We start from the raw sequence: 57,671 nt of genomic DNA, 5'->3' as shown, positions 1-57,671 counted from the left end.
ACTAACGATCTATTGTCAACTATGAAAACAAAAAACCATTGAGGCCTTTCAGTCTTTGAAATATTCATAAATTTGAAGAATATGAGGTGGTTCTTTATTTACATCCATAAATCTGTTTTTTATGGGTCTTGAAAATACACGATATGTTACTCAAAAAAGCCGATTTTGGTTTGCACTTGACAATGCTGCGAAAATATTTCCGGCCATTATTAACACTGAGGTTACCTCGGTTATTCGTCTCTCTGCAGTCCTTCATGCACCTGTGAGAATTGAGGCTTTCAGGCGGGCTGTTCTCAAAGCAGAGAAACGTTTTCCATACTATCTTGTGCAACTTCGAAAGGGATTCTTTTGGTATTATCTCGAACATTTACCCCACCATATTGCTGTTGAAGTGGATGATAAACGGCCAAGCCGGAAATTTTCAAAGGGAGGTTTGCTACTGCGGTTTTTAGTCTGGAACAACAAGATCAGTCTTGAGGTTTCACACATTCTTACCGATGGAGGCGGTGCTTTTGAGTTTTTAAAAACCGTTCTGATTTTGTATTCACAGGAATGTGGCAAGGAAGTGCCCGATGATTTTGCATTCAAAAGGCCGGATGAACCTTTCTCAGATGAAGAGTATGAAGATGCCTATAAACGATATTTTCGGGAAGATGTTCCCCCGGTAGTAAAAAGGTCCAAAGCGTTTCACCTGCCTTTTCATCTTAATTCCAAACCCCGGTTCCGACAAACCAATGTGGTCATTTCTATGTCAGATATTAAGCAGGTGGCCAAAATGAAAGGGGTAAGCATTACTGTTTATCTGGTTTCCGTTTATCTTTTTATTCTTCAGGATATTTATGAAAACCTTAGTGCCCTTACCAGACTAAAGATGAATAAAATACTCAGGGTGCAGGTGCCTGTTAATCTTAGAAACATTTTTTCTTCAGGGACCATGCGTAACTTCTCGTTATTTGTAATGCCTGAGATCGACCTGCGGCTTGGACACTACAACTTTGAAGAGATCCTTAAAACTACCTACCATCAGATGCAGCTTGAAACTGAAAAGAAGCTGATCAATAAAAACATTTCCCGAAATGTGGGGAGTGAAAAGAAAATTTACGTCAGGAGCATTCCGTTATTTTTGAAAAGTCTGATCCTGAGGATTAAGTTCAATTCTCTTGGAACCAGTCAATACAGTGGGGTGGTTACGAATTTGGGTAAGGTGAAGTTAACCCCCGGGGCCAACTCGATGATTAATTATTTTGTTTTGACCGCACCTCCTCCCAATAAAATGTTGAAGATCAGTTGTGCAGGCATCGGTTTTGGAGATAAGTTGGTGTTGAGTTTTGGCAATGTTACAGCTACCGAAGAGTTTGAGAATAAATTTTTGGATTTTCTTGAGATGCAGAAAATCTCTTTTAACCGTGAAAGTGACTTGTGATTATGATAAAATGTCCCCATTGTGGTGTTGAACTGGCTGAGAATGCCAATTTTTGTTCGTTGTGTGGCGAACCGTTGCTGGAAAAAAATGAAGACAACCTGGCTTTTATAGAAACAAGAAAAAAAAGTCAGGATGAGAAGCTCATAACAGATTATCAGAAGTTATCCGGCATACAGAAGAGAAAGATAATCCGAAAAATTTCAGCGATTATTCTTTTTTCAGGAATCCTAATCACTTTGGTGATTGATTTCGTGGGAAATAATTCCATTACATGGTCAAAATATTCGGCAACAGTGAGTCTGGTGCTTTTTATCAATATTGCAATGGTCACCTTTTGGTTGCGGAGATATTTTCTTTGGGGATCTTTGAGTTTTGTGTCTGCTTCGCTGCTTTTGGTGCTATTGGATATCTATTCCGGAGATATTGGTTGGGCTATGAGCCTGGGGATACCTCTCCTTTTTGCAGGTTATACCATTGTTTTCTCGTTATTTTGGTTGATTCATCGCAGTAAGCAAAAAGGCCTTAATGTTATAGCCTGGTCTATTCTGGGGATAGGCCTTTTCAGTATTTGTACCGATGGCGTTATTGCTCTCTATCTTGACCATGCCAGGTTATTTGGGTGGAGCCTTATTGTTATGGTTTCATCCACCATCATTTCAGCCCTTTTATTATACATTCATTACCGACTGAAAAAGGTAACCGATCTCAGACGGTTTTTTCATATTTAAAATATCACCCACAGCTCGTGCCACAGATCCCTTTGCATTAAGAAGTAAAGGAACAATCCCCCCAGCCATCCGTGTAAAATACCCAGGGCCCATAAGTTTTTGTATTTAAAATAAGCCCGGATGAAGAAAATCTCCATCACAAAGGTAAATCCCATTAAAAGCCAGTCGGGCGAGTGCGCCAGAGCGAACAATACTGAAACAAGGAGAACCACCTGCTTTTCGTTTAAGGTTAAGGTTGAAATGGTCCTGAGATTTCCGGCAATTACACCTATCATCATAAACTGCTGAATTACACCCCACAACGGATATAGCGCCAAAATGGGAATCAGGTTCCATTGAAAGAATTCAGGGGTATAGATTATCCCGTAAATAATGATGCCTGCCAGTGCGGGTACTGTGAAAACCAGACAAAAAAATACAGTTCTTTTAAATCCATCTTTCCGAAAACCCCACTGATATAAAATGTGCCTGTCGGTTCTGAATCTCCTTAAAATGTAGAAGATCCAGAACAGACAGGCACTGCTGATATAAAATGCCCGAAGTTCAAGCCAGTCCATTAAAATAAACTTCAATGCACCGGTAAGAGCAACAGCCAGTATTTCAAGCCACTTTCTTTTGTCTGAAATCGTTAAATCATTGTACATATGGTGGTATAAAAGAAAATGGGTGAATTTATTGATTTTTAATTTCCAATCGCTTCTAAATACTCATTCAAAAAACGTTTATTCAACGCATCGGTATCCCCGTAATGTTGTCTGATGGAATCCAGCTTATGATGCATCATTTCTCTGACTTCGGCATAGGCCGGCTGATCATAAACATTGGTCATCTCTTTGGGGTCGTTTTCCAGATCATAGAGCTCCCACTCATCAATGTCGTAATAGAAATGCATTAGTTTGTAACGATCAGTGGCTACTCCGTAATGCCTTTTTACCATGTGAATACTGGGGTACTCGTAATAGGTATAATAAACAGCATTGCGCCATTGCGTGTCTTCACCGCTCATTAACTGCCGCATGGATTTTCCCTGCATGTCTTTCGGAATGTTGATGCCGGCATAATCCAAAAATGTAGGGGCAAAGTCCAGATTCTGGACAAGAGCATCACTAACGGTTCCGGCCTTTATTTCTTTGGGATATTTTACCAGCAATGGTGTACGGAACGATTCTTCATACATAAATCGCTTGTCAAACCATCCATGCTCTCCCAAATAGAATCCCTGGTCGGAAGTGTAAACCACAATGGTATTTTCCGACAAATTGTTTTCTTCCAGAAAATCCAATACCCGCCCCACATTTTCATCCACGCAGGCGATACAGGCCAGATAATCCTGCATGTACCGTTGATAGCGCCATTTCATCAACTGAGTTGAATCCATTTGGGCATACTCCTCTTTGAAAACTTCATTCATTGGTCCGTAGGTATTATCCCAGGCTTGCGATTGTTCAGGCGTCATTCTTCCGGTATTGTTGATGAAGGCTTCCATATCCCAACTCAGCGTTTCCTCAATGCCCATTTCTTTCATCACATCCGGATATATTTTGGAGTCACCGGCCCAGTTCATATCCAGCAGAATGTTCATCTCAGATTCTCTGGCAGCTGTTCCACGGCCTTCGTAATCATCGAATAAAGTTTCAGGTTCCGGAAATTCTTTGCTGATGTATTCTCTAAAATACCGTTGGGGAGGCAACCACTCACGGTGTGGGGCCTTGTGGTGATACAGCAAGCAGAAAGGAGACTCTTCATCCTTTATTTTGTTAAGCCATTCCAAAGACATATCCGTGATAATATCACTGACATATCCTGAAACACGGGTAGTATCACCATTGATGATAAATTCAGGGTTGTAGTAATGTCCCTGCCCCGGCAATACCGCTGAATTATCAAACCCCTGGGGGATGCCATCCAGATGGATTTTTCCGTACATGGCAGTTTTATAGCCTGATTCCTGAAGCATCTTGGGAAAGCTGTTTTGATTCCAATTGAAGGGTTGTACATTGTCTACCTTTCCGTTAACAAAACTGTGTTTCCCGGTCAGCATTACTGCACGGCTTGGCGCACATATTGAATTGGTTACCGTTGCTCTGGTGAATGTAACCCCTTTTTCGGCAATTCGGTCAATATTTGGAGTGTTTATTAAGTGGTCCTGATAGGCACTGATAGCCTGATATGCATGGTCGTCGCTCATGATGAACACGATGTTCGGACGTTGACTTTCTTCCGGTTTTTGGTTACATGACGGCAAGAGTGTCAATGCAGCCAGGACCAGTAAAAACAAATTTCTTTTCATGACTTGAGATTTTGTTGACATTAGAATCTGTTAATTTATAGATTATTGTGAGGGTTTGCAAAAATCCGGCGAAATAAGAGTAAAACGAGCCTGGCATTTTTTAAGCGTAAATATCACAAAAGATTGTGCGAGAGCTAAGCGGTTATATTCGTCCTTAAATTTTTAATTACTCTTTTGTCAGTAACAACGGAACTTTAAACGGATGAAAAGGAAGGTTTTAATGCTTGGTTCTTAAGTTTTGCAGATTAAATAGTGTTTGTCTATAAAATAAGCAAACAGTGTCAAAATTTATGGGTCTGTTCAGAAAGTGCCAGTTGCAATCCCGAGGCTTCGGGAGCGAAGCCGGCAAAAGCTGAGTCCCGAATGCTTCGGGATGAGTATTTTGGCGGCAAGCATAACGAAGCAAATGGTAATTTTTAGACAAACACTATTTTAATTTAGTGGGCTAAAACTTATGTGCTCCCAATTACAAACATAAGGGCTAATTATACAAGGCAATGTGACTTTAGAACAATATAAGGTCTCAATATGCAAAGCCATGAATGCTTTGTGCGATGTAACGAGTCCTTTATGATGAGCAACGAGATGCTTATGCGAAGTACTGAATCCTTTATGATAAGCGACGAGATGCTTATGCGAAGCAATGAGATCTTTGTGATGAGTACCGAGATGCTTATGCGAAGCAATGAGATCTTTGTGATGAGTACCGAGATGCTTATGAGAAGCACCGAGGGCTTTGTGAACGGTGCTGAGAGCTTTGTGAGATGGTAAGAGGGGCTTATGTAAGGCAGTAAGTGCTTAGTGTACAAACAATAGCTGTGACTTTCACCTTTTCTTCTTCCCGCTCTTGTAAATTCTCATATTCACCTTTTCGGTTACTACCATGCAACCATATTTCATATCCTCAAGCATTGGTTTAATTTCTTCCAGGAAATCCTCGATTTTTGCTGCATCATCAATGATTTCAACCATCAAAGGCACTTTCTCCTGGACTTCCCAGAATTTGTAGGAGTGGATTACAGAACTTGCACCAAAGCCCATAATCCCTTTTCGGGCAGTGGCTCCGGCCAGGTCCTTTTCTTTGGCCATCAGAACTAACTTTTCCCCAAGCAGGTCGTTGCCAATTTTATCCGTTGAACTGATGTAAATCCTAAGTGCTAAAGCTTCTTTTTCCATTTCTCCTTTTTTTGGTTGTTATGGCAATATGGTTTTCACAAGCATTCGACCTCCAAGAACTGCCGCAAGGCCTAATGCAAAACTGCCGGTTGCATAAAACAGAAATTTGAGCCACTCTTTGTTTTGAAGAAGTATAAAGGCATCATTAGAAAGGGATGAGAATGTGGTAAAGCCTCCGCAAAATCCAACAGCCAGAAAAAATTTGGCCTGAGGGCCTAAGAAGTCCCCTTTTTCCGACAACCCAAAAATGATACCGATGATAAAACTTCCCACGATATTGACAGTCATTGTTCCCCAGGGGAAAAGCGAAAAATACCTCATTTGGATAAAGCGCGTTACTAAAAAGCGCAAAACCGACCCAATAAAGCCTCCTGATCCTACCAAAAGAATTGTTTTCCACATACTTCTTGTTGTTTGAATTCAAAGATATAAGGTTCCTGTCAATTAGCTCTCCTCAAATGATATAATTTAGGTTTATTCTAAACTATAGTGTTGTATAAACCTGACATATTTATCATTGTCAAAGCAAAACCACATTTTTCAACCAATTCAATAGGGTAAATAGTTTTTTAGCTTGTCCCTTTATTGGTAAGGAGATGTGTTTTATTTAAACTTCCTATAAATAAGGGTTTTGACTTTTCAAAGAATGAACCAATTTAATATATTTAAGGTTGAAAATATGGTCATTCCTGAATATATTAGGAATATCAGACCCGATAAATGAAAATTAAGAAATTACAGTCTGTACTAATAAAATACACACACAATGAAAAGAAGAGATTTTTTGGTAAAGAGCGCAGGATTAGGTTTAGCAGGTGCTTTGGTGCCTCATTTTGGCGGATTAAATGCCGTTGGCTTACCTGCTGAGGAGGGGAAATATGATCTCGCAGCTGTTCGTGGCGGAGAGGCTGCCGATATGTTTGAGAAAGCCATGGAAGCTCTGGGGGGTATGGGCAAGTTTGTGACATCAGGACAAAAAGTTCTGGTTAAGCCCAATATTGGCTGGGATGCTCCTCCTGAGAGGGCGGCTAATACCAACCCCGATTTGATTAACCGCATTGTAAAAAGTTGTCTGGATGCAGGTGCATCCGAAGTAGTGGTATTTGATCACACATGCGATCAATGGGACAGATGTTATCGCAATAGTGGCATGGAAGAATCTGCCCGCGGTGCAGGTGCTAAAATTGTTCCCGGAAACAATGAATCATTTTACCGGGAAGTTTCGTTGCCTCAGGCCAAAAAATTGAAATCAACAAAAGTTCACAAAGAACTTCAGGAGGCTGATGTTTTTATCAATGTGCCAGTTTTGAAGCACCATAGTTCTACAACTGTATCTCTGGCCATGAAAAACCTCATGGGTGTCGTTTGGGATCGTGGATATTACCATGGAAACGACCTGAGTCAGTGTATCGCTGACTTCCTGACTTATTGCAAACCAGACCTGAATATCGTAGACGGTTACCGTATGATGACCCGAAACGGTCCTCGCGGGGTTTCTGTTTCGGATGTTGCTGACTTAAAAGCACTGATCGCCGGAAAAGACATTGTGGCCGTTGATGCTGCTGCTACCATGATGTTTGGTCGCAAGCCGCATGAAATCAATCACATCCGAATTGCTGATGAAATGGGGCTGGGTACCATGAAATTAGACCAGCTGGCCATTAAACGAATTAAGATGGGATAAGGGGCAGAGTTATCTGTCTTTAAAAAAAACATGATTTTTTTATATGACTCCGTTAGACTTTTACAACAGATTTGTAATCAATTGATTATGAGAGTACGCTCTTTTGTGTCAATGTTCAGAATTTTAGCATGATACGAATCATCTCACATCTCACCTGACTGCCGTCAGGCAGGTATCTAAAAATCTAACGATCTATTGTTATAGCGATGATTTATAAAATATTGAAGAAAAGTCGGACCATCATTGCTCTTGCAGTGCTGGTTCTGACTTTTGTTTTGTTTATTGATATTTATGAGTGGATTCCGGAGGATACATTTGACAGTATTCTTTATCTGCAATTTGTGCCTTCTTTCCTTCACTTTCTGGCTGTTTTTTCACTTGTCACTGCCGGAGGATTTCTGTTGATACTTCTTTTGACTTTGCTGGTCGGGAGGTTCTACTGTTCCGCTATTTGTCCATTGGGTATTTTGCAGGATGTGGTAACCAGAGTAGCCCGTTGGCGGTCAAAGAAAAAAAGGTTTTTTAAGTATAAGAAACCCCACCCGGTTTTACGTTATACGTTTTTGGGGATTATGGTCCTGGCCATTTTGCTGGGTGGTGGTTGGATCGTTTCCTGGCTTGATCCTTACAGCATTGCCGGCAGGTCTTTCACATATTTGTTCAAGCCACTTGTGGTTTGGGCTAATAATGGGGTACTGGTACCGGTATTGCAAAAATTTGAAGTTTACTCTGTATACCATCAAAATCTTATATTACCTTATCTTGTTCCAACCCTGCTCACATTGGCTTTGACGGGTGCTATAGGATACTTTGCATGGAAGCGCGGACGCCTTTTCTGCAATACCATTTGTCCTGTGGGAACTTTTCTTGGGGAAGTTTCAAGATTCTCCCTTTTAAAAGTAAAGTTTGATCAGGATAAGTGTACCCGGTGCGGTAAGTGTTCAGGTGTATGTAAGAGTGAATGCATCAATATTAAAGAGTACTCGGTAGATACTACCAGGTGTGTAACATGTTTTAATTGTCTTGAAATTTGTCCTGAATCTGCTTTATCCCTTACACCTGCGAAAAAGCAGAATGCGGCAGAGTCCTCTGTAAATCAGATGAAACCTGTTGATGTTGCTGCAAATAGTGTCGGCCATGATGGCAACCGAAGGAAGCTTTTGGTAACCGGTCTTGCTTTAATGGCAGGAGGCCGGATTCATGCACTCAAGAAGAATAAGATGCCGGAAAGTCAAAAAGATCTTCTTCGAAATGAAAAGGATCATCCCGTGGCACCTCCGGGTTGCAAGAGCATTGCACGTTTCAATGAGGTCTGTACAGGTTGCTCTCTCTGTGTGGCAGCCTGTCCTACAGGCGTTTTACAACCGGCACTTGCAGAGTACGGATTAAGTGGATTTATGCAGCCCCATATGGATTACTCGACCAGCTTCTGTAATTTCGATTGTAATAAGTGTGGTGAAGTTTGTCCTACCGGCGCTATATTGCCTCTTCCTATTGAAGAAAAGCAGGTTACTCAAATGGGTAAAGCTGTTTTTGTGAAGCAAAACTGTGTCGTTTATACCGATGAAACCGATTGTGGGGCCTGTTCGGAGCATTGTCCTACCAAAGCGGTCGATATGGTGCCCTATAAAAACGGGTTAATGATTCCCCAGGTGGATCAATCTATATGTATTGGTTGCGGAGCTTGTGAATATCCTTGTCCTGTTAATGAGCCGTTTAAGGCCATTTATGTTAATGGAAATGCGGTACATCAGGAAGCCGAAAAGCCTGAAACAGGAGAGAAACAGGAAGTTGATCATGAAGAGGATTTTCCTTTTTAAGAAATAGTGATTTATTAAACGTCAAAGGGGGCGGTCGTTTTTCGACCGCCCCTTTTGTGAATGTTTACTAATGACTATCACTTAAAACTCCGCCTGCAATTACCTCTTAAGGGCTCCACCTAGCACTATTCCGGCACTTATCAATACGAAATTCTTAAAAATGTATTGACCTTCCAGAGTTGGCGCATAAGGAATCTGGGTAAATACTTCATTGGGAAAAAGAAATACCGGTAAAAAAGTCCCGGGCATTTGAAGAAATAATAAAAGCAATGTTTCCCGCATGAATTTTCCTGATATAAGCCCCAGTCCAATCAATACTTCCCATAGAGCCAGTCCGTTGATGATTATTGGCTCCGCAATTAAGCCAAATGACACCGTTGATATGGTTCGTACGGCCAAATCCTGAGCCGGACTCAATCCCGGGAAAAATTTTAAGAAACCAAACCAGAAAAAAACTAATCCTACACTTATCCTTAAAAGCAGCAGTCCATATCGTTGCATCCAGCCCCTTATTACAGGGTCAACTTTTTCAAACCATTCTCCTCTGAAAAAATTACTCATACTTAATTTGTTTAAACAATGAAACCTAAATCATAAACAAAACAAGTGAGAGTAAGGTTCTGTTGTTTTTTTAAAATTTGAGTTGAGCGTCAGGAACGAGATGACAACTGTTTCAGCTTAAAGTTTTTGGCTGAAATGGAAACTGTTTGTTTTCAAAGATGAAAACAAACAGTTTCTGTATCTATTGAGTGCGAATGGCTCAATTTTTCTGAAATTTATTCTTCACGCGAACGGCAAGGTTGTACATCACCGGAACCATTATCAACGTTAAAAAGGTAGCGGTTGTCAGACCGAAGATAACGGTCCAGGCCATTGGCCCCCAGAAATCGGCATTGTCTCCTCCAAAGTAAAGGTTTGGATCCAGATCTGTAAACAACCCAAAGAAATCGAAATTGGTACCTGTTGCAAGAGGTAATAACCCCAGAACAGTTGTAATAGCTGTTAGCAGCACAGGTCTTAACCTTGTTTTGCCTGCCTTGATGACGGAATCAATTTCATCTTTTCTGGATAACCTCTCATTTCCGGAAAGATTTAGCTCCATCTTTTTTTCCTGGCGAACGATGTCAATATAATCGATAAGCACGATTCCGTTATTTACTACAATCCCGGCCAGTGATACAATACCTACACCGGTCATGAGAATGATGAAATCCATACCAAAGGTTCCCAGTCCCATAAATACCCCTATGGTACTCAATGCTACCGTAGCGAGTATGATTGCCGGTTTGGCACCCGAGTTAAACTGGGTTATCAGGATCATGGCGATGAGAGAAACCGCAATTAAAAGTGCTTTCAAAAGAAAGTCTGATGTTTCCTTTTGATCTTCCTGTTCACCGGTCATTTCCCATTTGTAACCTGTCGGCATTTCATAATTATCCATAAGCTGCCGGATTTCTGCATTGATTTTATTGGCGTTGTATCCCTCCACAATATTGGAAGAAAGAGTGATAACACGTGTGTTGTCTTTTCGTTTAATGTCTTCGTAAGTAGATCCATACGAATAATCAGCGACTGCAGAGATAGGAATATGATGACTCTTGCCGTTTTTCTCAATTTTGATTTTAAAGTTCATTAAAGAGGTTACATCGTAACGATATTTGTCTGCCAAACGAACCATGATGTCATATTCATCCTCACCATCTTTATAGGTGTCTGCCTTAGCTCCGTATAGTGCTGTACGAAGGGCTCCGGCTACCATTTGGGTGCTCAGCCCCATGCGGCGAACTTTGTCCCGGTCAATGTTTATCTCCATCTCGGGTTTGTTCATATTGATGTCCATCTCAAGGTTCTCAATACCTTCAATTTGACTCTTATCGATGGTACTCTTAATACTGGAAGCAACGCTAACCAGCGTCTCAAATTCATTTCCTGAGACTTCAATATTGACCGGCTTTCCTACCGGTGGACCGTTTTCTTCTTTTTCAACAAAGAACTTTGCCCCTGTAAAATCTTTGAGTGTGTCGCTCAACTCCTTCATGATCATGGAAGTACTGATGCCGTCGCGGTACTGATAATCTACAAAGGTGATGGTGGTCAATGATTTGTTGGGGCTCCGGCTGGATTCAAAAAAACCGCCTTTGCCGTTGCCCACATTTACCCCGACAGACTGCACAATGTGATTGTAAGGCTCCAATACATCCTGAATGATGTTCTCGGCTTCAAAAGAGACCTCATTGGTGGTTTCAATATCGGTTCCCAATGGAAGTTCCATGGTTATGAAAACCGTCTTGGGGTCATTATCCGGGAAGAAAATGACGTTTGGGTTAGTCATTCCAAAAAATGCAATGGACATAAAAAGCATGGCAATCATTCCACCAAATATCCATTTAGATGTTCTGCGGCCCATGGCTTTTTGCAGGGTTGCTTCATACATCCTTTCAATATTGGGCAACACCTTATGTTGGAAACGATATGAGTAAGGTTTCAGCACAAACAGGTTTAAAAGAGTAAGCAGCAGTGGCAGTACCAGAAGGTTTCCCCATAAAATACTACCCAGCAGGTAGCTGATAACGCCAATGCCTGCCAGTACCCCCGTAATGATGAACAACCACTTATGGTTTTTCTTCTCAGGAGTAATCTTCTCTCTTTTCATGAACTGCAGCGCAAAAACCGGGTTTAGCACCAGAGCAACAAAAAGAGAGGAAGCCAACACTATTATTAATGTGATAGGCAGATATTGCATAAACTCTCCTGTGATGCCCGGCCACAATAATAACGGGAAAAAGGCAGCAAGAGTAGTGGCGGTTGAACTGATAATTGGCATGGCAATTTCACTGACGCCTTTCTGCACTGCTTTAAACCTGGGATAGCCTTCTTCAAAGTGCCGGTAGGTGTTTTCCACAGCCACAATGGCATTGTCTACCAACATTCCCAAAGCCATCAGCAATCCGAAAAGAATCATGGTATTGATGGTATAACCCGTTTCGCCAAGTATGAGGAATGAAATAAACATGGACATAGGAATGGCCAGTCCTGTAAAAAGCGCATTTCGCAATCCCATAAATAGGTATAAAATCACCATTACGAATAGCATACCCATGATGATCGAATTCTCCAGGTTATTGATCTGATCGCGGATATAAACCGACTGGTCATCGGTAATGGTGACCTTTAAATCTGATGGTAAAGCTTGTGATGATTGTTTGTCGTTAATGATTTTAAATATCTTGTCGGTAGCGTCGAGAAGGTTTTCCCCACTTTTCTTAACGATAGACAGGGTAACCACCGGCTGTTTATTCAGCCTTGAAATGGATGAGCGTTGCTCAAAACCATCAATAATTCTGGCGACGTCTTTCAGGAGAACAGTTTTTCCGCCTTCGCTTTTGATGATGGTATTGCGGATTTCATCCATGTTTTGGTAATCCGCTTCGGTTCGCACAGAGCGGCGGGTGCCATCCACAATAATTTCGCCTGCACCAATGGTGACGTTTTCGGCCATAAGGGCGAACTCAATATCGGAAAACTGCAGGTTGGTGTTTTCCAGCTTATTGGGATCAATATGGACTTTTATTTCTCTTTCATCAACACCTTTTATATCGGCTTCCCGAACTTCCTTTAAACCCTCAAAATCTTCCTGAAGGTCTTCTGCATATTTTTTGAGTTCGTAAATACTGTAATCTCCCGAAAGGTTGATGTTCAGCACCGGAAACTCCGAGAAGTCAATGTCTTCGGTCATCGGGTCTGTTTCCAAATCTTCAGGTAACTCGCTTTGTGCTTTGTCTACCTGGTCTTTTGTGTCCTGCAACGCTTTTTGTACCTCAACATCAGTCTCAAACTCAATCAATATGAGACTTATGTCCTGATAAGATGCCGAAGACATTCGCTTTACACCGGTCAGGTCTTTTAGTTCCTTTTCGATTGGCCGGGTTATCAGGTTCTCAATATCGAGGGGACTGTTGCCCGGATAGGGGGTTGAGACCATAATATATGGCACCACTATTTCGGGAAACAGCTCGCGCTGCATCGAATTATATGATAATAAACCTGCTATGAACAGGAAAACTGTAAGAATGAATATGGTATTTTTGTTTTTTAATGCAGCAACAGTGGGGCCGAATTTGCGTTCAACCACCTTTTGCTCATCTATTTCAGGATGCTCCTTCATTGGATCAGTTTTTTACTCGTTAATGTTCAATGGGGTGCCGTCGGTAACTTGCGCATATCCTTTGGTAATAATCTTCATGCCGGACTCAAGTCCTTTGGTTACCACTGTGCTATTGTTGTCTTTTATGCTGGTTGAAATGTATTTTTTCTCAGCAACCTTGCTACTTGAATCTCCATTTGTGGCCACAAAGACAAATTCTCCTTTAAAGTCCTTTTTAATGAGCAATGAAGGAACAACAAGAGCTTCGGGAATCCTGGCAATTCTCATCTTCAATTCACCCATCAGGTTTGGCTGCAGGGCATTATCTTTGTTTTTAAGGTTCACACGGATAGAGAAAGTACGGGTGTCCGGATCAATGACAGCTGAGGTTCTGTATATCTTCGCCTTTTTGGTGACATTCAAAACAGGGAAATAGATTGAAACGGAATCTTCTGCATTGATTTGATTCAGATAGTCCTCAGAAACATCTGCTGTGATGTAAACTTCATCCAGGTTAACAAGTCGCGCAAAGGGAATTGATGGACCTGCCATTTCTCCCTGCTTTTGCTTTAAATCGTCGATGACCCCATTTATAGGAGCTTTTATGACTGCCATTTCAAGTTGAGCCTCCAGGCCCTGAAGCTTTTTCTGTATGGCATTCATATTTGATTCAGCCTGTAGAAACTCAACTTCGCTGCCAATATTTTGTTCCCAAAGATTTTTCCGGCGTTTGTAAAGAGTGGTAGCCAGTTCCAGATTTACCTTGACTTCTTCTATACTCTGCTCTATAGATTCGGTATTTAGTTTGGCCAGAATTTGCCCCTTTTTTACGTCCTGTCCTTCTTTTATTCTAATAGATTCGATAACACCTGAGACTTCAGGACTAATGACGATGTTTTGATCTGTGGATACATTACCAACAGCCTCAATAAACTGCTCAAAGAGGGTTGGCTGTAACTCTTTTAATTCAACATTGACCAAATTAGCAGGTGAATCATTGCCTAATTCTCCTTCCAGTTTGGCAATCTTCTTCTTTAACTCACTCAACTCTTTTTTATATTCTTCAAGTTGCTCTTTCTTTATCTCCTTTTCTTCAGAAGGTTTGTTGGCACTGCACCCTGATGCTGCAATAATCAGAGTAATCAGGCAGAGCGTAGTTATTGTACGTAGCATGGCTGATGTATTAAGTTTATTATTCTTTTTTGTCATGGCTAATTGTTACTTTACTAAAGTTTACCAATGGCTTTCAGGTAATTGATTCGTGAGTTTAAAAGCTGCAAAGCTGCCTGCACATGGCTGATTTGTGCCTGAATGTACTGACCTTGTTGCTGGGTCAACTCAAAACTTCCTGCTATACCATTCGAAAATTTGATCCGTGTTTTGTCGTAGATATCCTTTGCCAGTTCTTTACTCTCAGTGGCTATGTCATACTGGTCAATGGCACTGTTGTATTCTGTTAAAGCCGTGAGACTTTGGGTTTTTATGTTTCTCAAAGTCATCTTGCGAACATTGATGCTTTTCTGCCAGGCTATTTTTTGTTGCTGGGCCTGCGCATGCCGCATTCCCGATGAAAAGATTGGAATGGAAACAGAAAGACCTACGGATTGGGATTTATACCATTCATCTTCAAAAATATTCCACTCATCTCCGAATCCTGTTTTCTGATAGTTGTAAAACGCATTTATCTGGGGAAGATATTGGGCTCTGATGTTTTTAAGCTGCAATTTTTCGCTTTCAGTATTGGTGTCGGCAATCCGAAAGTCAATATGTTCTTGTGGCATCCACTCTTTTTGTTTGGCTTCCTCGGCTTTGGCATCATTGGATAGGCCTTTTATCTCTTCCTTAAGGACGATGGGCTGATCTTCTTCCAGACCCATGGAAAAGCGCAGGACTGCCATAGCAACCTCTTCGTTTCTTTTAACTTCAACGATTTGTTTTTCAGCTTCGCGCACCATTAGTTTTATCTGAGATACATCAAGCGACTCACGAAATCCGTTTTCGTAAAGCTTTTCAGTTTCATTGAGGGTTGCCTGGTTTACCTGCAGGTTCTCTTCAAAGGCCTCCAGATTTTCCCGGGCTGACAGGACCAGAAAATAAGCTTTTGCTACGGCATCCCTGATCTCTATTTCTGTTTTCTCATCTTGATGACGTGTTAAATCCAGGAATACTTGTGTTGCTTGTAATCCAACAAAATAAGAGCCATTGAAGATCATCTGCTCTACTGAAACGGAATAGTTCCCGTCATATGCGGTTGAGAATGATACAGGAACTTTATCCCCGGGGCCTGTTCCCGGGGGACGCATATCCTCAGGAATTATTTCAGCAGGCAACAAACTAACGGGAACATCAATCGAATGATTGTATCGTCCGGAGAAATCTATCTGTGGAAGACCTCCGGCAATGGTCTCCCATATTTTTTTCTTTGCCGATGCGATGTCGTATTCCGAGCTAATCTTTTGGTAGGCATGGTTGGTGGCATACTGCATAGCCTCATCCAGACTAAATGACAAGGTATCAGAAGGCTGTTGTCCCGATAGTGGAACTCCCATCAGAAGGAGTATGAATACTGTCCAGTATTGAATGGTTTTCATAAAACTATAATTTTCTTTTTTACGGTTCTGTTATTTGAGAAATCAGGAGTTCAGTTGTTAAGGCACTTATTGAACAGGTTATTTTATGTTGCTGTCATTTCGGTTTTTTGCATTAGTTCTTCAAATATCTTATATCCTTTATCTGTGCAAATTCCTTTAAAATGATAAGAAAACAGACTTGTTCTGAATTTGTCTGATATTAATTCTTCCTCAGAGAAAATTCCATAAGTTGGGTCAAAGATGAATACATGACTTCCGGTCATCAATCTGGAAAGAAAATCTATATCCAGATCTTGTCGATACAAATTTTGTTGAATGCCTTTTTTGAAATTCTTTATATAAGCATCGTAAAGCAATTGTCGACGCATTTCTTTGAGCCTGCTATATACTTCAGGGTAATATTTCCTGAGATCGAATACAATGTTCGTATTTTGTCTGCTTAACTTTTTAAACAGCTCCCTCCTATGGAAGAAAAATTCTTCAATTGCATTGACATCTTCACACGGGTCTGTTTCCAGTTGATCCTTGATTTCGCTGGAGGTATGTTCCATTATCTCAGTTACCAAATCATTTTTATTATTAAAATGTTGGTAAAGTGTCTTTTTGGAAACGCCCATCTCTTTTGCCAACTCATCCATTGTAACACTTCGAATACCATAAAGGTTAAAGAGTTCGAGGCCCTTTTTAATTATTGAAATTCTTTTTTCTTCCATGGTTTTGCAAAGATAAGTAAGCATTTACACAGGAAACTTTAAAAAGATGAAAAGTTTCCTGAGTTTCCGTTAAACAAACGAAAAATATCGGTGAATGGCGGTTGCCTGTCAACAGAATGCGGCCATTCGTAAATAAATCTTGTTAAAGGCCTGAATAATTGGCATTTTCACGTGCTTGAGAATGTCATAAGATGAATAAAGTGCTTATTATATGGGCTTTTTGTGGATTGTTTGTGTTTGCAACTCCTTCGCAGGCACAGTTCTGGCCATTTAAAAAACGCAGCCAGGTTGAAAAAGCCACTGAAGATTTGAATAAAAGGAAAAGGGCAGCCGGAGAAGGTAATATGTTTAATGCCCTCCGCGCCAATGACCCCGCACTTAGTGATGTGAGGGATGATCATATCTGGGCTGCTTCAACGGCTGCGACATCTTATTCAAAAGCAGGAAATATAAGCTTATCCTCTCCTTCAAGATATGGCCTTACACAGGGAGTTGAACTTCAGTCTTTGATAGGGCTTAATTTTTGGGCGCCTAATCTTTTTCTAAAAAGAGAAATATCGCGTGAACGATTGTGGATCTCCTCATTGCATGGCATTTACTCTTCCTTCCCGGGCCTCAGGCGTGTCAAGAAAGGGAAAGATACTTTTCTGGCAGATTCTGTGGCAGTAACTCCATTGGTTCTATCCATCAGAAATCAGTTGCTGCTGAGTCGCCCTTTTTACGACAAAATGGATTGTAACCCCCATCAGCCATACCTGATTCTATCGGCTGGCTTTGCTTTGGATTATGGCATTCCTTTTGATGAAGGAGATGCCTATCTTGAAGATGACCATTTATACACACCCAGAAGTGCGTCATATCTGGGAAAGGGGTGGCTCGCTACATTCTCTCTGAGGGTAGATTGGGAAATAATGACCTCCCTCTTTGGCCGTGGCGAAATAAGAGCTTTTTCAGGCGAATTTCCTTCCCGATTTGCTGTTGAACAACAAGCTTCGGCTGAGTTTTTCCTTAACAGAAGTTTATCGGTTTCCGGAGGTTTTCTTACAGCCTTCGGGAATTTTGGGAACCATCGGTTTTCGGTCTGGCCATTTGTTAATCTGTCACTTTATTTTGGGAAAAAGCAGGGTCGGAAACGAGGTTTATTTGGCGAACGGATGTTTTAAAAAGAGGTGCCAAATCCTGAAATTTTCCTAACTTCGCAGCATTTTGTATGGATTTTTGAGGTAATTTTTTGATTATGTGGATTCGTATCGCCAGTTTTATCCTTCGAAACCGGCTCCCTATATTAATAGTTCTGGGTATTCTCACTGCTTTTATGGGATTCCAGTCTCGCAACATTGAGATGTCTTATCAATATGCACCATTGCTGCCAGAGGATGACCCTATTTATCTGGAATATGAAGAGTTTGCCGAACGTTTTGGAAACGAAGGTAACTTAATGGTAGTAGGCGTTCAGGATTCATCTTTTTTTGATGTTGACCATTTCAGAACCTGGCAGAACCTCTCCAAAGATCTTGAAGAGATTGATGGCATCACATCTGTCCTTTCGGTTTCTGATTCTTACAATCTTTACCGGGATAAAGAACAAAAAAAGTTTAAGGTGATACCGGTATTTGATGAGGTTGAAAGTCAGCTGCAACTTGATTCCCTCAAAGAAGCTTTTAATTCTCTTCCTTTCTACCAGGAATTACTTTATAATAAAGAAACCAATACCTACCTTCTTGGAATTACCCTCGATAAGGAGATTCTTGAAAGTTCCTCACGTGTAAAGTTGATGGATGAAATAAAAAAGCGGGGGAAAGAGTATGAAGAGAAATCCGGAAATCAGCTTCGTTTTTCGGGGCTTCCTTTTATTCGCGTCGCAACGGCTGAAATGATAAAGAAAGAATTGAACATGTTTATATGGCTGGCTCTGGGTATTACGGCCATTATTATTTTTCTGTTCTTTCGGTCATTTAAAGTTGTTATGTTTTCAATGCTTGTGGTTGGGATGGCTGTCATTTGGGCTTTGGGTCTGCAGGGCATGATGGGATTTAAGGTGACCATTCTTACCGGTATGATTCCCCCATTGATTATTGTCATCGGGATTCCCAATTCGGTTTTTTTACTGAATAAATTTCATTATGAGTTTAGAAACCATCGGAACAAAATAAAGTCTTTGCAAAGGGTTATTCGCAAGATTGGAAATGCCACTTTTCTTACCAATTTAACCACAGCTAGTGGGTTTGCCACTTTTATTTTTACCAGCAGTCGATTGTTGGTAGAGTTTGGAATTATGGCCTCCATTAATATTATGGTGGTATTTTTTCTTTCTTTGTTGCTGATTCCTATTATATTTAGCTTTCTGGGCGATCCTAAAGAACGGCATGTTAAACACCTGGACCGACCGTTTTTTGAGAAAATCATTAATAAACTGATTCATATTTCTTTGAATCATAAGAAGGTTGTGTTTGCCGGAACACTTTTGTTATTGGTTTTTGGCGGTTTGGGAATATCCCGGATGCAAACCACAGGTTATATGCTTGATGATATTCCTCACGATCATCAATTGTACAAGGATCTTAAATTTTTCGAAAAGCATTTCAGCGGGTTGATGCCACTTGAGATCATGATTGATACTAAAAAGCCCAAAGGTGTAATGCAGCAACGGAACCTCCAAAAAATGGAAGCATTGGAGGAAAAGCTAAAATCATTTCCTGAACTTTCCCGTGGGTTGTCAATGCTTCAGGTAGTAAAATTTGCCCGGCAGGCGTTTTATAATGGAAGTGCAGCCTATTATTCTTTACCAGGTTCTATGGAGCGGAATTTTATCTTATCCTATCTTCCCAATAGTCAGACCGGAGGGCCACAGGTGGTGAGTTCTTTTGTCGATTCCACTCAGCAAAGGGCCAGGATCAGTTTTCGTATGCAGGATGTCGGGACCACCAGAATGGATAGCCTGGACAGGGAAATTAGAAGCGTTGTTGATTCTGTATTTCCTGCCGATAAATATGAAACCTCTGTGACCGGGTCGAGTGTTGTGTTTTTTAAGGGAACCGACTATCTTATCCGGAATTTGTTTATTAGTTTGGGACTGGCGGTGTTGCTTATTGCCTCTTTTATGGCCTGGATGTTTCGTTCAAAACGAATGGTACTGGTTTCTCTTATTCCCAATCTGGTTCCCCTCATCACTACTGCTGCCTTAATGGGCTTTATGGATATTCCCATTAAGCCCTCAACGATATTGGTGTTTAGTATCGCATTTGGCATTTCAGTTGACGATACAATCCACTTTCTGGCAAAATACAGGCAGGAGTTAAGTGAAACTAATTGGAGCATCAGAGCCGCTACTGTACTGGCGTTGAAAGAAACCGGACGAAGTATGATCTATACTTCTATTATTCTTTTCTTTGGATTTGGTATATTTACAGTGTCCAGTTTCGGAGGAACAGTTGCTTTGGGCGCATTAGTGGCCATTACCCTGTTAGTGGCACTTTTCTCAAATCTCATTTTGTTACCTTCCTTACTATTGGGATTGGAAAGACTAATTACCAATGAGTCGTTTAAAGAACCAATGCTAACCATTTATAATGAGGATGAGGATATAGATCATGACGAACTTAAGATTTATCAAAGTGATGATAAACAGGATTTAGATCAATCTTCTCAGCCAATCAAAAAAGGAGAAAACCATGTCGAAAATTGAAGAATTCCGCCAGATAGTTGAGGATCAAATTCAAATGCTTGATGGGATGAAGCGTCCGGAAGGACTCTACGAACCGGTTCGGTATGTTTTATCTTTAGGAGGCAAACGGCTGCGACCTGCTCTTTGTCTGACCTCCGCAGCTCTTTTTGGCGATTTCTCCTCAGCTGTTATTCCGGCTGTTGGCTTAGAAGTTTTCCATAATTTTACATTGCTTCATGATGATATTATGGATCAATCTGAAGTGAGAAGAAATCAGCCTACTGTGCATAAAAAGTGGGACAATAACACCGCTATTCTTTCCGGTGATGCAATGCTGATTAAAGCCTATGAACTGATGACCAAAAGCCCTGTAGGGGTTCTTCCCCAGGTATTGGAAGTCTTTAACAAAACAGCGATTGAAGTTTGTGAAGGTCAGCAGTTCGACATGGATTTCGAAAAGACCATTGATGTTACTGAGGATGGATACCTGGATATGATCCGGCTCAAAACAGCCGTTTTGATAGGTGGAAGTATGAAGATTGGAGGTATGCTTGGTGGGGGGAGTCTGCGGGATTGCAGTCTTCTATATAAATTCGGACAGGACATTGGCATGGCTTTTCAATTGCAGGACGATTGGCTGGATGTATACGGAGACCAGGAATCATTTGGCAAAAGAATTGGAAATGATATTCTTACTAATAAAAAGACCTTTCTGCTAATAACGGCCTTGAACAGACTTGAAAAAGAATCAAAAAAGGAACTTTTAGACTGGATTGAACGTAAGGAATATCAGGCAGAAGACAAAATTACCGCAGTTACAAGCTTATTCAATGAAGCTGGGGTTTCTGAAATTGTCCGCCAGAAGCGGGATGAATACTTCTTTCGGGCCATGGAAAATCTTGAAAAGATTAATGGTAAAAAAGAAATTAAATCAGAACTCCAGAGTTTTGCTCATAAATTAATGGCACGCGCGCGGTAATTTTCTTTTTTTTATTAAATTCGATAGAATTAAAAAAAGTTTATCATGGCGCAACTTAAAGGCACTATATCTCAGGTTATCGGGCCTGTCATTGATGTGAGTTTCGATCTTAAGAATGATCAACTTCCCAGAATTAACGAAGCTCTCCAAATTGAAAGGGAAGCACATGATATTCTTGTTTTGGAATGCCAGCAACATATTGGAGAACATACCGTTCGTTGTATCGCCATGGATTCTACAGATGGTCTCAAAAGGGGGATGGAGGTGTTTGCAACCGGTGAGGCCATTTCAATGCCTTCGGGAGAGAATGTTAAGGGCCGTTTGATGAACGTTGTAGGCCGGCCCATTGATGGTTTGCCAAAAATTCAATCGGAAGAGAAAAGTCCCATTCACAAACCTGCACCAGCTTACGAGAAACTTTCAACCGAAACAGAAATCTTATTTACAGGAATTAAAGTAATTGACCTGATTGAACCTTATGCCAAGGGAGGTAAAATTGGTCTTTTTGGTGGTGCCGGAGTAGGAAAAACCGTCCTTATTCAGGAGTTGATTAATAACATTGCCAAAGGATACAGTGGGTATTCCGTTTTTGGCGGAGTAGGCGAAAGAACACGTGAAGGAAATGACTTGCTGCGGGAGATGGTTGAAGCAGGAATTGTTGATTATGGGGAAGAATTTAATAAGAGTCTGGCGGCAGGGCAGTGGGATTTGAGTAAAGTGGACCCCGAAGCTTTGAAAAATTCCCAGGTTTCTATGGTTTTCGGACAGATGAATGAACCTCCGGGAGCCAGGGCCCGAGTGGCATTATCAGCACTTACCATTGCCGAAACATTCCGTGATCATGGAAAAGCAGAAGGTGGAGGAAGCGATGTCTTGCTTTTTATTGATAATATTTTCCGGTTTACCCAGGCCGGATCAGAGGTTTCTGCCCTTTTGGGGCGAATGCCATCAGCAGTAGGTTATCAGCCGACCCTTTCATCTGAAATGGGAGCCCTGCAGGAGCGAATTACCTCAACCAATACCGGTTCTATTACGTCTGTTCAGGCTGTATATGTACCTGCCGATGACTTGACAGACCCGGCACCTGCAACTACTTTTACTCACCTGGATGCCACCACTGTGTTGAGCCGGAAAATTGCCGAGTTAGGTATTTATCCTGCTGTTGATCCATTGGATTCAACTTCCAGAATTTTATCTCCCGAAGTGGTGGGAGACAGTCATTACAAGACCGCCCAACGTGTTAAAGAGATATTGCAACGCTATAAGGAATTACAAGATATTATTGCCATTCTCGGGATGGAAGAACTCTCGGAAGAAGACAAGCAGATTGTTGGCCGTGCCAGACGTGTTCAGCGTTTTCTATCCCAACCATTTCACGTGGCAGAGCAATTTACAGGTATTCCCGGGGAATTGGTTTCTATCGAGGATACAATAAAGGGGTTTAACATGATAATGGATGGTGAAGTTGATCAATATCCCGAAGCTGCATTCAACCTGGTAGGAACTATTGAACATGCCATCGAAAAGGGTGAAAAACTCCTGAAAGAAGCTAAAAGGAAATAATGGAAGATCTTTATCTGGAAATAATTACGCCTGAAGAAATTCTATATGACGGTCCTGTTGGGCTTGTCGAAGTTCCCGGTTCGCAGGGGCGATTTGTCCTGTTGCGCGATCATGCCCCTGTTATCTCCACATTGGTAAGGGGAGATGTGCGGGTAATTGGTAAAGATGGATACGATCATCATTTTAAGTGTAAAGAAGGGGTGCTTGAATGTCACGAAAATCACACCGTTATTCTGATGAATAAAATGGTGGATGAAAATGATGCAGATCTTTAAACTTTAATTTCTGAAGTTTTAGTTTAGGTTTTTCAACAGCCTTTCGGATTCAATATGTTTGTGAGCATTTTTTAGGGTTAAAGGAAAGAAAAAACAGATTGTTAGTTCCCAAAACTCTGGGTAGATATACGTAAACAAGGGGAGGGCAGAAGAGAAATAATTGAGCGATAAAGTCATATTCCATTATTCAGAAGAAAGTTTGCCAGAGATGCAGAACTCTGACGAATATAAACCAAGTAATTGGTATTCTTTGAATTCTGACTTTTATAGAATATTGACGAAGTCAAGGGAAATGGCCCTTCCACAAAAAACTTTTCCTCGTTTTTTTCTTTCTGACTGTCTTTTTTAATGATTCATATTTAGCTTTTTAGTTTTTGTTGGACGTATTTTTTCAAAAAAATCAGAAAAAAACGCAGGCAGAAATACTTTTCATCGAAACATATATTGGAGGGTTTAATAAACCAATATGTTTAACTTATGATGAGATTACAGAACTTTTTCTGTTTTTTCGTTACTAAAATTGAAGAAGATGAAAAGAGTGAAATTTTTATTAGTGGTTTTTCTTATTGCCGGATTTTCCCATGCTCAGGAAAACAGGCCTCAGAAACCTCACAAAGAGAAACGTTCTTCTGAAGAAATGATCCGGAAAGGAATTGATCGGATGCAAGAAAAATTAGAACTTAATGAGGAGCAAACAGGACGGATAAAGGCGCTTATGGAAGATCATCACCAAGAGATGAAAGCCGAGCGAGAGGCTTTTCGAAGTATATTGGAAGCTCATCATAAAAAGATGCAGGAAAAAAGGGAAGAGCTTAGTGAAAAGATTCAATCTTCGCTAACCGAAGAGCAAAAGGAAACCTTTCAAGAAATGGAAATGCGTCGTAAAGAACGAATAAAAAAGGATTTAAAAAAGCGTCGTGACGAACGTATGAGAAAAAGGGCTCCCAGGCCTTAATGAATAGATGATCAAATTTTTTTGATGGATATTTTTCAAATTGAGGAACCGGCAACATTATATTCAGGAAGCGAAATTTAATTCTGACATACCAGATTCTGTCGATGGTGTGGCATCAAATTATAGTGGATCTTTTTCTGAAGAGAGTGGCAATGGATTCTGCCTAGATGAAAAATTAATTGAAGGACTAAACCAGGGCAATGAAGAAGCCTTCTCTTTGCTTGTGGAAAAGTATCGTGCCAGGGTTGTCAATACTTGCTTTGGTTTTGTCCGTCATGAACAGGATGCTGAGGACGTAGCCCAAAATGTCTTTCTTGAAGTATTTCGAAGCATTTCTGAATTTAATGGAAATGTTGCTCTATGGGTATGGTTGTATCGACTGTCCACACAAAAGAGTATTGATTTTATCAGGACTAAAACACGGAAGAAGCGGTTTGCTGAAATTCGCAGTTTATTCTATAATGACGGGTCACCCATACCTGTTGCAAGTGGAATAATATCTTCTGATAATATTGAGCAACAGGAGCTTTCTGAAATACTGAAAAAGGTTATTTCAAAATTGCCTCAAAGGCAGCAAAAAGCTTTTGTCCTTTCCCGGAATGAAGGGTTGTCTAACAGGGAAGTAGGCAAAGTGTTAAGTGTTTCCGAGTCTGCAGTAGAATCACTTATTACCCGCGCTAATAAACAGCTGAGGAAGTTGTTGCATGATTATTATAAAGCGTATTTCTAAGGATAATAGATCGTTAGTCCCGATGCTTCGGGATAGATGTGAGATGTAAGACAAATTTTATAACACTGAAAATCTGCGCATTAGCCCAAATTAGAGCATGCCCGGAAACAATTGATTACGAATATGTTGCAAAAGTTTAACGGAGTATTGTAAGGAGAATTTTATATTATAAGACTATAAAACAATAGATTGTTGGATTTTCAGATACCTGCCTGACGGTAGTCGGGAAAGATGTAAGATGATTTGTACAATCTTGATGTTCTGAATCTTAATAAACAAATACTTTTAAATGTACGCAGTTGAATTCTGATGCATTGAAAAACTTTAACGGAGTATTTTTAAAAGCAACCGGTGTTTTTTCTAAACTTGTTATGGAAAAGAACAAAAAAATCGAACAAAAAGTAAACAAAGCTTTTCTGGAATTGGAGAATCCAACCCGCTTTGAAGGGACTTCTTTTTTTCAGAGAAAGGTGATGGCTGGCCTTAGGCAGGAAACTTCGGGATCAGGTTATCCAAACCTTCAAAAAATCTCAGGATGGGCTGCTGTTATTATGGTTTTGATTAATATTTCTTTGTTAACAAGTCAATTTCCCGGAACTGCTACGGATAGTGAAAATACTATCGACCTTTTGCTTGAAAAATATGAATTGATGCCGGCCTCTTCATGGGAAAACTATTTTGCTTTAGATGACATTAACGCCATAGAGAACAAAAATGAAGAATGATAAATTAATTATTGTTGCCCTTATTGTTTTGATTTTGTTGAATTTGACCTCCTGGGGATTGTTTTGGAAATCAACTGCCAATCGGCATGCACTACCCCCACTACAGGAAGATTTAGATGTTTTTCGAAGTCAGAGACTTTTGTCAGGAAAACTCAACTTTTCAAATGAACAGGAACGGGCATTGAAACAGTTGCAAAAGAGCCACTTTCAGGAAATGAAAGATTTGCGAAAACGTCACCGTTTGGTTCGGCAGGCCTTTGTCAAAATGGCGATGGGACCTTCATATAATTCTGAGATGGCCGATTCCTTATTTCAGGAAATGACTGTTCTAAATGGAGAAATGCAGAAAAAAACCTGGCTTCATTTCAGGGATATTTATCAGCTTTGTGATAAGGGCCAAAAGAAGGAATTTCGTAGTATAATGCTTCGTTTAAACAAACTTAACAGCCGAAAAAGACAAATGCCACTTGTAAAGCCTCATTGAATTATGGCGATAAAGGATTTCCTTTTTTCATGATCGAATTTCTGTTTTTTGTCTGTGGTTTCGCTATTTTTGTGAAGAATTAAATCTGATTGTGATATTTACTTGTGCACAATCTCTTAAAACCAAAAAAAATGACGTTTAGCGAAACCTGCAACAAAATCTTCATCGAGACTACCAATCATTATCATGAATTTGATAATGTTGATGCTACTCCCCAGAATCCATATGCAGAGGGAACTATCGAAGATCTGCTTTTTAGAAAGAATTGGATTGATGCAGTTCAATGGCACCTTGAGGACATTATTCGAGATCCTCAAATTCAGCCGGACGAAGCACTTAAGATCAAGCGTCGCATTGATAAATCTAATCAGGATCGTACCGACTTGGTAGAATCAATTGATGACTTCTTTTTTGATAAGTACAGTGATGTAAAGGTTCTTGGAGATGCCACCATCAATACGGAAAGTCCTGCCTGGGCTGTTGATCGCCTCTCAATTCTTGCGCTCAAAATTTATCACATGGAGCAGGAGGTAAATCGTACCGATGCTGATCCGGATCATCTTGAGAAGTGTAATATGAAGCTCTCTGTTCTTTTGCAACAAAGAGAAGATCTCAGTACTGCCATTGATCAGTTAATCCAGGATATTGAAGCCGGACGGAAGTACATGAAAACTTACAAGCAGATGAAAATGTACAATGATCCCGCGTTGAACCCCATATTGTATAAAAACAAGAAATAGTTTTGACAAAAAAGTTACTTGTTTTTCGATTCAGTGCCCTGGGCGATGTTGCAATGACAGTACCTCTATTGTGGTCACTCAGGCAAAAATACCCTGATTCTGAAATTTGGTTTGTTTCACGTCCTTTTGCCAAAGACCTCGTGGAAGCGGTTCAGGGTGTTCATTTTCTTCCAGTTGATCTGAAGGTGAAACATAAAGGACTGCCCGGACTTATTCGCTTGTTTAAGGAGCTGAATCAACTCGGACCGTGGGATGCTGTAATCGATTTGCACAGTGTTCTTCGCACGCATGTATTGACGTCCCTCTTTAAATTGAGTGGGACGAAAGTTTCCAAAATTGATAAGGGCCGTAAAGAGAAAAAAGCGCTTACCAGAAAGAACAAAAAGGACTTTAGACGCTTGCTGTCAACTCAGGAAAGATACAGGCAGGTATTTACAAATGCCGGTTACCCTTTCGACATGGTAGAATTTCCGGGAAAAGAGTTATACGGGCAAGTCACTTATTCCAAAAATACCGGAGACTCAAGTCCCCCTTTGGGGGATTCAGGGGGTCCTTTAATCGGGATTGCCCCATTTGCCAAGCATCAGTGGAAAATGTGGCCCGAAGAAAAAATGAAAGAGCTGATGCAGATGCTTGAAAAGGCCGGTTTTCAGATCTATCTTTTCGGAGGCCCCGGGGAGGAACAGGAAAAGTTGGAGGAATGGGCATCGAAATTAAAAAATGCACGTACCTTTGCAGGTCAATTGAGTATGGCGCAGGAACTGAAACTAATATCCACTTTAAGTGTCATGGTTTCAATGGACTCTGCTAATATGCACTTTGCCAGTCTGGCTGGCACAAGAGTCGTTAGCATCTGGGGCGCAACGCATCCTTATGCCGGGTTCTATGGATTCGGGCAGTCAACCGATGATGCTGTGCAAATTGAATTACCATGCCGTCCATGCTCCGTTTTTGGGAATAAGCCTTGTCATAGAGGAGATTTTGCCTGTATGATGGGAATTACACCAAAAATGGTTTTTAATAAGATTGTAAAAAAATAACATACGGCCCAACTGATGAATATCGCATTAATAAACTCAATAGGCAAAAATAAGTGGGGTGGCGGCGAAAAATGGATGATTATGGCCGCCATTGGCTTAAAATCTTTGGGTCATAATGTGGTAGTGGTTTCCCGTAAGGGGTCAAAGCTCTCCGCCAAGGCCAGGGAAGAAAATCTTGACATTAAAGAAATTGGGGCTAATTCTGACTTTGATGTTGTTGCAGGTCTGCAATTTTGCTCCTTTTTCAGAAAATTTCGGCCTGATGTTATTATTGGCTGTCAGAATAAAGACTGGCGGGTGGCAGCAGTGGCACTAAAACTGGCCGGCTCCAAAGCCAAAGTTTTTTCCAGACAAGGCCTGCAATTACTTAAAAATCACTGGTGGTATAAATGGACAGTTAAACTCTTTTGTGATGGTATTATAACCAATACGAATACCATAAAAAAGGAATATGAATCCTTTCTTCCTGTTGACAAAGATTTTATTAAAGTTATCTTTAACGGGGTAGAGAAAGGAAGTGACCATCTTGAAAAATTTGATTATTCTGCTTATATCCCCGATGATGTCTCCAATCCTGTAATTATTCTTTCTACTGGAAGGTTGGCGCATCAAAAAGGGTTCAAGTTTTTAATTGAAGCTGCAGAGAAGATTATTAAAGAACACCCGAATGTATATTTTTTCCTGGCAGGAAGGGGAAAACTTGAAACATCACTCAAGCATCAAATTGATAGATTGGGGATAACCAAACATTTTGTTTTGTTGGGTTTTGTAGAGAATGTTCCCTCTTTGCTTTCAAGTGCCGATATATTTGTACTGACCTCACTTTATGAAGGAATGCCTAATTCTATTCTGGAGGCTATGTCACAGGGCCTTCCGGTTGTTTCCACTAAAGTTAATGGTGTGGTGGAGCTAATCGAGAATGGTGTAAACGGCTTTACTATTAGCGCCGGAGATGTAGATGAGATTTATAAAAGTTTAAATGAATTGGTTGCAGACAAGTCCAAAAGGCTCGATTTTGGGCAAAAAGCCAAAGCATTTGTTGAGTCCGGTTTTTCAGTAGACCGAATGGTTAGAGATCTTGATGAAGTGTTGAAATCAAACTGAAAATTAGGAAAAGGATGGGGTTACTGTCTTGTAAATCAATATTTCAAAAAAATAATAAATTCCTTTATTATTCGGGGAATTTTTTGAATCAGCTGTTTCCAAGACTGATATTTCGGAAGCGGCTTGGAAAGAAACTGAAAAAACTCCAAAATTATGATTCGTCCTATGTTTGGAGTCGTGTACATTATTATAATAAACTTGGGGCAAATACCGAAATAGGAACAAACCCCGTTGTGCTGAAGAACTTTAAATACGGCGTAAAACCAAAGACTTATTTTTTTGACAGTTATGATTTGTTCAGGTTCTTTCCGTCATCTTTAAAAATGAATTACCTGTTTGGAGATGTCACCCACTGCCCGGAGCAACCATCCTTTGTGAAAAGCCGGCCCGTGGGAAAGAGGAATGAAAACTCTGTGGTTTTGAAGCTAAATAAAATTCGCCACTTTATGTTTGTTAAAGATTGTACCGCATTTAAGCATAAAAGAAACTTGCTTGTTTGGCGGGGCAAAGTTTATCAAAATAACCGGTCAGCGTTTCTCAAAAGATATTTTGGACATCCGCTTTGTGATGTAGGGAAAGTGAATAATGATTGGGGAAATAATGAACATCTGTTGAAACGAATGAGCATCAATGAACATTTAAAGTTTAAGTTCATTCTTTGTCTTGAGGGCAATGATGTTGCTTCAAATCTTAAATGGGTTATGTCTTCAAATTCAATTGCTGTAATGCCCAAACCTAAATATGAAACCTGGTTTATGGAAGGGACATTGATTGGAGGCGTACATTACATTGAGATTAGGGATGATTTTTCTGATCTTGAAGAAAAACTCAATTACTATATTGAAAACACCCATAAGTCTGAGGAAATTATCAGGAATGCTCACCAACATGTAGAACAATTCAAGGATACACACCATGAACAAATCATTTCCCTGTTAACGATCCTTAAGTATTTTCATCAAACAGGTCAGAATGTTGGAGATCTGAACTCATATATTGCTAATAATCTTGCTTCGGCAGATAATTTCGGTTTATCATGAATATTGGTTTCGATGCAAAAAGAATTTTTCACAATCGAACAGGGTTGGGAAACTATGGCAGAGATATTACTCGTATTATGAGTGAATACTTTCCTGAGAATTCATATTTTTTATATAATCCCAAACCCTCTGCCAGCAAATTATTTACTCCAAATGGAGTAAATGTTTTTGAGATCTCGCCAAGAAAGCCATTAAGTCGCTTTTTCTATAACTTCTGGCGACAATATGGAGTAGGAAAGGAACTAATTCGCGATAAAATAGATCTTTTTCATGGTTTGTCAGGCGAAATACCTATAAAGAGGAAAGGGAGCAATATCCCGGTAATCGTAACTGTTCATGATTTGATCTTTCTTCGTTTTCCTCAGTTCTACTCTTTTTTTGATCGAAAAATTCATCAACTAAAACATCGTCACGCTTGTCGCAATGCTGATATGGTTGTCGCAGTGAGCGAGCAGACAAAAAGGGATGTGGTTAAATTTTTTGGTGTGCCGGAAGAAAAAGTTAAGGTAATTTACCAAGGCTGCCAGGATGTATTTAAGCAAGCTTACGAAAAAGAGGAAATTGAAAGAACCAGGAAGAATTTTGGATTACCTGAACAATATATCCTCAATGTAGGAACCATTGAAGAGAGAAAAAATATTCTTGCGGGAGTGAAGGCCATTAAGGATATTGATACACACCTGGCTATTGTAGGAGGAAAAACGCCTTATACACAAAAGGTCAAGGATTATATCACTGAAAACAAAATGGAAGGTAAGGTTACCTTCCTTAAAGGAGTTTCTAATAGAGATTTAGCTATTCTTTATCAAGGCGCTTCGTTGTTTGTGTATCCTTCCTTCTTTGAGGGGTTTGGAATACCTATTATTGAGGCTCTTTTTTCTGAGACACCCGTTATTACTTCCAAAGGAGGGTGTTTTGGGGAAGCAGGAGGTGAAGGGGCTTTATATATTGATCCTGAAAATGTAGAGGAGTTGTCAGATGCCATAAAAACGGTTCTGTTCAATCAGGAGATGCAAAAGAAACTGATTGAAAACGGAAGGAAACACATAAAGATTTTCTCAGATGAATATATTGGTAGTCAATATATGGAGTTGTATAAGATGTTAGTTTCCAAATAATATAAATTTAGATGTGAAGAAAATGACATAGTTTATTTAGAGAATTATTCATGTCGAAATTTTCAAGGGTAAATTTATATCCGGTTTCTCCAAACATTTTTCTTTCTTCCGGGGTATCTATTAGTGTTTGAACATAATCTGCAAATTCTTTTATGTCAAAAGGTTTAGCAAGATATCCGTTTTTACCGGGTTTCACCAATTCAGGATTAGAACTAAGATTCCAGGCCACAATAGGTTTTTTTCTGAGCATGGCCTCGGCCAGAACAAAACCAAAACCTTCCCATCTTGAGGTTAAAATGAAAATGTCGATGGAATCCATGAAGTCAAAAATGTTTTTCTGAAAGCCAAGTAAGATAATGTTTTGCTTTAGATTATTTTCTTCAATCAATCTTTCAATGTTTTCCCTTAAGGGCCCGTCTCCAGCTAACAGGATTTTGAAATTTGAAGTTTTTGTTTTTAATTCTTTTGCTATTTCAATGAGAAGGTCATGTCCTTTTTGAGGGGCTAATCTTGCTGCGTTGCCAATAATAATCTCTTTTTCATCGGATCGATGTTTTTCATGCATTGATGGTAGCTTGTTGATTTCAATGCCGTTGTAAATCACCTCTATTTTTCCGGGGGCAAACATGTTGGGGTTGTTTTGATTTATGGTCCTTTTTGTGGCTTCAGAATTAGCGATAACATCAGTTATTACTTTTTTAAACAAGAATCGGTTAAAAAATGTGTTCCTGATCGGAATTGCACTTCCCCTTCTATATATTATTCTTTTAACATTTGTGATTTTAGCTGCCAGGCCGGCTGTTTTTATATCTGACGAACCGTTCATAATCAGACAATCAATTTTTTCTTTTTTGAAAAGGCTAGCCAGGAATAAAAGTTTGAATATATTAAGAAAGCTAAGGTTTCCAATGGATATACTATGCTTTGGTATTTGTGTTTCTTCGAGCTTTTTTTCCAATACACTTTTTTTGTGGCAAAAGAAAATGACATCGTATCCATTCTCGTTAAGTTTTTTTGCCATGTCGAAGTGCCACTTCTCTCCCCCTCCCCAAGATTTCACGGAGTTCAAAAAGCATATTTTGTGATTTTTTTTCATTTTTACATTCCTGGTTTAACAAAAGCTAAAGGTCCACTATGGCAATTCATCAATGCCCAAAGGCGTGAAGGCCTGCTGTGTCTCTTTGGTTTTTTTTAATATTTCTAAATTTTCTGTCTCTGATATCCGGTTCTGTCTGTTATGGATAAAATGATATTGTACAGCCCTGAATCGAGGGCTGAAAACCTTTTTGCCAGTTAATCGCAAGCGGTATTCAAGGTCTGTGTCTTCACCCACAAATGGTTTTTCATATCGCATGTCAAATCCATTGATTTCTATCAAAGCACTTTTGTAAAGAGAAAAATTCGCGCCCAATATTCCCCGGTTAAATTTCCCAAATTTCTTGTTAATAAACTTTATTGGTACTCTTATTCCTTTTTCAATATCTCGGGTTTTTCCAGTTATGCTATCCCATATTAGTCTCAAGAAAAAAAGAAGAGGGCTTTTCTCTTTAATCTGTTCCTTGAGGAAGTGTTGCTTAAGGGACTCTGAGATATTAACTCTTCTTCCTGCTATTATAATATCAGGGCTTCTGAAAACCAGATGGTCTTTTACGAAATGTTTGTGTGGGATGCAGTCTCCGTCAATGAAGACCAAATAATCAGATTTAGAAGCTACTATGGCTTTATTCAGAATTCTTGTTTTTCTAAATCCACTGTCTTCTTGCCAAACATGCTGTATTCGGAAGGGGTAGCAATTAATTATCTGTTTAATTTGACTAACTACTTCTTCTTTTGAGCCGTCATCAGCAATAACCACTTCAAAGTTTGGTTCAGACTGCTTCTCGAAAGCTTCGAGTAAAGTCTTCAAGGTGCTGAAGTCATTGTAAAATGAAATGATTATTGATGCGTTAAACATAATGGACTTTAATAAAATATTTACAGATACCTAAATGTGGCAAAAATATGAATAGTATTTAATATTCGTAATAAAAGGAGCATTAAGATAATTCCTTGGAGAGATAAATGCGTTAAATTCTAAAAGAAGAAGAGAAGAATTTATTAATGATTTCCTCCATTTTAGTTATGTTTGCATGTTAAAAAAAATAAATCTATCCCCTTAAAAATGAAGCGTTTTTTATATACTTTTCTAAAGATTTACCTCTTTTGGCTGATCTTCTTCGCGTTCTTCAGGGTATTGTTCATTATCCTGAACTTCTCTTATGCTGAAGATGTTCCTCTTTCTTCTCTTTTAGTTTCATTTGGACCGGGGTTGAGAATGGATCTGGCATTTTCAGGATACCTGATGTTGTTGAGTGTTGTTATTCAGTTACTATTCCTCCCGGTTTTTCAGAAGTTCTGTTTTACCTGCATGCACTGGCAAAGCTTTATTTTGATTCCCGTTTTTACAGGCCTTTTATTGGGAGATGCCAATCTTTACCGCTATTGGGCCGGACATCTCAATAGTGAAGCCATTGGTTTTTTAAAAACTCCAGGCATAATTTTAAACTCAGTGCATTGGCTTGAAGGTGTCATATTTTTTGTTATACTGGTGATTTTGTCATGGGCTTTGCTTACCGGTTATCGAAAACTTTTGAGTAACAGGCAGCATCAATCAGTGATGGCCTGGAAAAAGGTCGCCATGAACTGGGGCCTAACCCTTTTTACCGGTGCCTTATTGATAATCCCTATACGAGGAAGTTTTGGTGTAGCTCCTATCAACACCAGCGTGGCTTACTTTTCAAATCATCTTTTTGCCAATCATGCAGCTATTAATCCCTTATGGAATCTTGCTTATTCAATGAAAAGAAGTGGCGTCTCAGATAATGACTACCAATTTATGGATAAACGGAGGGCTGAAGAGCTGTTTTCAGGGATGATGAAGGAATCAGGGCGGTTTACTCCGGTTTTAAAGACTGATCGTCCAGATATTGTGGTGATTTTATTGGAGAGTTTTTCAGCCCAGGCCATCGGCGCATTAGGAGGAACAGATGTAACACCCAATCTTAATGAGTTGATGAAGGACGGGATCTTTTTTCAGCATTTATATGCAACGAGCTTTAGATCAGATTATGGAATGGTAGGAGTATTGGCTGGCTATCCCGGCATTCCCGGATATTCGGTGATGCAATATCCCGAAAAATCAGGAAATTTAAATTTTATTCCTCAGGAACTTAAGAAAAACGGGTATGTTGATCTTAACTTTTTATATGGGGGAGATATGGCTTTCAAAAACCTGAGATCTTTGATAACCTTAGCCGGATTTGATGATGTTGTAGACATAGATGATTTTCCGGAGGAGTATCAAGGAGAAAAATGGGGCGTTCATGATGAACACACTTTCGAAAAATTTGTAGATGTGATTGAAGGTTCCAAATCTCCGTCTTTTAATTTCCTCTTTACTTTAAGTAGTCACGAACCGTTCGATGTTCCCATGGAGCGTGTTTATGAGGATGACTATCTGAATGCCGTGCATTATACCGATAGATGTTTGGGTGAGTTTTTCGATCAGATAAAAGAGCGAGGGCTTTGGGATAATAAATTGTTTGTCCTGGTTGCCGACCATGGAGTTGTTGGTCAGCAAAAAGCATCCTATGTAAGTAAGTTGAGATATAAAATTCCTATGGTGTGGACAGGAGGGGCCATTTCTGTTAAGGACACTGTTGTTAACACATATGGATCCCAAATAGACCTGGCTGCCACCCTGCTGGATCAGCTGGATATGGATTCAAAAGCATTTATGTATAGTAAAAATATTTTGGATAGAGGTGTTAAAGGATTTTCATTCCTGCAGCATCCGGAGGGCTTTGGCTACATAAATGAAAATGTTTTCCAGATGTTTGACAAAGGCACTTCCAAAATCATAAAAATGGAAGGGGCTGATTCCTCTCAGGATAGTATTAAAGCAAAAGTATTTATGCAAATTATTGCAGAAGATTTTAAAACCAGGCTTTCCAATGGAACAGAGTAATTATAGAAAGGAAGATTTAGAGGTCATGGCTCCTGTTGGCTCTTTTGAGTCACTTATGGCTGCCATCCAGGGAGGTGCTGATTCAGTTTATTTTGGGGCAGAGCAACTAAATATGCGTTCACGATCATCCAGCAATTTTACTACTGATGATCTTCGTGAGATTGTTCGAATTGCATCTGAAAATAATGTTAAAACCTACCTGACTGTCAATACGGTATTGTACGACAAGGATTTGTCAGTGATGCGAAGGCTTATAGATGCAGCAAAGGAAAGTGGCATTTCTGCTGTCATTGCTTCTGATCAGGCAGCCATAAATTACGCCAATAGCATTGATGTTGAGGTTCATATATCCACTCAGGTCAACATTTCAAATGTCGAAGCACTTAAGTTTTACAGTCACTTTGCTGATGTTGTGGTTTTAGCCCGTGAACTGAACATGGAACAGGTAAGTCATATTCATCAAGCCATCGATAATGAACAGATTAAAGGCCCATCAGGGAAATTAATTCAGATAGAAATGTTTTCGCACGGTGCCTTGTGTATGGCAATATCCGGAAAGTGCTATCTAAGTTTGCATCAACTAGATTCGTCGGCTAACCGGGGAGGGTGCCTCCAGCCATGTCGCAGGAGCTATATAGTTACTGAAAAAGATACCGGACAGGAACTGGAAGTGGATAATGAGTATATTATGTCACCTAAAGATTTAAAAACCATTCACTTTGTAAATAAGATGATGGATGCAGGTGTAAGGGTTTTTAAAATTGAGGGACGTGCCCGGGGTGCTGAATATGTTAAAACGGTTGTTGCCTGTTATCGCGAAGCTATTGATTCTGTTGTTGATGGGAATTATTCGCAGGAAAAAATCGCCATATGGGAGAAAAAACTTGCTTCAGTCTTCAACCGCGGCTTTTGGGATGGTTATTATCTTGGACAAAAACTCGGAGAATGGAGTGCAAATTACGGTTCGCTGGCATCAAAACGAAAGATTTACCTTGGAAAAGGGACTAATTACTTCCCCAAAATTGGTGTGGCAGAGTTCGTTCTTGAAACCAAGTCTTTGAAAGTTGGAGATGAAATTTTAATTACAGGACCTACAACCGGAGTAGTAGAAATGAAAGTACCTGAGTTAAGACTTGATCTGAAACCTGTTCAGGAGGTGAAAAAGGGTGATCGCTTTTCAATGCCCGTAGATGTTAAGGTAAGAAGATCCGATAAGCTTTTTAAGTACGTTCCCAATCAGGAAAAGCGTTTTTCGTGATAGTACTGCGTAAAGCTGTTGAAATTAAAGATATATGTGCGATAAGTGTCAGTCTATTAATGTTATAAGGATTGTCTTAAATCTTACCTGCCTGACGGCAAACAGGTATCTAAAAGTCTAACCATCTATTGAAATGAAGGAATATCAAGGAAATTTAATCAAAATGAATAGTGGTTTAAAAAACAATCAGGTTTCATACTCTCTGAAGCTTGAAGATGAGGATATTGAAATGAACCACTTTTTGGATAAGTCTATTTCATTAGTTTATCAAAACCGAATCAATTGTATAAATTGTGGGAAAGAAACCAAAAAATCATTTGGTCAGGGTTTTTGTTATCAGTGCTTTACAACAGCCCCACAAGCAGATGAATGTGTTTTGCGCCCGGACAAATGTAAAGCACACCTGGGAATATCCCGGGATGTGGCCTGGTCTGATAGTCATTGCTTGCAACCGCATATTGTTTACCTGGCTGTTAGTGGGGGGCTTAAAGTTGGGGTTACCCGTTTGTCGCAGGTACCTGCACGTTGGGTTGACCAGGGCGCCACAAAAGCTATCAAACTATGTGAAGCTCCAAATCGCCATATTGCCGGTGTCATTGAAAAGTATTTGATGCAATCTTTTGGTGATAAAACCAATTGGAAGAAGATGGTGACAAATGGTAATGTCCCTGATTTTGATTTGATGGCTGAAAAGAAAAAAGCTGTTGAGCTCCTGCCTTCAGAATTGAAACGATATGTATTGTCTTCCGATAATGAGGTTTTTGAATTTGAATATCCGGTTCTTAAGTGGCCTGAAAAACCGCAACAGGAAAATCTGGATAAGAACCCTGAAGTAAATGGTGTTTTAAAGGGCATTAAAGGGCAATATCTTTTGTTCGGGCACCAAACGGTTTTTAATGTCCGGAGGTTTTCCGGATATGCGGTTAAGCTTAAGGTCGAATAATCACCATTAGGTTGTTGATTGTTTATAGTGTCAGTGAGCCAGGTGTTTAGCCGCATTTGGCTTTTCTTTTTTTTCTATATTATGAAAAATTGAGTTTTAAAAAGAAACCAAAGTCAAAGGTTTACGTAGCAAGGGGATATAGAATTTAATAATTTGTTATTTCTGCTTTATCTCAAAGTATTGGGCCGAAGAAGCAAATTAAGAGTTCTATTTTGAACATGGAACAGTGCATCATGCAAATTCTTTGCAATGATGTATTTCCGGATTCCGGATGGGTTTTTTGAAACTTTAAACATTTATAGATCAAATGAAAAAACTTTACTTGATTTTGGCGCTTTTAATTACGGTGCCAGTGATGATGGAAGGGCAGGTTGCTAAGTACAAAGCTGTATTTACACTTAATTTTATCAGGTATATTGGGTGGCCTGATGATGCTCGTCAGGGAGATTTTGTAATCGGAGTCTTAAAGGATTCCGATATTGCCAGAAGGGTGAATAGCCAGATTGGAGGAAAAAAATTCGGATTTCAGGATGTTGTGGTTAAAGAGTTTAACGCCATTGATGAAGTTGTCAAATGTCAGGTTCTTTATGTATCTTCATCCATTAATTTCTCACGTTATTCCGATCAGATTAAACAAAAATTGGGTAAGAGCTCATTAATTGTGACAGAAAAAGATGGGGCAACCGATTATGGGGCTATGATAAATTTTGTGATACGGAATGAAGTTCTTAAGTTTGAAATTCACAAGGGGAATGCCTCAAGCCAGGGCCTTCAAATCAGTTCAAGGCTGGAAAATATGTCTTCCGCCATTGTGTTGTAAAATAACATCTTGTTACACGATATAGCCCGGGACCTGGATATCCAGGTTCAGGGGTTTTTGTTATGCCAACTTAAATCCCTTCCCGGATAGCTGTGAATTAAAACATCTTTTCATGAAGCTGAAGTATAATTTTAACATTGCTCAAAAGTTGATAATTGGTTTTGGGCTAATCCTTGTTGTCATCCTGATAAATAGTGTCCTGACACTTGGAACACTTACCCGCAGCAAGAATCTTACCAACGAGGTAACCAGTGTCTATTCCCCCTCAACGGAGAAGCTGGGCGACCTGGAAATGATGGTCACCCAAACCAAAATGTTGATAAAGAACTGGGTTTATATTGATCGTCAGGCCAACACTCCCGATAAGCTTCGACTTAAGGAGGTCCATGAGCAATCAATGCCTCAGCTGAAAGAAGATCTTCTTGATATTTCTTCGGAATGGGAAGATCAGAAAGATAGAGAAAACCTTGAAGCTGTTTTTCATCATATCGATTCACTTTTTGTTATGCACAAGCAAATAATGGGTGCTCTTAACTCATTCGATGCTTATGATGATCCTATGGTTCTTTTTGAAGTTGAACCCATGGTCGTGGAAGGTGGAGATGTTATGCAACTAAGTGACCAAATTATTGAAGAAGTTGCTGATTTAAGCCAGGATTATCTCGCCAAATATGAGGCTTCCCTTAGTGATATGAATCAGACCTTTTCTTCTTTTACCTGGTTTACAGCAATTATGAGTGTGATTCTTATTGCTGCATCGCTTCTGATAGGTTTTGTATTGTATTCCACTATTGTTAAACCGCTCTCGAAAGGTGTTTCTTTTGCTCAGGCCTTTGGAAAAGGTGACCTCACAGCCAGAGTTGATGTTAACCAGGATGATGAAATTGGAATTCTTGCCAAAGAGTTAGGTTCCATGGCGCAAAATCTTAAAAGTACTGTGGTTTCCATTAAGAAAAATGCATTGGACCTGGTTCACAACAGTAAAGACCTCCGGGACAGCTCTCAACAGTTGTCAAGAGGTTCAGCCGACCAGGCAGCCTCTGCAGAAGAGGTTTCAACCTCTATTGAGGAAATGGTTGCCAACATTGATCAAAACACTGACAATGCCATTCAAACTGAAAAGATTACTGTTGAGACAGCAAATGAGGTGAATGTTGCCAATGAACTTTCCACTGAGGCTGTAAAAGCGATGGAAGATATTTCAGAGCGGATTACTATTATTAGTGACATTGCTTTTCAAACCAATATTCTCGCTCTTAATGCAGCAGTGGAGGCCGCCCGTGCAGGTGAACATGGAAGAGGCTTTTCAGTTGTGGCAGCTGAGGTCAGGAAACTGGCCGAGAAAAGTAAAGTTGCTGCCGATGATATTGTAAGTCTTGTTTCCAAAGGACTAAAGGTTTCTAAACAAGCCGGCGAAAAATCAAAAATGCTGGTCCCCGATATTGAAAAAACAACTCAGCTTATTAAAGAAATTGCTGCAGCCAGTATGGAGCAAAAGACCGGTGCAGACCAGATTAATCAGGCCATGCAGCAACTGAATATGATTACTCAGGAAAATGCCTCCTCTTCCGACTTGCTGACCCAAAGTTCTGAGCAACTTTCTGATTTGGCTGCCAATCTGCAGAAGGCTGTAAGTATTTTTAATATTGGCGAAGAAACAGAATTTAAAACCACCAAAATAGATACTTCTTCTGTTGCTGATAAAAAGGAGAAGAAAGAAACTCCGGTCAAAAAAGAAGAGAAAAAGGTTAAGGACGAAAAAAGCTCTTCCTCAAAAACTCCTAAAAAAGGTGATAACAAAAAACCGAATTTGGGAAATCTTGGAAAAGAGTTCGATCTTGATAATTACGAGAAGTTTTAATTGATTGAAGACCTTTGTCCAATTATTTTATGTTTTGTAAGGATTTTTAGGAGGGGAATAATCAGTTAATTTAGCGAGCTAAATAATATCAAATGATCGTTAGATTTTTAGATACCTGCCTTACGGCAGTCAGGAACGATGTAATATGATTCGTACAGTATTGATATTCTGAACCTTAATAAACAAATGCTTTTAAATGTAAACAGTTGATCTGCTTTGCATTGTAAAAGTTTAACGGAGTAATGTAATATTAAAGCCCCCGAAAATATTCCGCAAGGATTTTAGGAGGCCAATATATGCTGGACAGGTCATATGAAGACAGCCAATTGTAAGGCTCTTTCAGGAAAATGATGTTGTTCCAATAGGATATTTGAATGAAACGATTTTGAGTTTTCTTTTCCCCATTGGTTATCATAAGGGAATAATATCGTTCCATTCCACCATTGATTTAGAAAAATATTATACTGATGAAACGAGCATGGAAGGACTTTGCCTTAAAAGAGAATGTAAACATTCAACCATGCGAGTTCCATTCGGCCACTGGATAACCAAATTTTGTACGAATGAAAGAAGATAATTTTTCAGTTCAGGTAAAAAAGTCAGATGGCATCCTTACCGTGGATTTTAGTGGACAATTGACCATTAATTATATCCAAAAAATAAAGGAGGTCGTTAGTGAAAAGATCGATTTTGCACAGGATATTTCTGTAAGCATCGATAATCCTGACAATCTTGATATTACTTTTTTGCAGCTTCTGCAGTCATTGAAAACAACTGCCGAGCTTAATAAAAAAGAATTGTCTGTTAGCTCAACCCTCCCAAACGAGCTGGAGAGTTTGGTTTCCAACGCTGGTTTCTCAGATTTGTTAAATAGTAACCCTGTAAATAATTAATCACATGGCAAAAACAGTTCTTATTGTTGATGATTCCGAAAGTATCCGGGAAGTTGTAAACTTCACACTTCAGAATGAAGGATATGATGTTCTTGTAGGTGTTGATGGAGAAGATGCTCTTCAATACCTGGATGGACGAACAATTGATATTATTATTACCGACCTTCACATGCCTAATCTTGATGGTCTTGGCCTAATCCGTAAAGTACGGGAAATGGATGGATATAAGCATATTCCCATTTTGTTTCTGACAACTGAGTCTCAAGCTGCAAAAAAGATGGAAGCCAAGCAAGCCGGAGCTACCGGATGGATCATTAAACCTTTTGTGCCTGCTAAGTTACTTAGTGCTATATCCAGGGTTCTTAGATAAAGTTATTGTTGTTTTTTATTTTCAGTGATAGTCAGGCGTTACTGATGGTTTAAATTTTATCTGATGACAGATCAGCTTGAAGAAATAAAAAGGACCTTTATTGATAACAGTATTGATCAGCTTTTGGGCCTGAAAGAAAAGCTTGTTAATGCTGATTTTCTTAACCCGGAATTTAAGGTCGATGGGATTGCCGAGGAGGTTTTCATGATCATGCACGGAATGTCGGGGACCGCTCCAATGTTAGGATTGGATTCATTGACCCACGTTTCACGAAAATTGGAATTGGTATTTGATAAAATCAGAAAAGGAGAAAAAGACCTTTCTGAGCAATTAAGTTTACAAACCATAAGGGGAATTGACAGTCTCATCGATGAATTGAGATGTAATTCAGAAAAAATTGCTCTTTAATATATCTCTTTCATCCGGGATATGTTGGATGCGCGAAACGGCATAAGGATATGATGGATAAGTTTAAAGCCAAGTTTGTAGAGGAATCTCTGGATAATGTAAATGATTTGGAGGAGGCTCTCTTTGCGCTCGAAAATGATATGCAAAGTAAAGATTTAATTGAGCGTATTTTTCGGGCAATGCATTCACTTAAAGGAGGTGGAGCCATGTTTGGGTTTAATCATCTAAGTGAATTTACCCACCACCTTGAAAATATTTTTGATAAGGTCCGTAACGATAAATTAGAAGTAACTCAAGACTTGATTTCTCTCACTTTTTCTGCCGTAGATGAAATAAAGTTTTTACTTCAAAAAGGCGATCTTACTGATCCTGAAGACTTGAATGCTTACAGTCAGTTTATGGCCAGAATTCAAACCTTCTCGGAAGGTGGAAATATTTCTGAAAATACTTCGGCAAAAGCTTCCGAAGGAAATAAGGGCAACACGGACTCAGATGATAAAACTTATCTGATCTCTTTTGTGCCTCAGGAGGATTTACTTCAAAATGGAACCAACCCATTGTTCCTGCTTGATGATCTTCATGCGTTGGGGAATAGCCATAGCATTGTTTATACTCACAAAGTTCCTTCATTCGAGTTATTTGAGCCTGAAAGCAATTATTGTTTATGGCAAATTCTTTTGACAACTTCTGAGTCCCTTAATGAGATAAAGGACGTATTTATTTTTGTGGAAGATGAATGCGAATTATCTGTAGAAGAGATATGTCAGGGTGGTTTTGAAATGGATTCGGGGATTGAGAAACTTATTACCAATGCGCGAAACTCCAACTCGCTGATCAAGTCCTCAGATCTAAAGATTTTATTGGATAAGTCTTCCGGACAGACAGCCAAAGCTGAGAACCAGGATCAGTTGAGTGCCGAAGCCGGTAGAAAAAAAGCCCAACTCAAAGGACACAAAATCTCCAGTATTCGTGTTGCTTCACTTAAAATAGATGAGCTGGTAAACCTTGTAAGCGAATTGGTCACCGTTCAGGCACAGTTAAGCGTTTATGCTGAGAAGAAAGGGGATACAGATATTTTGGGGCTTGCAGAAAATGTCCAAAAGCTTTCACGACAGTTACGAGATAATGCTTTTGAAATTAGCTTGATTCCTATGCAAAGCGAATTGATGCGTTTTCAAAGACTTGTAAGGGACCTCTCCAAAGAGCTGGGTAAAGAGATCGAATTTGTTATTGAAGGTGGAGATATTGAATTGGATAAAAATATTATTGAACACCTCACAGATCCTTTGTTACATATATTGAGGAATTCTGTCGATCATGGAATTGAAATGCCTGATGATCGAGTTGCTGCCGGAAAATCCCCCAAAGGAAATATTTACTTCAAAGCTTATCATGCAGGAGCCAGCGTTCTTATTGAAGTAACTGATGATGGTAGGGGGATCAATGTGGAAGATATCAGGGAAAAAGCCATTTCAAAAGGTTTGATTGATGAAAATACCGATCTTTCATCAAAGGAGATACTCAATCTCATATTTATGAGTGGTTTCTCTACAAAAGATACCGTTTCGGATGTCTCTGGCCGGGGTGTTGGAATGGATGTAGTGCGAAAGAAAATATCAGAAATCAGAGGAGAGGTTACTATTGACTCTGAATGGGGGCAGGGCACTACTATTACATTGCGGCTTCCACTTACACTTTCTATCATTGACGGACTATTGGTTAAAGTTGCCGATAACAAATATGTGGTTCCGATTTCTTCAATTGAAAAGATTTTTGCCATTGATTCTCAACAGTTAAAAGACTCGTTTAATAAGGTTGTTGTTATTGAGGGTGAGCAAATACCTTATGTGGATATGCGGGATGTTTTTAAAGAGGAGAAAGAAGAAGTGGAAACCCCTCAAATGGTTTTGGTGCGGCATGAAGAAAAGCGCCTGGGGTTGATGGTAGATGAAGTACTAGGGGAATATCAAACTGTAGTTAAACCTTTGGGTCGATATCTTAAAAGTCATGAGGTTGTTTCGGGGGCTTCTATTCTGGGAGATGGAACCATTTCAATGGTAATAGACACCAACCGTGTTTTGCAGATGAGTTCCACAGGGAAAGTTAAAGCAAAAAGTAAAAAATAAAACATTCGGGAAGCATGTCTGAGCAACACTATAATACACTTTTGTCATTTCGGTTGAATGATGAATTTTTCGCGATTGATGCCATGAAGGTCAATCATATTCTTGAGGTGCCTGATATTACCCACGTGCCCAACACCCCGGAGTTTTTGCGGGGTGTTATCAATCTTCATGGGAATGTGATTCCCGTTGTCGATCTTCGTTTAATGATGGGGTTCGATAATGCAGACTTTTCCAACGATACCGCCATTGTTGTTATTGCACCCGATGAGCAACAAGACAGTAGCCTGGGAGTAGTTGTGGACATGGTAAAAGAGGTAATTGAAGCAGATGGAATGGAAATGAAAGCTACTGTGGTAGATAAAGAAGAAAGTATGCTTAAGAATTTTCATGGCACTCTCTCTGTGGGGGATGATTTTGTACATGTCATCGATATTGATGAACTGGCATCTGAATCAGAGGTTTGACCTGACAAAAGTCAAAAGTAAATGCCGGGGCTCCACATCGTAAAATGCCTTACAGGAGTCTCCCGGGACCTAAATAGTGTCGGTCTATAAAGTCGGCTTTGAAATAGAGTAGTCATGTGTCTTGTCAGAATGTTCCAGTTGCAATCCCGAGGCTTCGGGAGCGATGCCCCCAAAAGCGGAGTCCCGATGCTTCGGGATGAGCATTTTGGTGGCAAGCGTAACGCAGCAAATGGGACTTTATGGACAGGCTAAATAATAAATGAATAACAAATTAAATACAGATGAATTCATATTTGACCTTTAAAGTTGTTAATGAGGTTTTTGCGGTAAATGTCTCGAATGTGATGGAAATTCGTGAATACGAAGAACCAAAGCCGGTTCCACAGAAGATGGAATTTATCTCAGGGCTCATCGATTTTCGGGATGAAGTGATTCCACTGATTGATACCGGCCTGAAGTTTAATCTTGGAAAGGTTGAAGCTTCACAGAATTCTGTAATTGTTGTTCTTAACTTAAAGAAAGACGGTGAAGAGGAAACATTCCGTGTAGCAATTATGGCAGATGCAGTTTCGGATGTAATAGAAATTGAAGAGGGCCGGCTTAAAACCATTCGTCATGATTATAAACCGGAATATGTCGCAGGTTCCTTTAAAAATGAAGAAACATTTGTTTTGGTAATTGATCCTGACCAGGTCTTTACCATAAATGAGGTTGTTGAAATGGACAAGATAATTGCCAGTGCAAAAAAGTAAGGAGACCAATACCTGTGGAGAAGAATTCGGAAAATAAGGGTTTTGATTGCTTTAAAGCTGAACTTTCTGAAACAGATTTTCAGGCGTTTAGCCGATACATATTTTCAGAATATGGTATCAAGATGCCTCCTGTGAAAAGGGTTATGTTGCAGGGACGGTTACTCAAAAGGATCCGGGAATTGAAAATGAACTCCTATTCAGAATATAGAGAGTTCTTTTTTAGTAAAGAGGGGCAGGAGCAGGAATTACTTAATTTTTTAAATGTAATAACCACTAATAAAACGGATTTCTTCAGGGAGCCCGTTCACTTTGCATTTCTTAAAGACAAAGTTTTGCCGGCTTTTGCTGAAGGTACAGGTTTTGACAGACCTTTTAGAGTATGGAGTGCCGGGGCATCAAGTGGTGAGGAAGGTTACACCATTTCAATCGGATTGAATGAATTTAAGAGGCTAAATCCTCGTTTTCGGTTTGAAATTTTGGGGACCGACATTTCAAGTCAGATGCTTAAAACCGCCGCCAGAGGTGTATATAAAGAGGCCAGGGCAGATATGGTCCCTCTTGAATTAAAGAAGAGGTATTTTCTCAGAAGTAAAGACCGTGAAAACCCAACTATTAGGGTTAGTCCCGAGTTACAACAAAATTTGAGACTTCGGTATTTGAATTTGATGGATTCAGTTTACGATGTATCTGAAACATTTGACGTGATTTTCTGTAGAAATGTATTAATATATTTTGATCGCCCCACGCAGGAGAAGGTTATTAACCGTCTTTGCAGGCATTTAGGTCCGGACGGTTATTTTTTTATAGGACATTCAGAGTCTCTATCAGGAATGGATGTGCCCTTAGAACATGTTAAACCAACCATTTTTAAGAAACGTTCTTAGAATGGGTTAAAGAGATTGAATTTGATGATTTTCAATATATTTGTGCTTCATTTTGAAGCAAAGAATTTTTAATCGAATTCTTTTTTACAGACAATTAAAAAATACGATGACGCTATAATTATTGCACTATGACAAACATTACCGACAGACAATTATTAAAAGAACTCAGAGCCCGGATTAATGAGCGAAAAAAATATGAGCAGGAGGTTCAGATGCTCACACGTGAGCTTCAGGATGTAACAAAGAAACTGAGGGAGTCAGAGGCTTTAAAAAGTCATTTTATTTCTAATATATCCAATGAGATAGTCAATCCTTTTACCTCTATTCTTGGTCTTTCCAAATCTATTCTTTCGGTAGAAAAGAACGATTGGAAGAAGGTGGTTTCAATGGTTGCACTAATTCATAGCGAAGCTTTTAACCTTGATTTTCAGCTAAGAAATATTTTTGTTGCTGCCAAAATTGAGGCCGGAGAAGTGGTTCCCAACATCTCAAAAGTAAACATACGGGGAATTATTCAGAGTATAATTGATTCCTTTAATCTTGTTGCCCGGAAAATGGGCATAGAGATTGATTTCGAATGGAACATTGAATATGGGTTTGGAAAGAATTTTTATTTCAAAACCGATAGTGAAAAAATTAAGCTTATTCTAAGTAACCTTCTTAATAATGCTTTAAAATACAGCTATAAAGACAGCAAAGTGATAATTAAAGTCTGGGCAGATGAGGAAAAACTCAGTATGTCTGTCAAAGACTATGGAACAGGAATTTCAGATAAAAACCAAAAAATAATTTTCGAACGCTTTAAGCGTCTGGATACCGGCATCAACTCTATCAACCGGGGGCATGGACTTGGTTTATCCATTACCAAAGCTCTGTTGGATGTGTTAGGGGGTGAAATCGAAATTGAAAGTCAAAAAGGCGAAGGATCTACGTTCACAATTAATTTGCCCGAGGCAAAAAATGTGGTTGAAGGGTTCAGTGGTGAAGGTAATGACATCTTTTTTGATGATGGTGATGAGATTTTTTAAGGTTTTTATTAAATGGAGCAATATTCACAACATTTTTTATATCCATCCACCTTGTTTGCCAGTAAAGAGCCTTATGTGGTGAAAACCATATTGGGATCTTGCGTAGCAATCTGTTTGTGGGATCAGGAGAACAGGATTGGCGGCATCAATCATTACATGTTACCTACCTGGAGCGGAAACGATCTGGCATCCCCTAAATACGGAAATATTGCTATTGATAAGCTGTTGGAAAGAATGGGACAGCTTGGTGCTCGAAGAGACAACATCAAAGCCAAAATTTTTGGTGGTGGGGAGCTTATCGAGAGTGGCGGTAATGGAACGCTTATTGGCGAGCGCAATATCAGGGTGGCCAGAATGATTCTGGAGGAAAAGAAAATTCCTGTGGTTGCCTCAAGTACCGGAGGTCGAAAAGGAAGGAAAATACTTTTTTTTACTGATTCGGGAGAGGTTAGGCATAAGTTTCTTGATAAAAAAGCACAATAATATATTCTAAATATGGGCAAGAATATCAGGGTATTAGTGGTGGATGATTCAGCGGTAGTAAGACAAAGTCTTTCGTCTATTTTAGAGTCAGATCCGCATATTGAAGTCATGGGAACTGCTGCAGATCCCTTGATTGCTGTCAAGAAAATAATGAAGGAGGTTCCTGATGTTATTACGCTTGATATTGAGATGCCCAGAATGGATGGACTTACCTTCCTTAGGAAGATAATGTCTCAGCACCCAATTCCTGTTGTTGTAATATCTTCGCTTACTACCGAGGGAACGGAAACGGCCATGAAAGCGCTGGAATATGGTGCCTCGGAGATTATAGGTAAACCAGCCATGAATGCGGCCCAGTTTATCAACGAATCTAAAATATTATTGTGTGATGCGGTTAAAGCTGCTTCACAGGCCAAATTAACACGACTGAAGATTAGCAACACCCCCCATGTGGATTGGGTCGCCCCCAAATTTTCTGCTGATGTCATTTTGCAAAAAAGCGGATCGTATAAAAAAATTATCAGCACCGAGAAAATTATTGTTGTGGGAGCATCTACAGGTGGAACCGAGGCCATTCGGCAGTTTTTAAAAACTCTTCCGGCAAAAATGCCCGGGATTGCTATTGTGCAACATATGCCTGAAGGTTTTACCCGGTCTTTTGCGAATAGTTTAAATAAAATTTGCAATCTGGAGGTAAAAGAAGCCGAGAATGGGGACAAGCTATATCAGGGCAGAGTGCTTATTGCACCCGGAAACTACCACATGCTTCTCAAACGCACAGGAAAGGAATATACAGTGGAAGTGCGGGAAGGACCATTAGTTAACCGCCATCGTCCTTCAGTTGATGTACTGTTTCGCTCTGCCGCCCGTTATGCAGGACAAAATGCGATGGGGATTTTGATGACTGGTATGGGGAATGACGGTGCCAAAGGGCTTTTGGAAATGAAAGAATCCGGTGCAGCAACCATAGCCCAGGACGAAGCATCATCTGTGGTTTTCGGGATGCCGCGTGAAGCCATCAAGTTAGGGGCAGCTAAAGATATTATGGGGATAAATGAAATGGGGCATTTCATAGTGGAAAATTTTATTTAGCCCGGTAAGTGTCGGTCTTATTGGAATTAGGTATAACCTTTTTGCTACCCCTTCGTTTATGTTTTATGAAAGCTGTATGTTGGATGGCATAAAAGGCTCTGTTCAATATTTTGATGTTTACCAATTTGGTTCCTGGTAAAGCATTATTCAAAAAATGGCTTTTTTTAGTCAAGTTGTTCTTTTCATAATCGACAGTTTTTTGTGAGAGCAGGAATCGCTTGAATGACAATAATCGGAAATTGAGATTGGATTTAACACGATGCAATTATTTAAAACAGGAGTTCCTACAGACCTGAAAATAATTTTATCAAGATGAAACGAGCATGAATTTTGGAGTGCTAAATTCTCAAAAGAGCATGAGCGAAATTCATCGTGAGTTCCATTCGGCCAATGAATTAACTAAATTTTGTACGAATGAAAAAAGCAGACTATAAAAACATATTATCAAAGTATTCTTTAAGGGGGTTTGCCCTTGGACTTGGTCTTGCTGTCGTTATCCTCTTGCTTAGCCTTGATGCAGGACCATTACAGCAGACAGGTAAAGGTTTAGGGCAATTGCTTTATCTGGTTCCGGGTATGTGGGTGGTTTTATTTCTTCCATTTATTTTTGCCTTTGCAGGATATCAGATCGCCAATGTATTTGCTAAAGCACTCCGGAAACAAAATAAAAGAATTAAGAAGGAAGCCGGCAAAACAAAAATGGTGCTCGGATTTATCGATAATCTGCGACAAGGAAAACTCGAAGGAGCTTTGCCTGCAGAACATCAGAAAACGGATGCCTTAACAAAAGCTTTGATTAACCTCAGGGAATTCATGGTTAAAAGTAAAAAAGACCAAGAACAGAGGCGCCTTGAGGAAGAACAACGTACATGGGTTACGCAGGGACTGGCCCAGTTTGCAGAATTATTGCGTAAGAATAATGACAACCTTGAAGAGTTGTCGTATAATATCATTCATTATCTGGTAAATTACATGAAAATTAACCAGGGGGGTGTATTTCTGCTAAACCAACCATCTAATGGCGGTGAGTCAAACTTTGAGATGACAGCCTGCGTTGCTTATGACCGAAAGAAGTTTGCTGATAAAAGCGTAGGATGGGGCGAAGGGCTCATAGGCCGATGCGCCCTTGAGAAGGAAACAATTTATATGACCGACGTTCCCGGGGACTATGTTAATATTACCTCAGGACTAGGGGAAGCCACGCCAAAAGCCATCTTAATTGTTCCCTTAAAGGCCAATGAAGAAATTTATGGTGTTATTGAACTGGCATCATTCCACCCCTTCCAGGAGTTTGAAATTGAATTTGTTGAAAGGTTGGGCGAAAGTATTGCACTTACTATTTCTACAGTAAAAACCAATATTAAAACCTCAAAGCTTCTTAAAGAGACACAAATTCAGGCAGAAAAGATGTCCCAGCAGGAGGAGGAACTTCGTCAGAACCTTGAGGAAATGAAAGCCACTCAGGAGGAGAGCGAACGACAGGCTGTTGAAATGCAGGGAATTCTTGAAGCTATTGATCATGCAGCCATCAGTTGCGAATTTGAAACTGACGGAACTTTAATTTCCGTGAATCATAACTTCCTTAGTACCTTTAAATATCGCCCGGAGGAGATTGAAGATCAGAACCTGAGGATTTTCTTCTTTAAAGAAGATGTAGGTGAATTGGATAAGATCCTGGCACAGTTGCAGGATGGTCAGAATTTCAGGGGAAGAGTAAGACGCCGTACAAAACTCGGAGAAGAAATATATTTACTTACTACCTATTCTCCTGTGATGGACAATGACGGGGAAATTATGAAAATCCTGAGTCTGGAAAGTGATGTTACCGAACAAGTTCAGATGGAAGACGCTTTGAAGCGTTCTAAGGATGAGCTTGGCGTAATGCTTGATGAGGCCAGAAATGAAGTGAAAGAGCACTTTAAAGAGATCGAATCCGTTAAAATTAGAAATGAAAAGACACTTGAAGGTGCGCTTGATGCTATAATTACTACCAATAAAGAAGGTATGCTTGAATTCTTTAATGCAGCAGCTGAGAAGTTATGGGGGTACGATCGTCAGGAAGTATTAGGAGAACATGTTTCCAAACTTTTCTCTAAAGATACCGCCAAAAATGATTCTTTTGTTGCAGCATTTGTGAATTCTAACGGAAGCAAAGTGATAGGAGAACGAAAAGAAGTTCCCATTTTGAATAAATATGGAGAGGAAGTGCCTGTATTGTTCCTGCTCTCTGATGCTGAGGTAGGAGATGATCATTCATATACGGCATTTATTCAAAACGTGGAGGTAGAACTTTTTTAAAGTTGAAGAGTTGAATTGTTCCGATGTAATGACGTATAAAGAATACCTACATGTGCTTAAGGAGCACTCACCTTATGATTTCTCTGAATACTCTGATAACTCTATTTTCAGAAGAATTCAGAAGGTTATGCGTGACCATCAAATAAGCCTGGAGGAATTAGGGGCACGTACACAAGCAGATAAGCTATTTGTTGAGGAGGTGGTTGAAGCCATTACAGTCAATACAACGGAACTTTTCAGGGATCCTGAGGTTTGGCGTTTCTTGCTGGAAAAGCACCTCCCTTCCTATCGGAGTAACAATTTTATCAATATTTGGCACGCCGGATGTTCTACAGGACAAGAAGTATATTCATTATTAATTCTTTTCAATGAATTGGGGCTTTTGGATAAAGTCAGGGTTTTTGCCACAGATATAAGTCAAAAGGCACTGGAAATTGCTAAAAAAGGGGCATATAAGCACCAGTTGGATCGCGGTTGTATCGAAAACTTTGATGAGGTCTTTAACAACCATAGCGGTCGGTCGGTTAATTTTTCCAAATATTTTGACGTAGATGAAAAGAAGGACGAAATAAGCGTGAAACCGATCCTTAAAAAAAATGTAAAGTTTATCCGGCATGATTTGGTAAAAAAGGAATTGCCTTTTTACAACAAGATGGATTTTGTCTTTTGCCGGAATGTATTGATATACTTTAATATAAAATTGCAAACCAGGATTGTCCAGCGTTTTTTTGATAGTCTTTATGCCAATGGAACGTTGGTTCTGGGCGCACATGAAGGGTTGAGTGGATTTTTTAAAACAAAATTCGACAGACAAGGGCCTGTTTATAAAAAGAGTAACGTGTTTCATTTCAGATATTGATTTTAACATGTTTTTGGCATGGGAGTTTCGTTAAGTATTAATGATATAAAGAGCGTCACAAATGATATGGCCAGGTATAAGAATCTTGATTATGCCGGTCATTCTTTTTCGTTCCTCAAGCGAAGGTTAAGTCATGTTTTTCTTCAGCTTAAGGTTAAAAGGCTCAACCAGTTTTCTGAGCGACTTAGTGAAGAAAGCTTTCGCGAAGGGATACGTTATCATATGGCGGTGAATGTTACCGAAATGTTTCGGGATCCCGGGTTTTGGCGATCTTTGCGACAGACTGTGTTCCCGCTATTGAAGGAAAAGCAATGGTCAGTTTGGTTTCCGGATACTCCCTCAGGGGAGGAGGTTTATTCATTTATTATTTTGTTGGCCGAAGACGGGCTTCTGGAAAATGTTAAAATCTTCAGTCAGCACGCATCTGAAACAAAGTGCAAGGAAATTGCCGATGGTTTTATTGACCATAAAAATGCTGAACTGAATTACAATAATTACAAACGTCTTGAGGAGGCGGATAAATTTGAAGAGTACTTTCTTGAAGGACCGGGGAGCTGGACTTTTAAGAAAGACTTGCTTGTAAATTGTAATTTCATTGCAAGGTCAGTGGTTGATTCTGAAATTGATGAAAGTTTTGATTTCATTGTTTTTCGAAATACATGCATAAATTACACCTCTCAGTCCCGGGAAGAGATGTTGGAGAAAATTGTTAGTCATTTGAATCCGGGAGGTTTTTTGGCTCTGGGTGTAAAAGAAGCACTCCCATCTTCTTTGGAGAGTCAGTTTAAACCTGTTGACCAAAAAGAGAGTATATACAAGAAATTGTGTTAAAATGGAGGTACCAGACAGGAATTTTAAAGTGGTCGTTATTGGTGGTTCAGCCGGAAGTTTTTTGGTGGTTTCCAAAATTCTTTCGCAACTGGATCCGGAATTCCCTTTACCTCTTGTGCTGTGTCTTCATCGGTTGAAGCACGTTAGATCGGGATTGGTTGAAGGACTAAATATGAAATCCAAAATTCCGGTTGTGGAGCCTTATGATAAAGACAAACTAAAACCGGGAGTGGCTATGCTGGCACCATCGAATTATCATCTTTTTGTGGAATTTGATAGCAGTGTTTCATTGTCCACTGAGGAGGTACACAATCACAGCAGGCCCTCAATTGATCATGCTTTTTCATCGGCAGCTTATTCTTTCCGTGAAAAAACCATGGGAATTATTTTAACAGGGGCCAATAAAGATGGGGCAAAAGGAATGAAAAGTATCCATGATAAAAAGGGGTATACCATTGTACAAAAACCATCTACCTGCGATGTGGATGCAATGCCTCAATCTGCTTTAAAGTTATTTGAACCTGATCAGGTGCTTGCTCCTGAGGATATTGTAAAAGTTTTGAATGGACTTGCAGGATTGTAAGTCCCGAAAATATGCTATTATGAGCAAATCTTTTTTTAGCGATAAACATTTTCAAAGGTGGTTGTTCCTTTTTGCAGGAGGTGCTTTTGGCTTATCATTGCTCAAAAATCTTTTTTTGGAACAACATCCGGGTATTCTTTTTTATATGCTTGAGTTGCTTTCCTTTGTTTTCTTTCTGTTGGCTTTTTATTTAAGCGACCGAAACCATCAGGTGCTTCATGGACGCCTAAATGAAACGCATCTTCAAAAGGAGAGGGAAGTCCTGCAACTTAAAGAAAAAATTGATGAATTAAAGTCGACAGTTGATCGCTATGAAGCTATACAGAATGAAGCAACCCGTTTTGCATCATATCAGGATAAAATTGTAAAGAAACTGTTGGACAGTAAAAAAGTCAGAGGAGACAAACATCACTTTCTTTTTCTTTTGTCTGAATTGTTTCATGGAATGGCAGCCGTTCTTTACAAAAAAGAAGAACTTAAAGATCTGTTTGTCGTAGAAGAGTCTTATGGCTTACCTGAGGATTACTCACCTGTGCCTTTTCATGCCGGAGAAGGTTTACATGGGCAATCTGTTGTTGATGGAAAAGCCATACAAATAGAGGAGCTTCCCGAAGATTATGTGGAAGTAAACAGTGGCCTGGGTAAGAGTGGACAGTACTTCCTTTATATGCTCCCTGTGATTAAAGAAAACAATTGTTATGCGCTAATAGAGATAATGACTTTCAGAGAAACAGAAGTACAACGATTATGGCCGGGAATAATGGAACAATTGGTTGATCATGGAATTTTATAAATTTTCATGATTTTTCTGCTAAAAATCCAAGGTAAGCCGGGAAGAGATTTACGAAGAAGGTCAAAATCTGCTAATTTTAACTCGATCATGAAAAGCTATAGGAGAATAATAAAAGCAATCAGAAAGTGGTTTTTTACAGGTGTCTTGTCTGTAAAAGAGCGCCTTTACCTGCTTGTGTTTATTTTTCTGTTTTTGCTTCTTACCTGGGGAGGCTTTTTGTCTATTCAACAAAGCCATTTTGGCTTTTCCCGGATAATGGACCTACACACCTGGTGGCTGGTTTGGGTAGTTGATATTTTAATTATTGCAATTCCCTTTTCTATCATATTTGTGCGGAACTATATAATTCAGCAAACTGCAGGGTATAGAACACAAATTTATGATTTAAAGAAAAAGATTGACCACAATATTGAGCTCGCCTCCCGGTTAAAGGATAACAAAGAGGTCTTTGATTCTTCTACAGACCACGATCGTCTGGCTTCAGTGCTCCTCGATCTTGGGAAGAATATTCGTACAGCCCGTTTACGGGAGGAAGAGGAAAATTACATTTCAAAGGGTAAAGAACAGATGTCAGACTTGTTGCGTGTTCATCAGGTTTTGTCAGATCTGACCCCGGAAGTCTTGAAAGCTTTGATTGACTATTTGGGAGGTATTCAGGGGGCTTTTTATCTTGTTGAAGATGGGACCCTGAAGCGCAGTTCTATGTATGCTTACAATCGCCGAAGATTTGAGTACGACGAGTTTAAAATCGGAAAAGGACTTGTAGGTGCGGCGGCTTACGAAAAGCAAATAATTTATCGTACTGAAATACCCGCCGAATACTGGTCTGTTACATCAGGATTACTTGGCGAAAAGAAGCCAAAAGCTCTTTTGATTATTCCGCTTCTTCAGGAAGAGGAATTGCAAGGAGTAATAGAAGTTGCCTTCCTTAAGGAGAGTCTTGAGAATAAGCATCTTTCTTATGCCGGGGAAGTGGCTGAAACGATTGGGCAGACCATCTATAATCTTAAGATAACTGCACGCACCGAAAAGTTATTGCAGGACTCTCAGGAACTTACCAAAACCCTTCAGCAAAATGAGCAGCAACTTAAGGAAAATGCTCAGGAAATGCTTGAAACCCAGGAAGAGCTTGAAAAGTCAAACCAAATGATGGAGGCCCAGGTGCAAGAAGTGGCACATGCTCAAAAACGTCTTGAAGCCCTCCTGACCAATGCCTCTGAGTTTATTTCAATATATAATGAAAATCAGGAGCTTGTCTTTGAGAGTCCCTCAGTGAAACGTATATTGGGGTATGATGATGATGACCAAATCACCGGAATGGATCCCGATCTCCTGACTCCCCGTGGATATCGGACTATTAATAATCTATTTCAATACTTGCTCGAAACTCCTGGTGGAGAACAAACTGCTCAATACACCTATTTACGGAAGAATGGGGAAAAGTTATTTCTTGAAACGAAAGGAAAAAATTTATTACACGATCCGGCTATCCGGGGCGTAATCTTCAATACTCAGGATATTACGGAGCGTAAGCGTGCCGAGAAAGAGGAGCAAATGAAAAGCCGCATGCAAAGTTTGTCGGAAAACAGTCCCGATATGATTATGCGTGTAAATATGATGGGGAAACTGGTATACATTAATCCAGCCGTAGCTAATTTTGTTGGCATACCTTCTTCTGAAATTGTCAAAAAACGCATCCATGACCTTGAGATTGACGAGCGTTTTGTTGAATATTTGGAAAACTCTCTTGATGATATTAAAACCGAGCAGGATACCATTATTTCCGAAGTAAAAGTATCTACCGATGAAGGAGAACGGATTATGGAAATAAAGAGTATTCCGGAACTGAATGATGAGGGTGAGTTGGAGTCGGTGTTGTTTGTGGCACATGATATGACCGATTTCAAGAAAATTGAAGCCGACATTAAGGATAAGAATAAGAAGATTTCCGATAGTATTAATTATGCTCAGAGAATTCAGAGTTCCTTACTTCCGGATACCAACTATATTCAAAATTATTTCCCGAGATCGTTTATATTTTACAGACCGAAGGATGTGGTTAGTGGCGACTTCCCGTGGTTTCTCAAGAAAGATGGCATTCTTTATGTGGCCGCTGTTGATTGTACGGGACACGGAGTACCCGGAGCCCTGCTTTCGTTTATCGGATATTTCCTTCTAAATAATATCGTAAGTGCTGATCCACATTTGTCAGCTGCGGAAATAATGGAACAATTACATCAGGAAGTACGTAAAGCCCTGAAGCAGGATCAGGAAGGTTCCCGTGGACGTGACGGAATGGACATTGCCTTCTGCAAAATTGATCCTGAAAATCAGATTCTTGATTATTGTGGGGCACACCGTCCCCTGTTCCTTGTCCGGGAAGGTGAGTTGCTTGAATATCAGGGCACCCGAAAGGGCATTGGGGGGGCTCCCTTGCCAAGAAAGAAAGAGAAAGAGTTTGAAAACCATGTCATCGACTACCAGGAAGGAGATAAAATTTTCATCTTTTCTGATGGTTTACCAGATCAGTTGGGAGGACCCGAACGTAAGAAGTTACAGCCAAGGAGGGTGCGCGAGGCTCTGACCATGGATCCCAACTATACGATGGCACATTTTGCCAGGTATTTCCCAAAAACTTTCTATGATTGGATGGGGAATGAAAAACAAGTTGATGATGTTTTATTGATAGGAATTGAATTGTAATTATATTTACATTTTTAAAGACTTCATACACTATGAGTAAAGAAATTGAAAGTCATCGTTTTTTAGATTTTGCTTATCAGCTCTATAAAACGATGAAAACGAATGAAATCAACCTGGTGTACGAAGGGGAGGTAACTCAGGAGATTACCAAAACCTTTACTTCTCTTACTGAGCGGAATATGGCTAAGTCTGAGGAATCAAATCAGGTGCAGAGAAAAGTATTTAATGTAATGGTTGAATGCTTGCAGAATATCAGTAAGCATGCCGATACATTATCGGAGGACGAAGAAGATCGCCGTGGAATAGTAATGGTCAGCAGGGGTGAAGACAGCTATAAGATTATTACCGGAAATGTCATTCGTAATGCCAAAATCCCCGGACTGAAAGAGAGTCTGGAGCATATCAATAGTTTGGATAAAAAGGGGCTTTCATCCCTTTACAAGCAGCAGATTGTTGAAAGTAAAATTTCAGAAAAGGGGGGTGCCGGACTGGGCCTTATTGACATTGCCAAAAAAACCGGCAGTAAGTTGTCATATCAGTTTAAAGAACTGAATGATGATGTTTCATTTTTTATTTTGACTTCTACTATTAAAAGAAACTGAAAAACTTTAGATATATGGACGTGATAAACATACAGGGAACTGACGATACCCCGAACGTTATTCTGGACAAAGCCAGTGGTCAATTTGAAATTTCAGGCCGATCCTTGCCCGAGGACGTAAACATGTTTTATGAACCCATTCTAGACTGGATAGACCAGTATTCAGAAGATGCAAACGATCACACCGAATTCTCATTTAAACTTGAATATTTCAATACTGCTTCATCCAAAGTGATATTGGATATTCTACTCAAGTTTGAAGAGATTGTTGAGAATGGGAAAGAAGTGGTTATAAAATGGCACTATCATGAAGATGAAGAAGACATGCTGGAAGCAGGTGAAGAGTATGCCGATATTGTAGAGATTCCTTTTGATTACGTGCTTTATACCGATTAATTATCCTTGATTAAGTACCAACCCACCTTTTATTCTTATAGATGAGTGAAGAAATTCTAAAAGCATTAATGCAGCTGTTTGGCCTTATTGCCAAGCAGGATGGGGGTGTTGAATCTAATGAAACCGAATATGTAAGAACATTTCTCAGGCAGCAACTTAATTCTGAGGCTGTTGAGGAGTATTTTAAGCTGTTTCTTAAGCACTCCAAAGATTCAAAAGGTAGCAAAGAGGGG

54 protein-coding genes (1 of these 54 cut by a window edge) are annotated in these 57,671 nt (G+C 39.7%); 43 read left to right on the top strand and 11 right to left on the bottom strand.

The window, feature by feature from the left end; translation table 11 throughout:
• Window positions 1-121: 121 nt before the first annotated feature.
• Complete coding sequence (locus tag DDZ16_RS10595; RefSeq protein WP_109264435.1) at window positions 122-1,423, top strand: hypothetical protein; 1,302 nt, start codon at window positions 122-124, stop codon at window positions 1,421-1,423.
• A gap of 2 nt (window positions 1,424-1,425) precedes the next feature.
• Complete coding sequence (locus DDZ16_RS10590) at window positions 1,426-2,151, top strand: DUF6320 domain-containing protein (RefSeq protein WP_109264434.1); 726 nt, start codon at window positions 1,426-1,428, stop codon at window positions 2,149-2,151.
• On the opposite strand, the gene DDZ16_RS10585 is transcribed toward DDZ16_RS10590, so the two are convergent.
• On the bottom strand, window positions 2,148-2,795 hold the full coding sequence (locus DDZ16_RS10585) for a CPBP family glutamic-type intramembrane protease (RefSeq protein WP_109264433.1): 648 nt from the start codon (window positions 2,793-2,795) through the stop codon (window positions 2,148-2,150). The genes DDZ16_RS10590 and DDZ16_RS10585 overlap by 4 nt on opposite strands.
• A gap of 38 nt (window positions 2,796-2,833) precedes the next feature.
• On the bottom strand, window positions 2,834-4,441 hold the full coding sequence (locus tag DDZ16_RS10580; RefSeq protein WP_109264432.1) for a sulfatase family protein: 1,608 nt from the start codon (window positions 4,439-4,441) through the stop codon (window positions 2,834-2,836).
• 528 nt (window positions 4,442-4,969) lie between these two features.
• Here DDZ16_RS10580 and DDZ16_RS10575 point away from each other — a divergent pair.
• The gene (locus tag DDZ16_RS10575) at window positions 4,970-5,212 is read left to right on the top strand and encodes a hypothetical protein (RefSeq protein ID WP_146192229.1); all 243 of its coding nucleotides are present in this window, start codon (window positions 4,970-4,972) and stop codon (window positions 5,210-5,212) included.
• A gap of 54 nt (window positions 5,213-5,266) precedes the next feature.
• Here DDZ16_RS10575 and DDZ16_RS10570 read toward each other — a convergent pair whose 3' ends face one another.
• Entirely contained in the window at window positions 5,267-5,617 is a 351-nt protein-coding gene (locus tag DDZ16_RS10570; RefSeq protein ID WP_109264430.1) for a DUF190 domain-containing protein, read from the bottom strand.
• Window positions 5,618-5,635: 18 nt separating this feature from the next.
• A complete protein-coding gene (gene crcB / locus DDZ16_RS10565; protein ID WP_109264429.1) occupies window positions 5,636-6,019 on the bottom strand; it encodes a fluoride efflux transporter CrcB in 384 nt (127 codons plus the stop codon).
• Between the two features lie 364 nt (window positions 6,020-6,383).
• Between crcB and DDZ16_RS10560 the strand changes: the two genes are divergently transcribed.
• Window positions 6,384-7,301: a DUF362 domain-containing protein gene (locus DDZ16_RS10560; RefSeq protein ID WP_109264428.1), complete on the top strand. Its 918-nt coding sequence runs from the start codon at window positions 6,384-6,386 to the stop codon at window positions 7,299-7,301.
• 221 nt (window positions 7,302-7,522) lie between these two features.
• On the top strand, window positions 7,523-9,121 hold the full coding sequence (locus tag DDZ16_RS10555) for a 4Fe-4S binding protein (RefSeq protein ID WP_232526610.1): 1,599 nt from the start codon (window positions 7,523-7,525) through the stop codon (window positions 9,119-9,121).
• 99 nt (window positions 9,122-9,220) lie between these two features.
• Here the strand turns inward: DDZ16_RS10555 and DDZ16_RS10550 are convergent, their stop codons facing one another.
• The 5 genes from DDZ16_RS10550 to DDZ16_RS10530 form a co-directional block, all read right to left on the bottom strand.
• Window positions 9,221-9,682: a DoxX family membrane protein gene (locus DDZ16_RS10550; protein WP_109264426.1), complete on the bottom strand. Its 462-nt coding sequence runs from the start codon at window positions 9,680-9,682 to the stop codon at window positions 9,221-9,223.
• A gap of 199 nt (window positions 9,683-9,881) precedes the next feature.
• A complete protein-coding gene (locus DDZ16_RS10545) occupies window positions 9,882-13,286 on the bottom strand; it encodes an efflux RND transporter permease subunit (protein WP_109264425.1) in 3,405 nt (1,134 codons plus the stop codon).
• A 12-nt stretch (window positions 13,287-13,298) separates the two neighbouring features.
• Entirely contained in the window at window positions 13,299-14,438 is a 1,140-nt protein-coding gene (locus DDZ16_RS10540) for an efflux RND transporter periplasmic adaptor subunit (RefSeq protein WP_109264526.1), read from the bottom strand.
• A 53-nt stretch (window positions 14,439-14,491) separates the two neighbouring features.
• Entirely contained in the window at window positions 14,492-15,856 is a 1,365-nt protein-coding gene (locus DDZ16_RS10535; RefSeq protein WP_109264424.1) for a TolC family protein, read from the bottom strand.
• Window positions 15,857-15,939: 83 nt separating this feature from the next.
• Window positions 15,940-16,569: a TetR/AcrR family transcriptional regulator gene (locus DDZ16_RS10530; RefSeq protein ID WP_158275652.1), complete on the bottom strand. Its 630-nt coding sequence runs from the start codon at window positions 16,567-16,569 to the stop codon at window positions 15,940-15,942.
• A 191-nt stretch (window positions 16,570-16,760) separates the two neighbouring features.
• On the opposite strand from DDZ16_RS10530, the gene DDZ16_RS10525 reads away from it, so the two are divergent.
• From DDZ16_RS10525 to DDZ16_RS10460, 14 genes are all read left to right on the top strand, one after another.
• On the top strand, window positions 16,761-17,732 hold the full coding sequence (locus DDZ16_RS10525; protein WP_109264422.1) for a hypothetical protein: 972 nt from the start codon (window positions 16,761-16,763) through the stop codon (window positions 17,730-17,732).
• 74 nt (window positions 17,733-17,806) lie between these two features.
• Complete coding sequence (locus tag DDZ16_RS10520) at window positions 17,807-20,254, top strand: efflux RND transporter permease subunit (protein ID WP_109264421.1); 2,448 nt, start codon at window positions 17,807-17,809, stop codon at window positions 20,252-20,254.
• Window positions 20,241-21,212 (top strand): polyprenyl synthetase family protein, encoded by a 972-nt coding sequence (locus tag DDZ16_RS10515; protein ID WP_109264420.1) that lies wholly within the window; start codon window positions 20,241-20,243, stop codon window positions 21,210-21,212. Before DDZ16_RS10520 ends, DDZ16_RS10515 begins: the two co-directional genes overlap by 14 nt.
• Before the next feature lie 45 nt (window positions 21,213-21,257).
• A complete protein-coding gene (gene atpD, locus DDZ16_RS10510; RefSeq protein WP_109264419.1) occupies window positions 21,258-22,775 on the top strand; it encodes a F0F1 ATP synthase subunit beta in 1,518 nt (505 codons plus the stop codon).
• A complete protein-coding gene (locus DDZ16_RS10505) occupies window positions 22,775-23,050 on the top strand; it encodes a F0F1 ATP synthase subunit epsilon (protein WP_109264418.1) in 276 nt (91 codons plus the stop codon). Before atpD ends, DDZ16_RS10505 begins: the two co-directional genes overlap by 1 nt.
• 529 nt (window positions 23,051-23,579) lie before the next feature.
• Window positions 23,580-24,005 (top strand): periplasmic heavy metal sensor, encoded by a 426-nt coding sequence (locus DDZ16_RS10500; RefSeq protein WP_109264417.1) that lies wholly within the window; start codon window positions 23,580-23,582, stop codon window positions 24,003-24,005.
• Between the two features lie 40 nt (window positions 24,006-24,045).
• Entirely contained in the window at window positions 24,046-24,735 is a 690-nt protein-coding gene (locus tag DDZ16_RS10495) for an RNA polymerase sigma factor (RefSeq protein ID WP_158275651.1), read from the top strand.
• 371 nt (window positions 24,736-25,106) lie between these two features.
• Window positions 25,107-25,460 (top strand): hypothetical protein, encoded by a 354-nt coding sequence (locus tag DDZ16_RS10490; RefSeq protein ID WP_146192228.1) that lies wholly within the window; start codon window positions 25,107-25,109, stop codon window positions 25,458-25,460.
• Complete coding sequence (locus DDZ16_RS10485; protein WP_109264414.1) at window positions 25,450-25,944, top strand: Spy/CpxP family protein refolding chaperone; 495 nt, start codon at window positions 25,450-25,452, stop codon at window positions 25,942-25,944. Before DDZ16_RS10490 ends, DDZ16_RS10485 begins: the two co-directional genes overlap by 11 nt.
• Before the next feature lie 131 nt (window positions 25,945-26,075).
• Entirely contained in the window at window positions 26,076-26,684 is a 609-nt protein-coding gene (locus DDZ16_RS10480; RefSeq protein ID WP_109264413.1) for a DUF4254 domain-containing protein, read from the top strand.
• Between the two features lie 2 nt (window positions 26,685-26,686).
• Window positions 26,687-27,724: a glycosyltransferase family 9 protein gene (locus DDZ16_RS10475; protein WP_232526609.1), complete on the top strand. Its 1,038-nt coding sequence runs from the start codon at window positions 26,687-26,689 to the stop codon at window positions 27,722-27,724.
• A 15-nt stretch (window positions 27,725-27,739) separates the two neighbouring features.
• A complete protein-coding gene (locus tag DDZ16_RS10470) occupies window positions 27,740-28,828 on the top strand; it encodes a glycosyltransferase (RefSeq protein ID WP_109264412.1) in 1,089 nt (362 codons plus the stop codon).
• A 323-nt stretch (window positions 28,829-29,151) separates the two neighbouring features.
• Complete coding sequence (locus DDZ16_RS10465) at window positions 29,152-29,868, top strand: glycosyltransferase (RefSeq protein ID WP_232526608.1); 717 nt, start codon at window positions 29,152-29,154, stop codon at window positions 29,866-29,868.
• Complete coding sequence (locus DDZ16_RS10460) at window positions 29,865-30,986, top strand: glycosyltransferase family 4 protein (protein WP_109264410.1); 1,122 nt, start codon at window positions 29,865-29,867, stop codon at window positions 30,984-30,986. Before DDZ16_RS10465 ends, DDZ16_RS10460 begins: the two co-directional genes overlap by 4 nt.
• Before the next feature lie 7 nt (window positions 30,987-30,993).
• Here DDZ16_RS10460 and DDZ16_RS10455 read toward each other — a convergent pair whose 3' ends face one another.
• Together DDZ16_RS10455 and DDZ16_RS10450 are read right to left on the bottom strand one after the other, a co-directional pair.
• Entirely contained in the window at window positions 30,994-32,082 is a 1,089-nt protein-coding gene (locus DDZ16_RS10455; RefSeq protein ID WP_109264409.1) for a glycosyltransferase, read from the bottom strand.
• A gap of 36 nt (window positions 32,083-32,118) precedes the next feature.
• Window positions 32,119-32,940 carry a glycosyltransferase gene (locus DDZ16_RS10450; protein ID WP_109264408.1) on the bottom strand — a complete coding sequence of 274 codons (822 nt, stop codon included), beginning with the start codon at window positions 32,938-32,940 and terminating at the stop codon, window positions 32,119-32,121.
• A 207-nt stretch (window positions 32,941-33,147) separates the two neighbouring features.
• Here DDZ16_RS10450 and DDZ16_RS10445 point away from each other — a divergent pair, with 207 nt between their 5' ends.
• The 24 genes from DDZ16_RS10445 to DDZ16_RS10320 all read left to right on the top strand — a co-directional run.
• Window positions 33,148-34,992, top strand: a complete 1,845-nt coding sequence (locus tag DDZ16_RS10445) for an LTA synthase family protein (protein ID WP_109264407.1) — start codon at window positions 33,148-33,150, stop codon at window positions 34,990-34,992.
• Window positions 34,979-36,250 (top strand): peptidase U32 family protein, encoded by a 1,272-nt coding sequence (locus DDZ16_RS10440; RefSeq protein WP_109264406.1) that lies wholly within the window; start codon window positions 34,979-34,981, stop codon window positions 36,248-36,250. The genes DDZ16_RS10445 and DDZ16_RS10440 overlap by 14 nt, the downstream gene beginning before the upstream one ends.
• Before the next feature lie 133 nt (window positions 36,251-36,383).
• The gene (locus tag DDZ16_RS10435) at window positions 36,384-37,193 is read left to right on the top strand and encodes a DUF2797 domain-containing protein (RefSeq protein ID WP_109264405.1); all 810 of its coding nucleotides are present in this window, start codon (window positions 36,384-36,386) and stop codon (window positions 37,191-37,193) included.
• A gap of 307 nt (window positions 37,194-37,500) precedes the next feature.
• Window positions 37,501-38,013, top strand: coding sequence for a YfiR family protein (locus tag DDZ16_RS10430; RefSeq protein ID WP_109264404.1), 513 nt, complete (start codon window positions 37,501-37,503; stop codon window positions 38,011-38,013).
• 112 nt (window positions 38,014-38,125) lie between these two features.
• Window positions 38,126-39,874 carry a methyl-accepting chemotaxis protein gene (locus tag DDZ16_RS10425; protein ID WP_109264403.1) on the top strand — a complete coding sequence of 583 codons (1,749 nt, stop codon included), beginning with the start codon at window positions 38,126-38,128 and terminating at the stop codon, window positions 39,872-39,874.
• Window positions 39,875-40,437: 563 nt separating this feature from the next.
• A complete protein-coding gene (locus DDZ16_RS10415) occupies window positions 40,438-40,767 on the top strand; it encodes an STAS domain-containing protein (protein WP_109264401.1) in 330 nt (109 codons plus the stop codon).
• 4 nt (window positions 40,768-40,771) lie between these two features.
• The gene (locus DDZ16_RS10410; protein ID WP_109264400.1) at window positions 40,772-41,137 is read left to right on the top strand and encodes a response regulator; all 366 of its coding nucleotides are present in this window, start codon (window positions 40,772-40,774) and stop codon (window positions 41,135-41,137) included.
• Window positions 41,138-41,200: 63 nt separating this feature from the next.
• Window positions 41,201-41,545 carry an Hpt domain-containing protein gene (locus DDZ16_RS10405; protein ID WP_109264399.1) on the top strand — a complete coding sequence of 115 codons (345 nt, stop codon included), beginning with the start codon at window positions 41,201-41,203 and terminating at the stop codon, window positions 41,543-41,545.
• A 50-nt stretch (window positions 41,546-41,595) separates the two neighbouring features.
• Entirely contained in the window at window positions 41,596-43,671 is a 2,076-nt protein-coding gene (locus DDZ16_RS10400) for a chemotaxis protein CheA (RefSeq protein ID WP_109264398.1), read from the top strand.
• A 14-nt stretch (window positions 43,672-43,685) separates the two neighbouring features.
• Entirely contained in the window at window positions 43,686-44,135 is a 450-nt protein-coding gene (locus DDZ16_RS10395; RefSeq protein ID WP_109264397.1) for a chemotaxis protein CheW, read from the top strand.
• A 281-nt stretch (window positions 44,136-44,416) separates the two neighbouring features.
• Window positions 44,417-44,887 (top strand): chemotaxis protein CheW, encoded by a 471-nt coding sequence (locus DDZ16_RS10390; RefSeq protein ID WP_109264396.1) that lies wholly within the window; start codon window positions 44,417-44,419, stop codon window positions 44,885-44,887.
• 14 nt (window positions 44,888-44,901) lie between these two features.
• The gene (locus tag DDZ16_RS10385; RefSeq protein WP_232526607.1) at window positions 44,902-45,771 is read left to right on the top strand and encodes a CheR family methyltransferase; all 870 of its coding nucleotides are present in this window, start codon (window positions 44,902-44,904) and stop codon (window positions 45,769-45,771) included.
• Between the two features lie 128 nt (window positions 45,772-45,899).
• Window positions 45,900-46,799, top strand: a complete 900-nt coding sequence (locus DDZ16_RS10380; protein ID WP_109264394.1) for a sensor histidine kinase — start codon at window positions 45,900-45,902, stop codon at window positions 46,797-46,799.
• 12 nt (window positions 46,800-46,811) lie between these two features.
• The gene (locus DDZ16_RS10375) at window positions 46,812-47,282 is read left to right on the top strand and encodes a chemotaxis protein CheD (RefSeq protein WP_109264393.1); all 471 of its coding nucleotides are present in this window, start codon (window positions 46,812-46,814) and stop codon (window positions 47,280-47,282) included.
• 12 nt (window positions 47,283-47,294) lie between these two features.
• The gene (locus DDZ16_RS10370; RefSeq protein ID WP_109264392.1) at window positions 47,295-48,374 is read left to right on the top strand and encodes a protein-glutamate methylesterase/protein-glutamine glutaminase; all 1,080 of its coding nucleotides are present in this window, start codon (window positions 47,295-47,297) and stop codon (window positions 48,372-48,374) included.
• Window positions 48,375-48,788: 414 nt separating this feature from the next.
• On the top strand, window positions 48,789-50,672 hold the full coding sequence (locus tag DDZ16_RS10360) for a PAS domain S-box protein (RefSeq protein ID WP_109264390.1): 1,884 nt from the start codon (window positions 48,789-48,791) through the stop codon (window positions 50,670-50,672).
• Between the two features lie 28 nt (window positions 50,673-50,700).
• Window positions 50,701-51,531 (top strand): CheR family methyltransferase, encoded by an 831-nt coding sequence (locus DDZ16_RS10355; RefSeq protein ID WP_109264389.1) that lies wholly within the window; start codon window positions 50,701-50,703, stop codon window positions 51,529-51,531.
• A gap of 18 nt (window positions 51,532-51,549) precedes the next feature.
• Window positions 51,550-52,362 carry a CheR family methyltransferase gene (locus tag DDZ16_RS10350; protein WP_109264388.1) on the top strand — a complete coding sequence of 271 codons (813 nt, stop codon included), beginning with the start codon at window positions 51,550-51,552 and terminating at the stop codon, window positions 52,360-52,362.
• Between the two features lies 1 nt (window position 52,363).
• Window positions 52,364-52,945: a chemotaxis protein CheB gene (locus DDZ16_RS10345; RefSeq protein WP_109264387.1), complete on the top strand. Its 582-nt coding sequence runs from the start codon at window positions 52,364-52,366 to the stop codon at window positions 52,943-52,945.
• Between the two features lie 19 nt (window positions 52,946-52,964).
• Entirely contained in the window at window positions 52,965-53,738 is a 774-nt protein-coding gene (locus tag DDZ16_RS10340) for a GAF domain-containing protein (protein ID WP_109264386.1), read from the top strand.
• An 87-nt stretch (window positions 53,739-53,825) separates the two neighbouring features.
• Window positions 53,826-56,441 (top strand): PAS domain S-box protein, encoded by a 2,616-nt coding sequence (locus tag DDZ16_RS10335; protein WP_109264385.1) that lies wholly within the window; start codon window positions 53,826-53,828, stop codon window positions 56,439-56,441.
• Between the two features lie 32 nt (window positions 56,442-56,473).
• On the top strand, window positions 56,474-57,043 hold the full coding sequence (locus tag DDZ16_RS10330; RefSeq protein ID WP_109264384.1) for a SiaB family protein kinase: 570 nt from the start codon (window positions 56,474-56,476) through the stop codon (window positions 57,041-57,043).
• A gap of 14 nt (window positions 57,044-57,057) precedes the next feature.
• Window positions 57,058-57,438, top strand: a complete 381-nt coding sequence (locus DDZ16_RS10325; RefSeq protein ID WP_109264383.1) for a DUF1987 domain-containing protein — start codon at window positions 57,058-57,060, stop codon at window positions 57,436-57,438.
• Between the two features lie 41 nt (window positions 57,439-57,479).
• A protein-coding gene (locus tag DDZ16_RS10320) for an ATP-binding cassette domain-containing protein (protein ID WP_232526606.1) crosses the window boundary here: on the top strand, window positions 57,480-57,671 show its 5' portion. The gene runs 2,883 nt beyond the window's last position; only the first 192 of its 3,075 coding nucleotides appear in the window; it begins with the start codon at window positions 57,480-57,482; its stop codon lies beyond the right edge, outside the window.

The sequence above is a fragment of the Marinilabilia rubra genome, from assembly GCF_003121985.1.
Lineage (GTDB): Bacteria > Bacteroidota > Bacteroidia > Bacteroidales > Marinilabiliaceae > Marinilabilia > Marinilabilia rubra.
Note: the sequence above shows the minus strand (reverse complement) of the source record. Positions and strands in the feature narration are given on the sequence as shown.

What these genes read in the sequence shown, in the direction of transcription:
- DDZ16_RS10595 (WP_109264435.1), top strand. Translation starts at nt 122, where the DNA reads ATGGGTCTTGAAAATACACGATATGTTACTCAAAAAAGCCGATTTTGG.
- DDZ16_RS10590 (WP_109264434.1), top strand. Translation starts at nt 1,426, where the DNA reads ATGATAAAATGTCCCCATTGTGGTGTTGAACTGGCTGAGAATGCCAAT.
- DDZ16_RS10585 (WP_109264433.1), bottom strand. Translation starts at nt 2,795, where the DNA reads ATGTACAATGATTTAACGATTTCAGACAAAAGAAAGTGGCTTGAAATA.
- DDZ16_RS10580 (WP_109264432.1), bottom strand. Translation starts at nt 4,441, where the DNA reads ATGAAAAGAAATTTGTTTTTACTGGTCCTGGCTGCATTGACACTCTTG.
- DDZ16_RS10575 (WP_146192229.1), top strand. Translation starts at nt 4,970, where the DNA reads ATGCAAAGCCATGAATGCTTTGTGCGATGTAACGAGTCCTTTATGATG.
- DDZ16_RS10570 (WP_109264430.1), bottom strand. Translation starts at nt 5,617, where the DNA reads ATGGAAAAAGAAGCTTTAGCACTTAGGATTTACATCAGTTCAACGGAT.
- crcB (WP_109264429.1), bottom strand. Translation starts at nt 6,019, where the DNA reads ATGTGGAAAACAATTCTTTTGGTAGGATCAGGAGGCTTTATTGGGTCG.
- DDZ16_RS10560 (WP_109264428.1), top strand. Translation starts at nt 6,384, where the DNA reads ATGAAAAGAAGAGATTTTTTGGTAAAGAGCGCAGGATTAGGTTTAGCA.
- DDZ16_RS10550 (WP_109264426.1), bottom strand. Translation starts at nt 9,682, where the DNA reads ATGAGTAATTTTTTCAGAGGAGAATGGTTTGAAAAAGTTGACCCTGTA.
- DDZ16_RS10545 (WP_109264425.1), bottom strand. Translation starts at nt 13,286, where the DNA reads ATGAAGGAGCATCCTGAAATAGATGAGCAAAAGGTGGTTGAACGCAAA.
- DDZ16_RS10540 (WP_109264526.1), bottom strand. Translation starts at nt 14,438, where the DNA reads ATGCTACGTACAATAACTACGCTCTGCCTGATTACTCTGATTATTGCA.
- DDZ16_RS10535 (WP_109264424.1), bottom strand. Translation starts at nt 15,856, where the DNA reads ATGAAAACCATTCAATACTGGACAGTATTCATACTCCTTCTGATGGGA.
- DDZ16_RS10530 (WP_158275652.1), bottom strand. Translation starts at nt 16,569, where the DNA reads ATGGAAGAAAAAAGAATTTCAATAATTAAAAAGGGCCTCGAACTCTTT.
- DDZ16_RS10525 (WP_109264422.1), top strand. Translation starts at nt 16,761, where the DNA reads ATGAATAAAGTGCTTATTATATGGGCTTTTTGTGGATTGTTTGTGTTT.
- DDZ16_RS10520 (WP_109264421.1), top strand. Translation starts at nt 17,807, where the DNA reads ATGTGGATTCGTATCGCCAGTTTTATCCTTCGAAACCGGCTCCCTATA.
- DDZ16_RS10515 (WP_109264420.1), top strand. Translation starts at nt 20,241, where the DNA reads ATGTCGAAAATTGAAGAATTCCGCCAGATAGTTGAGGATCAAATTCAA.
- atpD (WP_109264419.1), top strand. Translation starts at nt 21,258, where the DNA reads ATGGCGCAACTTAAAGGCACTATATCTCAGGTTATCGGGCCTGTCATT.
- DDZ16_RS10505 (WP_109264418.1), top strand. Translation starts at nt 22,775, where the DNA reads ATGGAAGATCTTTATCTGGAAATAATTACGCCTGAAGAAATTCTATAT.
- DDZ16_RS10500 (WP_109264417.1), top strand. Translation starts at nt 23,580, where the DNA reads ATGAAAAGAGTGAAATTTTTATTAGTGGTTTTTCTTATTGCCGGATTT.
- DDZ16_RS10490 (WP_146192228.1), top strand. Translation starts at nt 25,107, where the DNA reads ATGGAAAAGAACAAAAAAATCGAACAAAAAGTAAACAAAGCTTTTCTG.
- DDZ16_RS10485 (WP_109264414.1), top strand. Translation starts at nt 25,450, where the DNA reads ATGAAGAATGATAAATTAATTATTGTTGCCCTTATTGTTTTGATTTTG.
- DDZ16_RS10480 (WP_109264413.1), top strand. Translation starts at nt 26,076, where the DNA reads ATGACGTTTAGCGAAACCTGCAACAAAATCTTCATCGAGACTACCAAT.
- DDZ16_RS10470 (WP_109264412.1), top strand. Translation starts at nt 27,740, where the DNA reads ATGAATATCGCATTAATAAACTCAATAGGCAAAAATAAGTGGGGTGGC.
- DDZ16_RS10465 (WP_232526608.1), top strand. Translation starts at nt 29,152, where the DNA reads ATGAATTACCTGTTTGGAGATGTCACCCACTGCCCGGAGCAACCATCC.
- DDZ16_RS10460 (WP_109264410.1), top strand. Translation starts at nt 29,865, where the DNA reads ATGAATATTGGTTTCGATGCAAAAAGAATTTTTCACAATCGAACAGGG.
- DDZ16_RS10455 (WP_109264409.1), bottom strand. Translation starts at nt 32,082, where the DNA reads ATGAAAAAAAATCACAAAATATGCTTTTTGAACTCCGTGAAATCTTGG.
- DDZ16_RS10450 (WP_109264408.1), bottom strand. Translation starts at nt 32,940, where the DNA reads ATGTTTAACGCATCAATAATCATTTCATTTTACAATGACTTCAGCACC.
- DDZ16_RS10445 (WP_109264407.1), top strand. Translation starts at nt 33,148, where the DNA reads ATGAAGCGTTTTTTATATACTTTTCTAAAGATTTACCTCTTTTGGCTG.
- DDZ16_RS10440 (WP_109264406.1), top strand. Translation starts at nt 34,979, where the DNA reads ATGGAACAGAGTAATTATAGAAAGGAAGATTTAGAGGTCATGGCTCCT.
- DDZ16_RS10435 (WP_109264405.1), top strand. Translation starts at nt 36,384, where the DNA reads ATGAAGGAATATCAAGGAAATTTAATCAAAATGAATAGTGGTTTAAAA.
- DDZ16_RS10430 (WP_109264404.1), top strand. Translation starts at nt 37,501, where the DNA reads ATGAAAAAACTTTACTTGATTTTGGCGCTTTTAATTACGGTGCCAGTG.
- DDZ16_RS10425 (WP_109264403.1), top strand. Translation starts at nt 38,126, where the DNA reads ATGAAGCTGAAGTATAATTTTAACATTGCTCAAAAGTTGATAATTGGT.
- DDZ16_RS10415 (WP_109264401.1), top strand. Translation starts at nt 40,438, where the DNA reads ATGAAAGAAGATAATTTTTCAGTTCAGGTAAAAAAGTCAGATGGCATC.
- DDZ16_RS10410 (WP_109264400.1), top strand. Translation starts at nt 40,772, where the DNA reads ATGGCAAAAACAGTTCTTATTGTTGATGATTCCGAAAGTATCCGGGAA.
- DDZ16_RS10405 (WP_109264399.1), top strand. Translation starts at nt 41,201, where the DNA reads ATGACAGATCAGCTTGAAGAAATAAAAAGGACCTTTATTGATAACAGT.
- DDZ16_RS10400 (WP_109264398.1), top strand. Translation starts at nt 41,596, where the DNA reads ATGATGGATAAGTTTAAAGCCAAGTTTGTAGAGGAATCTCTGGATAAT.
- DDZ16_RS10395 (WP_109264397.1), top strand. Translation starts at nt 43,686, where the DNA reads ATGTCTGAGCAACACTATAATACACTTTTGTCATTTCGGTTGAATGAT.
- DDZ16_RS10390 (WP_109264396.1), top strand. Translation starts at nt 44,417, where the DNA reads ATGAATTCATATTTGACCTTTAAAGTTGTTAATGAGGTTTTTGCGGTA.
- DDZ16_RS10380 (WP_109264394.1), top strand. Translation starts at nt 45,900, where the DNA reads ATGACAAACATTACCGACAGACAATTATTAAAAGAACTCAGAGCCCGG.
- DDZ16_RS10375 (WP_109264393.1), top strand. Translation starts at nt 46,812, where the DNA reads ATGGAGCAATATTCACAACATTTTTTATATCCATCCACCTTGTTTGCC.
- DDZ16_RS10370 (WP_109264392.1), top strand. Translation starts at nt 47,295, where the DNA reads ATGGGCAAGAATATCAGGGTATTAGTGGTGGATGATTCAGCGGTAGTA.
- DDZ16_RS10360 (WP_109264390.1), top strand. Translation starts at nt 48,789, where the DNA reads ATGAAAAAAGCAGACTATAAAAACATATTATCAAAGTATTCTTTAAGG.
- DDZ16_RS10355 (WP_109264389.1), top strand. Translation starts at nt 50,701, where the DNA reads ATGACGTATAAAGAATACCTACATGTGCTTAAGGAGCACTCACCTTAT.
- DDZ16_RS10350 (WP_109264388.1), top strand. Translation starts at nt 51,550, where the DNA reads ATGGGAGTTTCGTTAAGTATTAATGATATAAAGAGCGTCACAAATGAT.
- DDZ16_RS10345 (WP_109264387.1), top strand. Translation starts at nt 52,364, where the DNA reads ATGGAGGTACCAGACAGGAATTTTAAAGTGGTCGTTATTGGTGGTTCA.
- DDZ16_RS10340 (WP_109264386.1), top strand. Translation starts at nt 52,965, where the DNA reads ATGAGCAAATCTTTTTTTAGCGATAAACATTTTCAAAGGTGGTTGTTC.
- DDZ16_RS10335 (WP_109264385.1), top strand. Translation starts at nt 53,826, where the DNA reads ATGAAAAGCTATAGGAGAATAATAAAAGCAATCAGAAAGTGGTTTTTT.
- DDZ16_RS10330 (WP_109264384.1), top strand. Translation starts at nt 56,474, where the DNA reads ATGAGTAAAGAAATTGAAAGTCATCGTTTTTTAGATTTTGCTTATCAG.
- DDZ16_RS10325 (WP_109264383.1), top strand. Translation starts at nt 57,058, where the DNA reads ATGGACGTGATAAACATACAGGGAACTGACGATACCCCGAACGTTATT.